61 protein-coding genes (1 of these 61 running past the window's edge) are annotated in these 57,671 nt (G+C 39.0%); 7 read left to right on the top strand and 54 right to left on the bottom strand.

Going from position 1 to position 57,671, the window contains the following annotated elements:
* From ABH902_RS12630 to ABH902_RS12620, 3 genes are all read right to left on the bottom strand, one after another.
* Positions 1 to 130 carry the 5' end (the start) of a hypothetical protein gene (locus ABH902_RS12630; RefSeq protein ID WP_404591250.1) on the bottom strand. The gene continues 146 nt to the left of window position 1, outside the view, so the window shows 130 of its 276 coding nt (coding positions 1-130); its start codon is at positions 128 to 130; its stop codon lies off the left edge, out of view.
* Between the two features lie 179 nt (positions 131 to 309).
* Positions 310 to 867, bottom strand: coding sequence for a DapH/DapD/GlmU-related protein (locus ABH902_RS12625; RefSeq protein ID WP_404591249.1), 558 nt, complete (start codon positions 865 to 867; stop codon positions 310 to 312).
* Positions 868 to 969: 102 nt separating this feature from the next.
* Positions 970 to 1,626 (bottom strand): DUF998 domain-containing protein, encoded by a 657-nt coding sequence (locus ABH902_RS12620; protein ID WP_404591247.1) that lies wholly within the window; start codon positions 1,624 to 1,626, stop codon positions 970 to 972.
* A gap of 95 nt (positions 1,627 to 1,721) precedes the next feature.
* Between ABH902_RS12620 and ABH902_RS12615 the strand changes: the two genes are divergently transcribed.
* Positions 1,722 to 3,155, top strand: coding sequence for a helix-turn-helix domain-containing protein (locus tag ABH902_RS12615; RefSeq protein WP_404591290.1), 1,434 nt, complete (start codon positions 1,722 to 1,724; stop codon positions 3,153 to 3,155).
* Positions 3,156 to 3,164: 9 nt separating this feature from the next.
* On the opposite strand, the gene ABH902_RS12610 is transcribed toward ABH902_RS12615, so the two are convergent.
* The 11 genes from ABH902_RS12610 to ABH902_RS12560 form a co-directional block, all read right to left on the bottom strand.
* On the bottom strand, positions 3,165 to 5,714 hold the full coding sequence (locus tag ABH902_RS12610; protein ID WP_404591245.1) for an HAD-IC family P-type ATPase: 2,550 nt from the start codon (positions 5,712 to 5,714) through the stop codon (positions 3,165 to 3,167).
* Positions 5,715 to 6,044: 330 nt separating this feature from the next.
* Complete coding sequence (locus ABH902_RS12605; RefSeq protein ID WP_404591244.1) at positions 6,045 to 6,503, bottom strand: DUF2798 domain-containing protein; 459 nt, start codon at positions 6,501 to 6,503, stop codon at positions 6,045 to 6,047.
* 101 nt (positions 6,504 to 6,604) lie between these two features.
* Positions 6,605 to 7,222 (bottom strand): ABC transporter permease, encoded by a 618-nt coding sequence (locus tag ABH902_RS12600; RefSeq protein WP_404591242.1) that lies wholly within the window; start codon positions 7,220 to 7,222, stop codon positions 6,605 to 6,607.
* Positions 7,219 to 8,130: an osmoprotectant ABC transporter substrate-binding protein gene (locus ABH902_RS12595; RefSeq protein ID WP_404591240.1), complete on the bottom strand. Its 912-nt coding sequence runs from the start codon at positions 8,128 to 8,130 to the stop codon at positions 7,219 to 7,221. Before ABH902_RS12595 ends, ABH902_RS12600 begins: the two co-directional genes overlap by 4 nt.
* A gap of 1 nt (position 8,131) precedes the next feature.
* Entirely contained in the window at positions 8,132 to 8,758 is a 627-nt protein-coding gene (locus ABH902_RS12590; protein WP_404591238.1) for an ABC transporter permease, read from the bottom strand.
* Between the two features lie 8 nt (positions 8,759 to 8,766).
* Positions 8,767 to 9,876 (bottom strand): ABC transporter ATP-binding protein, encoded by a 1,110-nt coding sequence (locus ABH902_RS12585; protein WP_404591237.1) that lies wholly within the window; start codon positions 9,874 to 9,876, stop codon positions 8,767 to 8,769.
* Positions 9,877 to 9,996: 120 nt separating this feature from the next.
* Positions 9,997 to 11,448, bottom strand: coding sequence for an FGGY-family carbohydrate kinase (locus ABH902_RS12580; protein ID WP_404591235.1), 1,452 nt, complete (start codon positions 11,446 to 11,448; stop codon positions 9,997 to 9,999).
* A gap of 38 nt (positions 11,449 to 11,486) precedes the next feature.
* Complete coding sequence (locus tag ABH902_RS12575) at positions 11,487 to 12,263, bottom strand: SDR family NAD(P)-dependent oxidoreductase (protein WP_404591233.1); 777 nt, start codon at positions 12,261 to 12,263, stop codon at positions 11,487 to 11,489.
* A gap of 19 nt (positions 12,264 to 12,282) precedes the next feature.
* Positions 12,283 to 13,215 (bottom strand): electron transfer flavoprotein subunit alpha/FixB family protein, encoded by a 933-nt coding sequence (locus ABH902_RS12570; protein WP_404591231.1) that lies wholly within the window; start codon positions 13,213 to 13,215, stop codon positions 12,283 to 12,285.
* Complete coding sequence (locus ABH902_RS12565) at positions 13,208 to 13,975, bottom strand: electron transfer flavoprotein subunit beta/FixA family protein (protein WP_404591229.1); 768 nt, start codon at positions 13,973 to 13,975, stop codon at positions 13,208 to 13,210. Before ABH902_RS12565 ends, ABH902_RS12570 begins: the two co-directional genes overlap by 8 nt.
* A 141-nt stretch (positions 13,976 to 14,116) precedes the next feature.
* Positions 14,117 to 15,604, bottom strand: a complete 1,488-nt coding sequence (locus tag ABH902_RS12560; protein ID WP_404591227.1) for an FAD-binding oxidoreductase — start codon at positions 15,602 to 15,604, stop codon at positions 14,117 to 14,119.
* A gap of 217 nt (positions 15,605 to 15,821) precedes the next feature.
* Between ABH902_RS12560 and ABH902_RS12555 the strand changes: the two genes are divergently transcribed.
* Together ABH902_RS12555 and ABH902_RS12550 are read left to right on the top strand one after the other, a co-directional pair.
* On the top strand, positions 15,822 to 16,520 hold the full coding sequence (locus tag ABH902_RS12555) for a MurR/RpiR family transcriptional regulator (protein WP_404591225.1): 699 nt from the start codon (positions 15,822 to 15,824) through the stop codon (positions 16,518 to 16,520).
* 305 nt (positions 16,521 to 16,825) lie between these two features.
* Complete coding sequence (locus ABH902_RS12550; RefSeq protein ID WP_404591223.1) at positions 16,826 to 18,064, top strand: nitrate/nitrite transporter; 1,239 nt, start codon at positions 16,826 to 16,828, stop codon at positions 18,062 to 18,064.
* Between the two features lie 119 nt (positions 18,065 to 18,183).
* On the opposite strand, the gene ABH902_RS12545 is transcribed toward ABH902_RS12550, so the two are convergent.
* Genes ABH902_RS12545 through ABH902_RS12515 form a run of 7 tightly spaced genes read right to left on the bottom strand, consistent with a single transcriptional unit; the run spans position 18,184 to position 25,305 of the window.
* Positions 18,184 to 19,020 carry a triphosphoribosyl-dephospho-CoA synthase gene (locus ABH902_RS12545; protein ID WP_404591222.1) on the bottom strand — a complete coding sequence of 279 codons (837 nt, stop codon included), beginning with the start codon at positions 19,018 to 19,020 and terminating at the stop codon, positions 18,184 to 18,186.
* Positions 19,021 to 19,052: 32 nt separating this feature from the next.
* Complete coding sequence (locus ABH902_RS12540; RefSeq protein ID WP_404591221.1) at positions 19,053 to 20,138, bottom strand: acyltransferase family protein; 1,086 nt, start codon at positions 20,136 to 20,138, stop codon at positions 19,053 to 19,055.
* A 25-nt stretch (positions 20,139 to 20,163) separates the two neighbouring features.
* Positions 20,164 to 20,754 carry a malonate decarboxylase holo-ACP synthase gene (locus tag ABH902_RS12535; protein ID WP_404591220.1) on the bottom strand — a complete coding sequence of 197 codons (591 nt, stop codon included), beginning with the start codon at positions 20,752 to 20,754 and terminating at the stop codon, positions 20,164 to 20,166.
* Positions 20,755 to 20,757: 3 nt separating this feature from the next.
* On the bottom strand, positions 20,758 to 22,440 hold the full coding sequence (mdcD, locus tag ABH902_RS12530) for a biotin-independent malonate decarboxylase subunit beta (protein WP_404591219.1): 1,683 nt from the start codon (positions 22,438 to 22,440) through the stop codon (positions 20,758 to 20,760).
* Positions 22,430 to 22,729 carry a malonate decarboxylase subunit delta gene (locus tag ABH902_RS12525; RefSeq protein ID WP_404591218.1) on the bottom strand — a complete coding sequence of 100 codons (300 nt, stop codon included), beginning with the start codon at positions 22,727 to 22,729 and terminating at the stop codon, positions 22,430 to 22,432. Before ABH902_RS12525 ends, mdcD begins: the two co-directional genes overlap by 11 nt.
* Before the next feature lie 15 nt (positions 22,730 to 22,744).
* The gene (mdcA, locus tag ABH902_RS12520) at positions 22,745 to 24,391 is read right to left on the bottom strand and encodes a malonate decarboxylase subunit alpha (RefSeq protein ID WP_404591217.1); all 1,647 of its coding nucleotides are present in this window, start codon (positions 24,389 to 24,391) and stop codon (positions 22,745 to 22,747) included.
* 8 nt (positions 24,392 to 24,399) lie between these two features.
* Positions 24,400 to 25,305: an acyltransferase domain-containing protein gene (locus tag ABH902_RS12515; protein WP_404591216.1), complete on the bottom strand. Its 906-nt coding sequence runs from the start codon at positions 25,303 to 25,305 to the stop codon at positions 24,400 to 24,402.
* A 120-nt stretch (positions 25,306 to 25,425) separates the two neighbouring features.
* Between ABH902_RS12515 and ABH902_RS12510 the strand changes: the two genes are divergently transcribed.
* On the top strand, positions 25,426 to 26,289 hold the full coding sequence (locus ABH902_RS12510) for a LysR family transcriptional regulator (RefSeq protein WP_404591215.1): 864 nt from the start codon (positions 25,426 to 25,428) through the stop codon (positions 26,287 to 26,289).
* Between the two features lie 61 nt (positions 26,290 to 26,350).
* Here ABH902_RS12510 and ABH902_RS12505 read toward each other — a convergent pair whose 3' ends face one another.
* From ABH902_RS12505 to ABH902_RS12475, 7 genes are all read right to left on the bottom strand, one after another.
* On the bottom strand, positions 26,351 to 26,998 hold the full coding sequence (locus ABH902_RS12505; protein ID WP_404591214.1) for a glucose-6-phosphate 1-dehydrogenase family protein: 648 nt from the start codon (positions 26,996 to 26,998) through the stop codon (positions 26,351 to 26,353).
* Between the two features lie 13 nt (positions 26,999 to 27,011).
* Complete coding sequence (truA, locus tag ABH902_RS12500) at positions 27,012 to 27,749, bottom strand: tRNA pseudouridine(38-40) synthase TruA (protein ID WP_404591213.1); 738 nt, start codon at positions 27,747 to 27,749, stop codon at positions 27,012 to 27,014.
* 209 nt (positions 27,750 to 27,958) lie between these two features.
* Positions 27,959 to 29,203, bottom strand: coding sequence for an LPXTG cell wall anchor domain-containing protein (locus ABH902_RS12495; RefSeq protein WP_404591212.1), 1,245 nt, complete (start codon positions 29,201 to 29,203; stop codon positions 27,959 to 27,961).
* 478 nt (positions 29,204 to 29,681) lie between these two features.
* Complete coding sequence (locus ABH902_RS12490) at positions 29,682 to 31,142, bottom strand: glycoside hydrolase family 1 protein (protein WP_404591211.1); 1,461 nt, start codon at positions 31,140 to 31,142, stop codon at positions 29,682 to 29,684.
* 1 nt (position 31,143) lies between these two features.
* Entirely contained in the window at positions 31,144 to 32,523 is a 1,380-nt protein-coding gene (locus ABH902_RS12485; RefSeq protein WP_404591210.1) for a PTS transporter subunit EIIC, read from the bottom strand.
* 91 nt (positions 32,524 to 32,614) lie between these two features.
* The gene (locus ABH902_RS12480; RefSeq protein WP_404591208.1) at positions 32,615 to 33,394 is read right to left on the bottom strand and encodes a MurR/RpiR family transcriptional regulator; all 780 of its coding nucleotides are present in this window, start codon (positions 33,392 to 33,394) and stop codon (positions 32,615 to 32,617) included.
* A gap of 141 nt (positions 33,395 to 33,535) precedes the next feature.
* Positions 33,536 to 34,045: a DinB family protein gene (locus tag ABH902_RS12475; RefSeq protein WP_404591206.1), complete on the bottom strand. Its 510-nt coding sequence runs from the start codon at positions 34,043 to 34,045 to the stop codon at positions 33,536 to 33,538.
* Between the two features lie 159 nt (positions 34,046 to 34,204).
* On the opposite strand from ABH902_RS12475, the gene ABH902_RS12470 reads away from it, so the two are divergent.
* Positions 34,205 to 34,699, top strand: coding sequence for a pyridoxamine 5'-phosphate oxidase family protein (locus ABH902_RS12470; RefSeq protein WP_404591204.1), 495 nt, complete (start codon positions 34,205 to 34,207; stop codon positions 34,697 to 34,699).
* Positions 34,700 to 34,823: 124 nt separating this feature from the next.
* On the opposite strand, the gene ABH902_RS12465 is transcribed toward ABH902_RS12470, so the two are convergent.
* The 21 genes from ABH902_RS12465 to rlmH form a co-directional block, all read right to left on the bottom strand.
* Positions 34,824 to 36,377 (bottom strand): DUF4097 family beta strand repeat-containing protein, encoded by a 1,554-nt coding sequence (locus ABH902_RS12465; protein WP_404591202.1) that lies wholly within the window; start codon positions 36,375 to 36,377, stop codon positions 34,824 to 34,826.
* The gene (locus tag ABH902_RS12460) at positions 36,361 to 36,696 is read right to left on the bottom strand and encodes a PadR family transcriptional regulator (RefSeq protein ID WP_404591201.1); all 336 of its coding nucleotides are present in this window, start codon (positions 36,694 to 36,696) and stop codon (positions 36,361 to 36,363) included. The genes ABH902_RS12465 and ABH902_RS12460 overlap by 17 nt, the downstream gene beginning before the upstream one ends.
* Positions 36,697 to 37,225: 529 nt before the next feature.
* A complete protein-coding gene (locus ABH902_RS12455) occupies positions 37,226 to 38,020 on the bottom strand; it encodes a YusW family protein (protein WP_404591199.1) in 795 nt (264 codons plus the stop codon).
* A gap of 381 nt (positions 38,021 to 38,401) precedes the next feature.
* Positions 38,402 to 39,796, bottom strand: coding sequence for an oxaloacetate decarboxylase subunit alpha (locus ABH902_RS12450; protein ID WP_404591197.1), 1,395 nt, complete (start codon positions 39,794 to 39,796; stop codon positions 38,402 to 38,404).
* A gap of 42 nt (positions 39,797 to 39,838) precedes the next feature.
* A complete protein-coding gene (locus ABH902_RS12445) occupies positions 39,839 to 39,961 on the bottom strand; it encodes an OadG-related small transporter subunit (RefSeq protein ID WP_404591195.1) in 123 nt (40 codons plus the stop codon).
* 45 nt (positions 39,962 to 40,006) lie between these two features.
* Positions 40,007 to 41,122, bottom strand: a complete 1,116-nt coding sequence (locus ABH902_RS12440) for a sodium ion-translocating decarboxylase subunit beta (protein ID WP_404591193.1) — start codon at positions 41,120 to 41,122, stop codon at positions 40,007 to 40,009.
* A 36-nt stretch (positions 41,123 to 41,158) separates the two neighbouring features.
* Positions 41,159 to 41,554 carry an acetyl-CoA carboxylase biotin carboxyl carrier protein subunit gene (locus ABH902_RS12435; protein WP_404591192.1) on the bottom strand — a complete coding sequence of 132 codons (396 nt, stop codon included), beginning with the start codon at positions 41,552 to 41,554 and terminating at the stop codon, positions 41,159 to 41,161.
* A gap of 20 nt (positions 41,555 to 41,574) precedes the next feature.
* Complete coding sequence (locus ABH902_RS12430; protein WP_404591190.1) at positions 41,575 to 41,892, bottom strand: hypothetical protein; 318 nt, start codon at positions 41,890 to 41,892, stop codon at positions 41,575 to 41,577.
* A gap of 107 nt (positions 41,893 to 41,999) precedes the next feature.
* Positions 42,000 to 43,364, bottom strand: coding sequence for a citrate:proton symporter (locus tag ABH902_RS12425; RefSeq protein ID WP_404591188.1), 1,365 nt, complete (start codon positions 43,362 to 43,364; stop codon positions 42,000 to 42,002).
* Positions 43,365 to 43,396: 32 nt separating this feature from the next.
* A complete protein-coding gene (gene ttdB / locus ABH902_RS12420) occupies positions 43,397 to 44,008 on the bottom strand; it encodes a L(+)-tartrate dehydratase subunit beta (RefSeq protein WP_404591186.1) in 612 nt (203 codons plus the stop codon).
* A complete protein-coding gene (gene ttdA, locus ABH902_RS12415) occupies positions 44,005 to 44,931 on the bottom strand; it encodes a L(+)-tartrate dehydratase subunit alpha (RefSeq protein ID WP_404591185.1) in 927 nt (308 codons plus the stop codon). The genes ttdB and ttdA overlap by 4 nt, the downstream gene beginning before the upstream one ends.
* 394 nt (positions 44,932 to 45,325) lie before the next feature.
* A complete protein-coding gene (locus ABH902_RS12410) occupies positions 45,326 to 46,348 on the bottom strand; it encodes a helix-turn-helix domain-containing protein (protein ID WP_404591184.1) in 1,023 nt (340 codons plus the stop codon).
* A gap of 128 nt (positions 46,349 to 46,476) precedes the next feature.
* Complete coding sequence (locus ABH902_RS12405; protein WP_404591182.1) at positions 46,477 to 46,971, bottom strand: cupin domain-containing protein; 495 nt, start codon at positions 46,969 to 46,971, stop codon at positions 46,477 to 46,479.
* 421 nt (positions 46,972 to 47,392) lie between these two features.
* Positions 47,393 to 48,136 carry a hypothetical protein gene (locus ABH902_RS12400; protein ID WP_404591180.1) on the bottom strand — a complete coding sequence of 248 codons (744 nt, stop codon included), beginning with the start codon at positions 48,134 to 48,136 and terminating at the stop codon, positions 47,393 to 47,395.
* Between the two features lie 325 nt (positions 48,137 to 48,461).
* A complete protein-coding gene (locus tag ABH902_RS12395; protein WP_404591178.1) occupies positions 48,462 to 48,698 on the bottom strand; it encodes a hypothetical protein in 237 nt (78 codons plus the stop codon).
* 26 nt (positions 48,699 to 48,724) lie between these two features.
* Complete coding sequence (locus tag ABH902_RS12390; protein ID WP_404591177.1) at positions 48,725 to 48,988, bottom strand: hypothetical protein; 264 nt, start codon at positions 48,986 to 48,988, stop codon at positions 48,725 to 48,727.
* Between the two features lie 30 nt (positions 48,989 to 49,018).
* Positions 49,019 to 49,315 carry a hypothetical protein gene (locus ABH902_RS12385; protein ID WP_404591175.1) on the bottom strand — a complete coding sequence of 99 codons (297 nt, stop codon included), beginning with the start codon at positions 49,313 to 49,315 and terminating at the stop codon, positions 49,019 to 49,021.
* 18 nt (positions 49,316 to 49,333) lie between these two features.
* Positions 49,334 to 50,692 carry a triacylglycerol lipase gene (locus tag ABH902_RS12380; RefSeq protein ID WP_404591174.1) on the bottom strand — a complete coding sequence of 453 codons (1,359 nt, stop codon included), beginning with the start codon at positions 50,690 to 50,692 and terminating at the stop codon, positions 49,334 to 49,336.
* Entirely contained in the window at positions 50,692 to 51,210 is a 519-nt protein-coding gene (locus tag ABH902_RS12375) for a hypothetical protein (protein WP_404591172.1), read from the bottom strand. The genes ABH902_RS12380 and ABH902_RS12375 overlap by 1 nt, the downstream gene beginning before the upstream one ends.
* Positions 51,211 to 51,348: 138 nt before the next feature.
* Complete coding sequence (locus ABH902_RS12370; RefSeq protein ID WP_404591170.1) at positions 51,349 to 51,600, bottom strand: hypothetical protein; 252 nt, start codon at positions 51,598 to 51,600, stop codon at positions 51,349 to 51,351.
* A 198-nt stretch (positions 51,601 to 51,798) separates the two neighbouring features.
* Complete coding sequence (rlmH, locus tag ABH902_RS12365) at positions 51,799 to 52,278, bottom strand: 23S rRNA (pseudouridine(1915)-N(3))-methyltransferase RlmH (protein ID WP_404591168.1); 480 nt, start codon at positions 52,276 to 52,278, stop codon at positions 51,799 to 51,801.
* A 424-nt stretch (positions 52,279 to 52,702) separates the two neighbouring features.
* Between rlmH and ABH902_RS12360 the strand changes: the two genes are divergently transcribed.
* Complete coding sequence (locus ABH902_RS12360; RefSeq protein ID WP_404591167.1) at positions 52,703 to 53,995, top strand: S1C family serine protease; 1,293 nt, start codon at positions 52,703 to 52,705, stop codon at positions 53,993 to 53,995.
* Positions 53,996 to 54,063: 68 nt separating this feature from the next.
* On the opposite strand, the gene ytpR is transcribed toward ABH902_RS12360, so the two are convergent.
* The 4 genes from ytpR to pepA all read right to left on the bottom strand — a co-directional run bounded on the left by ytpR (position 54,064) and on the right by pepA (position 56,862).
* Positions 54,064 to 54,681, bottom strand: a complete 618-nt coding sequence (gene ytpR, locus ABH902_RS12355) for a YtpR family tRNA-binding protein (RefSeq protein ID WP_404591165.1) — start codon at positions 54,679 to 54,681, stop codon at positions 54,064 to 54,066.
* A 281-nt stretch (positions 54,682 to 54,962) separates the two neighbouring features.
* Positions 54,963 to 55,418, bottom strand: coding sequence for a universal stress protein (locus ABH902_RS12350; RefSeq protein WP_404591163.1), 456 nt, complete (start codon positions 55,416 to 55,418; stop codon positions 54,963 to 54,965).
* 44 nt (positions 55,419 to 55,462) lie between these two features.
* Positions 55,463 to 55,780, bottom strand: coding sequence for a thioredoxin family protein (locus ABH902_RS12345; RefSeq protein WP_404591288.1), 318 nt, complete (start codon positions 55,778 to 55,780; stop codon positions 55,463 to 55,465).
* Between the two features lie 8 nt (positions 55,781 to 55,788).
* Positions 55,789 to 56,862, bottom strand: a complete 1,074-nt coding sequence (gene pepA, locus ABH902_RS12340; protein WP_404591162.1) for a glutamyl aminopeptidase — start codon at positions 56,860 to 56,862, stop codon at positions 55,789 to 55,791.
* 261 nt (positions 56,863 to 57,123) lie between these two features.
* Here pepA and ABH902_RS12335 point away from each other — a divergent pair, with 261 nt between their 5' ends.
* The gene (locus ABH902_RS12335; protein ID WP_404591160.1) at positions 57,124 to 57,465 is read left to right on the top strand and encodes a peptidase; all 342 of its coding nucleotides are present in this window, start codon (positions 57,124 to 57,126) and stop codon (positions 57,463 to 57,465) included.
* Between the two features lie 108 nt (positions 57,466 to 57,573).
* Here the strand turns inward: ABH902_RS12335 and ABH902_RS12330 are convergent, their stop codons facing one another.
* Positions 57,574 to 57,657, bottom strand: coding sequence for an IS3 family transposase (locus ABH902_RS12330; protein WP_404591287.1), 84 nt, complete (start codon positions 57,655 to 57,657; stop codon positions 57,574 to 57,576).
* Positions 57,658 to 57,671: the final 14 nt, after the last annotated feature.

The raw sequence follows: 57,671 nt of genomic DNA, 5'->3' as shown, positions 1-57,671 counted from the left end.
TACGACAATAGAGACGAAATGGCAACTCCACATCCATATGCACTTCCAAAAAGCCTTCTGGTTCACCTAAACCATGGTACTCAACATCGGTAATAATTTCGCCTACATAATTTAAATAAGTCTTACTCATCCTCTTACCTCCTAATCTTTTTTTAGCAATAAAAAATATTTTTCTTTATAATTAAATTGTACTCGAAATTTGCCTAATTCACAACTTTTTTTGAGAATTCTTTAGCTGTTTTTATTGTTAGCTTTTGCCATTAATAAAATACCCTCAACCGATTCCGCTGCGGCCGAGGGCTGTTGCTTTTATTCGATTTTTTTGATCACTTTGGCAGGACTCCCGGCAACGATTACATTATCTGCGACATCCTTCGTCACCGTTGCATCGGCTGCTACGACGGCATTTTTCCCAATTGTTACACCGGGTAAAATAGTAGCGTTCGCTCCAATCCAAGCATTTTCTTTTACATGAATTGGCTTCACCAGAATCCCTCTTCTTTTTTCCGGCTCCATTAAATGATTGACTGTAATCAAACGAGCATTCGGACCAATCAAGACACGATCGTCTAAATAAATACCGCCTAGGTCTACAAACATGACGTTTTTGTTAATGAAAATATCTTTTCCTAAAAAAATATGCTTGCCGAAATCTGTATAAAAGGGTAATGAAATCGTCGTTGAAGCGTCAATGGTACGACCTATAATTTTTTCACAAAGCGCCAGAGTTTCTTTTTCATCATGATAGGAGTTGTTTAAAGCAGCGAGTAATGGATCATTGCCTGCTTTTTCTTGATGAATTTCGTCAAATAACGGAGAATCTTTTAAAATTTCGATACCGATAATTTTTGCTAATAACGGGGTCATAAGCCTGTTTACTCCTTTCTGTTGCTTGTTCCTCTTATAATACTAAGCTATAATTAATTGATTTGAAAAATACTTATTACGTAAACCGCCTATGCCTTTTACCTATAGCCTTGAAAAATCATCTGGACATTTTCGCTGCTGCAAGGAAAAAAGCACGATTGGCAAATAGTTAAAAAAGAAGCTAATTCGCTGACAAAGTCCTAGCTGATTTAAAACAGGCAAGTCACTGAGCTGCGGCAGTCGCGCCAAGCCGTAAATGGCCGCAAAAAATATGCTGACCAAAAATAATAGAAAAAATGAACGACTCTGTTTCTGATTGCCTGCGCGCTGATAAAACCAGGCAAACAAAGCCGGACTGATCAAAAAGCCCATATAGCCTATTCCAGAACCAATATTGTGAACCCATGTTGAAAAACGCCAAACGCTTTCTTGTGCATCAATACTAAACAGTCCTGTAAAAATACAATCGCCAATCCCGTAAACACCTAGCGCGATACAGAGACAAGCAGCGATTTTTTTCGACACAGCCTTGCAATGTTTAGCAAGTGCAGGCAAAGCTCCTACAATTAATAGTCCTGAAACCACCGACCAAATGAAAAACGCGTGCTGCACCGGACTATTAACGTCTCCAAAAGCACTAATTACCTGTTGCTGCTGATCCAGCTGCGGATAAAAGATTCCTAGTACATAAGGCGTTAAAAAATCACTTAGGGCGCCTAATAGTAAAAAGTCAAACCCATATTTCCTTAAAAATGACATAACTCTCACCTGAATTGTTTTTTATTTTGTCCCCGTATTACGTCCAATTTTTATTGTAGATTTTGACATAAAGGAGCGATTCACGCATGTATTCAATGCTGAAAAAAATTATTGTTGAAAAAGATATTCATCGGCAGATTTTAATACTTGAACAGCTATTAAACCACCGCCAAATTACAGCTAAAAATCTCGCAGCAGAAATCCAAACGACTGAACGAACGATTTTTTCTGATCTGCAGGTTATCAAAGCGCAATTACCAGAAGGCTGGCAAATTGAAACAGACAGCACTGGTATTCGTCTGATGAGTCAGCAGCAGCTGACCAATGAATTATGGGAATTATTTCTTCCTCACTCTGTCGGTGTCCAGCTGTTGAAAGAATTATTTTTTAAAAAGAAGCTGACTGTACCACAATTTCTGCATGACACCGGCATCTCCTTTGAAACCTTAAGAAGATACACGAAAAAAATCAATCAGCAGCTTTCCACATTTCACATTGCTATTCAGTTATCTGCTACACAAGCACAATTAACCGGCAATGAAACGGCGATTCGCGTCTTTTATCATCGCTTACTAGTTCCATTTACGCACAATAATTATTTTTTTTCAAACTATTCTATTCATGAAAGCAACTACTTTCAATTTTTAAAGCAGCTGAACCAGTCTGATTTGGCGGTTGAAACAGAACAGATTTTTGGCGCCTGCTGGTTTTTCATTAATACGATTCGGATCAAAGCAGGCTGTACGATCGGTGAATTCATTTTTGATAAAGAGGATGCCTTGTTTCATGCTTATGCTGAAGCTTTATCTGAACTATACAAAAAGGAAGGTGTCTATTTACAGGACAATGAGATTTTCTTTGCTTTCTTTTGTTTTTTGGAAAGCTGGAATTACAACAATCGTCAGGGTTCTCAATTAGCAACGCTTTTGCAGGAACAGTATGCTGAATTGAATGTGCTGACACAGCAATTCGTGCAAAAATTAGCGCAAACCCTTCATTTGCCACAATTAAAGGAAACAGCTTTAGCAACTAATTTGCTGATTGTACTTTTAAAGTATAATGAGTCATTGACTTTGTCTGAGCAATTTCAGCTGGAATATCAAGAACTGATGACTGCACGCCAAAATCAGGTAGATTTTACTGAACAAAACCTTGATCTACTAGAGTCGTTGGCAATAAAGAATCGGTTGAGTGATCCGACCTATTTGCTCAATTTAATGGCGCTCTTACAGCAGCAAGCAATTTTTGCGGTACAGCCACAGATGATGACGGTTTATTTTGTCTTTCAGGGCGAGCCGGCTTGGAAAGCTTTTTTACAGCAGGAATTAGCGGATTATTTAGGCAAACGAATTGTCTTAAAAGAGGTTGAATCTACCAGCTTAGATCAGCTTGCTTTTCAACCAACGGATATTCTTGTTTCTAACCTTCCACTGGATCACTTGGCAATTCCCGTTTTCTATATTTCTACGATGCCAACAAAAAATGAACTCCAACAATTGAAGGAGTTCACTTTAGGGCCTTATTTATAGTGGCTGAAATTAGCTTTGTTTCAGCTGTGTGCTACTTTTTTTATTCATTAGACGTTTACTAATACACTTCTCTATTTCTACTACTACGAATAATAGTAACACATTGCCGCCAATCACTAGTTGCTGACTTAAACTAAGAGTAGTGGTTCCAATCAGCTGCTGGGCAACTGGTAAAAAGATCACGCCTGCCTGTAAAAGGAACAAGATGCCTAGAGAAATAAAGAGAACCTTATTTTTGAAAAAGTCTTTATTCAACGATGGCTCTAGTAATTCCCGACAATTAATCATATACAGCGCCTGAGCCAACACAATATTTTGCAGAAGGATCGTTTGCTGTAGTGCAGCGCCTTCAAAGCGCATCGCCAGTAAATAAGCAGGAATCATAATTAGCAAGGAAACATACAGAATTCTAAAAATACTATAGCCGGTCAAAATGCCTTCCTTAGTATTTCTTGGTGGGCGCTTCATCGTATCTGCACTCGCTTTTTCAAAGCCTAGAGCATAAGATAAGGTAATTGTTGTTACCATGTTTACCCAGAGAATTTGCACCGGAGTTAACGGTAATGGCTGATTGGCCAGCAACGCCCAGACTACAATCAGACCTTGAGCCAATGCGGTAGGTAAAAAGAAGTTAATCGTTTTTTTCAGGTTGTCAAAAATTCGCCGACCTTCTTTAACTGCTTTAGCGATCGTATGGAAATTATCATCCGCCAACACCATGTCAGCAGCTTGTTTACTGACTTCACTTCCTTTAATGCCCATCGCTATTCCAATGTCAGCCTTTTTCAATGCGGGGGCATCATTTACACCATCACCAGTCATACCGACAATTTCGCCGTTTTTTTGCAGCGCACTAACAATTCTTAGCTTATGCTCCGGGGTAGTTCTGGCAAAAACATCGACATGTGTTACTTCAAGCGCCAGCTCTTCTTCTGTCATTGCATCAATCTCTTTTCCTTGCAGCACTTTCGCCGTGTGCTTCAAGCCGATTTGCTCACCAATCGCCTGAGCGGTATCTTTGTGGTCCCCTGTAATCATTTTTACAGCGATTCCGGCTTCTTGAGACTCTTTAACAGCCTGAATGGCACTCTCCTTCGGCGGATCAATAATCCCCGCCAAGCCTGCAAAGGTTAGCTCTGTTAAGGAGTCATGCGTCAGCTCTTGCTGTGCAGCTACTTTTTTGTACGCAAAGCCCAAAACTCGTTGGCCCTTTTGAGCCAGATTAGAAGCCGCCTGTTGCCATTGCTGCTTTTCTTTTTCAGTTAATACGGCTTTTTGCATTAAGACTTCCGGTGCCCCTTTGATAAAAATAACCGCCTGATCCTTTTCCGGATGCATGGTTGCCATATACTTATAGCTAGAGCTAAACGGAATTTTTCCAGAAACTTCCTTTAACTGCAGCTGTGCTGATTCTACATAATGTAGCAACGCCAGCTCGGTCGGATTGCCTTTTAATTCTGCGGCAGTTTGTTGATCCTGCAGTTTTAATTCCTGACAGTTATTCATAATATCCAGTACACGATCTTTTTCTTCAGTGATCACATCCATAACGGTCATTTCATTTTTCGTTAAAGTTCCTGTTTTGTCGGAGCAAATGACCGTCATTGAGCCTAGCGTTTCTACTGAAGGCATCCCTTTGATAATCGCATGCTCCTGTGCCATTTCTTTTACGCCCAAGGAAAGAATCATGGTTAAAACAGCTGGCAAACCTTCTGGAATCATTGCCACTATCAAGGCAATCATTGCTGAAAATAACGTGTTCCAAGCCATTCCATGCTTAAAGGTGGTAAAGAATAATAAGAAAACGACTAACACTAAAATCCCTTTGAAAATTTGTTGATTTAGCTGATGCATTTTTTTTACTAACGGTGTTGTCTGCTTAGCCACCGCCTGTAATGCATGGTTGATTTTACCAATTTCAGTTGTGTCACCTGTTTCGACAGCAACACCGATTGCAGAGCCTGACTGCACCAAGGTTCCGGAAAACGCCATATTTTTCTGATCAGCCGGACCTGCTTCCTCTGCGATTTCTTCCATTTGCTTTTCAACAGCCTCAGATTCACCGGTTAAGATTGATTCTTCAATAAATAAATCATGCACCTCCAGCAAACGCAGATCTGCCGGCACAACATCACCGGCTTTTAACGCAACCAGATCACCTTTGACGACTTCCTCTACTGGAACGATGATTTTTTGTCCGGCTGAAATCACGACTGCCTCTTGTCCCATCATTTGTTTTAAGCCATCCAGCGATTCTTCTGCTTTACGCTCCTGCCAATAGCTGACAAAACCATTAATGATTACGACGAAGAAAATAATGCTTCCTTCAACAACATCACCTGTCGTAAATTTTAAGATAGCGGCTGCCAGCAAGACCAGCATTAAAAGATCCGTATAGTGCTTTAAAAATTTCTTCCATGGTTTTACTTGTTGCTTTTCTGCGATTTTATTATAACCGTTTGTGGTTAAACGGTGGCTTCTTTCTTCCTTGGAAAGGCCTTTTTGAAACGTCTGAACGTGCTTCATTACTTCTGCTGCGGTTTGTTTATACCATTTCATCGGCAGTTCCTCCTATTTACTTGATACCTTTATTATACGTAGGAAGAACAGCTGTAACGGTCGATAATTTCAGCGCAGCCTGAAAAAAATGGGTCAGAGCTTACCAATTTTTTGCTAAAACTAACAGCTATTGCTTGTGATTATTATTATTGGATTTTAGGATTGAGCCTGATTGACTTAAAAATTATGATGCATTTCTTCAATAAATTTTAATAAAAAAAGTCCTTATCTATAAAATAACAAGAAGCTATTTTACAAATAAGGAAGCTTTATTGCAATCAATTGATTAAAATAATCCTATCACTGATGATCGTTTCTTTTTTTGCAAGATTAACTCGCAACTGCAGCCGCTTTTTGGATATAGCCTAACACCGTTCGAGAGATCGGTCCTACAATTAAAAGCTGAAAGGGTAATGCGACAATAAAATTCATTTTCCAAGCTTGAAGATAGGCACTGCCTAAATCTGCAGGAATTCCCCCTTCAATAATAATTCCGAATAAAGACATCAAACTAACCATGCCCAAAACCATGAAAAATGAGATGGATAAAATGACCTGATATCTTTTTTCTTTATTGATTGGTAATTTAAACGCTATTTTTTTAGCAATCACTCCAACCACAAACGTATCCAGAATGAAAGCAACGACAAAGCCCGGCACTAAGCCTTGTAGCAAGGCGCCCACGGAAAGATCATCATGCAAGAATAAATTATATAGGCTCATGCCTAAGACCATCAGAAAACACATCAACGAAGTAAATAAAATTCCTTCTTTTTTATTTGTTGGCATCAAAATTCCTCCTTCTAATAGTCACAAAAGCGACTTTTATTAGTGTATCAGAAAGAATTATGCTTCGTAAGTTAAAATTTGATTAGATTTTCAATTCCATTTTATTTCACTAGCCAATTGAACAGCCGATCCAGCAGCCACGCGATTAAGGCACATAAAAAAGCGCCGACAAAAATAATTGGCTTGCCGTCTGTAATATTGATACCTCGTAAAATAATATCACCTAACCCACCTGCGCCAACAAATGAACCAATCGTAGTAATCCCGACAGCAATCACCAGCGCATTTCTCACTCCGGCTAAAATAATCGGTGCAGCCAGCGGAATTTTAATGCGATATAAGACCTGAAAACGGCTCATCCCTATCCCGCGCGCGCTATCAATATACACAGCATCGACATTATTTAAGCCGACGTAGGTATTGTTCACAATCGGCAGCAAGGAATATAACACGACCGTTGCAATGACTGTATTCTTGCCCAGACCCATGATAATCAGAAGGATCGTCAGCATCCCAATTGACGGGATCGTCTGTATTACGTTAATGAGGCCCAACACCACTGCAGCCGCTTTTTTATTTTCTGATAAAAGCACTCCGATCGGGAAACCCACAAGCACAGTTAACACCACACCCACAATGGAAATATAAATGTGCGTAGAGAACTGACTAATAATATAAGAGGAATTTTCATTTAAGTATTGAATGGTTGCTTGGATCATTTTATTTCCTCCTCAAAAAAATTATGGGCTTCTAAAAACTGTCTGGCAATTAACGCCGGTTCTAAAAGCTGACGATCCGATTCATCGTTCATTTTCTGCATTGTTTCGGTATCAATGGTATTAGCTAGTTTAGCCAGAATTTTTTTCAGCTGTGGATTTTCCTTTAGCACCTGATCTGTCGCAACCAGACTGCAGGTATAAGGCGGGAAAAACTTGTGGTCATCTTCCAGCATGACCAAATCATAGCTACCGACACGTCCATCAGTGGAATAACCTAATATAACATCCAGTTCGCCAACAGCCAGTGCATCATATAATAAGCCGACCTGCATGGGGTACACGCGCTTAAAGGACATATCATATTCTTCAGTAAAGGCTTGATAGCCGTCTCCTTCCCGCTTGTACCAGGTTTGATCGGTGCCTAGATTGAGCTTATCCGCATATTTTTTTAAATCACTTACTTTTTTCAAATGGTATTTCGCCGCTGTTTCTTTGGTTACCATAAAGGTAAATTGATTGGAAAAGCCATAGCTGGGAAACCATTCAAACTGATAGCGCTCCCGAAATTCCTCTTGGACGATTTTCAGGGCTTTTTCGGGATCCTTTTCCACTGGTAAGTTCAGTGTTCCGACTAAATCAGTTCCTGTATAACGTGGGGAAGCAATATCTAAATCACCGCGTTCCATAGCCGCCTGCATCATATTTGCCGACCCTAAATTATTCAAAAAGACGATTTCTTTATCCGTATAATGCTGTAAAAGAGCGACAACAATACTGCCTAAAATTTGCGATTCCGAGGTCACGCCGCCGGAAACTGTGATTGTTTCATCCTTGTTGGAAAAATTAGAGGCAATAAACCAAATAAACAGTCCTAAAAAAGCGAGTAATACCATTATTTTCTTTTTCATTTTATCCCCCTCGTTCCACAGACAAGCGCGCTTCCACCTGCGTTAATAATAGATTCGTCAATAATGCCAGCAAGGTGATCGGAATCGTTCCCATCATAATCAGATCGAGCCGATAAAGTGTTAGTCCATTAAAAATAAAATCACCCAGTCCCCCGGCGCCGATATAAGCTGCCAAAGTCGTCCATGAAATAACATAGACCGCCGAAACCTTAATACCGGAAATAATAACACTGGAAGCCAGCGGAAATTCAATTTGGAGCAGCCGCTGCCATTTGGACATGCCCATGCCTTTCGCCGCATCCAAATAAGTAGCATTAACTGAACGAATACCGACATACGTATTTCGCAAAATCGGCAGCAAGGAATATAAAAATAACGCGACAATCGCCGGGACTTTGCCTATTCCAAAAAGTGGCACCATAATCGACAACAACGCCAATGACGGAATAGTCTGCAAAAAGCCAACAATATTAATGATCATCTCCGAGCCTTTTTTTAATCGTGTCAACCAAGCACCCAGCGGTATAGCCACGATCATTCCTAAAAAAACGGCGCTGAAGGAAATATAGAGATGCTCCCAGGTTTTCAATAGGATTTCAGCGCCGTATTGATTCCAAAAATTTTCCATTTTTTCACCTACTTCAACTGGGCATAAATCAGCGATACTAAAGAAGACCGCGTCAAAATACCCACCAAATAATTCTCGTCATCCACAACTGGCAAATATTTCAATTCCATATTCAACAGCGGATCCACCACGTCAGCAACATTTTCGTTTTGATTCACGCTAGCTGTGTCTGTCCGCATGATTTCATACAGATTCGTTTCTTTAGGAACACTGCCATTCAAATCCTTGATATCAATAAAGCCTTTCAAATGATTTTCATCATCAACGACCAGTAAGGTATCGACTCGTTTCCGGGTCATCTGTTCCATGGCTGCGTGGATGGATTTGCTTAATGAAACGGCTTCAACCTCAGAGCACATTAAATCACGAACCTGCATTTCATTGCCAAGCGAGGTTTGTTTTTTGCGTTTGCCTAGCAACTCCTCTACAAAGGCATTAGCCGGTTGTTTGATAATCGTCTCTACGGTATCGTATTGAATAACCTCGCCATGATCCATAATAATAATCTTGTCTGCCAGCTTCAGCGCTTCTTCTATATCATGGGTTACAAAAATAACGGTTTTCTGCATTTCTTGCTGCAGCCGTTTAATCATTTCCTGTAAGGCTTCACGGGTAATTGGATCAAGCGCACCAAAAGGTTCATCCATTAAAATAATGTCTTGATTAGCCGCTAATGCACGAATAACGCCAATTCTTTGCTGTTGACCACCAGAAAGATTTTTGGGTTTGCGTTCTAAATAATCTAACGGCAGCTCCACCTTTTCAATTAAACGCTCCGCAATTCCCTGTTTTTGCTGCGCAGACCATTTCAACAGTCCGGGAACGACCATAATATTATCGCGAATACTCATGTGAGGAAACAGACCGATATTTTGAATCACATAACCGATCTTCCGCCGCAACTCGTCCTCGTTTAATTTGGCTGTATCTTGGCCATTGATTTTGATTGTTCCTGTTGAAGGCGCGATCATTCGATTAATCATCCGCAGCAAGGTTGTTTTCCCGCTGCCGCTGGTACCAATCACACAGATGAACTGATTATCATCAATAGTTAAATCCAGCTGAGCAACAGCTGTCGCTGCGCTATATTTTTTCTCTACCCCTATAAATTCAATCATTCAGCTACTCCTTTCACTTTCTATGTATACGGAAAAAAGGCTAAGAGGGTCTGAGACAAAATCCACCTGTTTGTCCCGACCACTATTAGTCCTTTTTTAACTCTTTCCTAATATAGACTATTAGGCACTTTGTTCGTTAGCATGTAAAATCTCAAATGTTTTACTCAACACCGTATCTGTATGCTCGGTCAAGCCTTGATAAACTTCTTCATTTAGGCGTTTATAAATAGCCACATTTTCGGGAATCGGCTGAAAAACATCTTTTACTTTTACCATTTTTGCTACCGCTTCTTCATACGAAGGATAGATTCCCAGGCCGACTGCTGCATTGATCGCTGCGCCTACGCTGGCACTGCCATTGACGACATTGCGTTTTGCCGGCAGGTTAAAGACATCCGCAAAAATTTGCATGAGTAGGTCACTATTTGAACCGCCGCCGGTAATAATCACCTCTTCCATTTCTTTGCCTAATTCATCCGTCATTCTCGTCACATTGTTTTTCATCGTGTAGGCAATGCCTTCCAGCACAGAACGGTACATATAACGGTAATCGTGATGCGCATTAAAGCCAATCATCATCCCCCGCTTAAATGGTTCCCATGGATTAGCCAGCCAATCCAGCACCGTCATTAAGCCATCGCTACCTGCTGGAACATGCTGGGCTTGTTCATTGAGATATTCCTCTTCTGAAATCTGTTGATAGTTTGCCCGAAGGCTGATTTTTTCTCCCAGCAAATCCTTAAACCACGAAACAGTCCACATGCCCCGACGAATTCCATAGCCTTCATATGCATATTTACCGGGAATCGAAGACATAATTCCCCAATAGTTTACAGAATCCTGCGGCATTTCTTCCCCAGTAACCATACTGCTGATATACGTACCTAATGATACAAAAGCACTTGTATCATGAATTAAGCCTGCTCCTAAGCCTTCTACTGCTTTGTCGCTTGTTGTTGCAATGACTGGTATGCCTACTGGCAGTCCTGTTTTTGCACTAGCCGTTTCTGTAATGTAGCCCAGAATGTCTCCCGGTTTTACTACATCAAAAAGCATTTCTCTTGGCAAATTATACTGCTTCAAAACAGCCTCATCCGTCGACCAGTCCCAGGTTTCATAATCCACCGGCCATTGCCCGAAGCAGTTGCCAATGTTGTCTTTAAATTCACCCGTCAAACGATGGGTCAAATAGCCGTTAGTTGAGGTCACATAGCTGACTTCTGGGTTCTCATGAACATAAGGCGTTGCTACCCGTTTATCCATCCAGCTAATCACCGGCTGTGCCAACGTGCCGTCTTTTTTCAGCAATACGCGGCAACAACGGATTGAGCCTAAGCCAATGCCAACAATATTATTTTTACGGATGCCAAACTGCTCCATCGCTTTATTAGCTGCTATACAAAGCGATTCCCATAAGTCATCTCCCGGATGCTCGACCACACCGCCATCCGCTAAATGCATCGGGCGCAGGTTTTCCTTGCCTTCTGCGACAATGTTGCCCTCGAGATCAAAGATAACGATTTTAGTGCTTTGACTGCCGCCGTCAATTCCGACGATATACTTCTTTTCCATCAAGTTCTCCTTATCTCATTTGATTTTTCGACTTGTCTTTAGCGAACTAAAAAGCCACCATCCACTGCTAGAATATGTCCATTTACAAAATGAGAAGCCTCAGAAGCTAAAAAGACAGTGGCACCCATTAGATCAGCTACGTCACCCCAGCGGCCTTCCGGTGTATGATCGACGATCCATTTATTCCGTTCTGTATCTTCAATAGAAGCTTGAGCAACAGCTGTTTTGAAATAGCCCGGAGCAATACCATTTACTTGAATATTGTATTGTGCTAATTCATCACAATAAGCTTTAGTTAAGCCGGCCAGTCCATGCTTAGAAGCGGCATAAGCCGGTGCCCATTGTCCGCCCAAGAACGAAAATAGAGAGCAAATGTTGATAATTTTACCACTTTTTTGCGGAATCATTACTTTGGCTGCTTCATGGCTCATATCAAAAGCCGCAGTTAAGTTAATATTGATAGTCGCATCCCATTTATCGCGTCCATAGCTTATCACATCATCGACAGGACAAATACCGGCACAGTTAACCAAAATATCAACCGAGCCGAATTCCTCGATACAGGTTTCAATAATTTGCTGCGGTACGCCGTCTTTAGTAATATCCGCATACATATAATGTGTTTTGGCACCACGTTCTTGCAAGGTTTGATTAAAGGCAGGATCATCCGGCATAATAGACGGCATAAAGATATTTGCTCCGGCTTCTGCCAAAGCTAATGAAAAAGCTTGTCCCAGTCCTGTATTGCCGCCGGTGATGATAGCATTTTTTCCTTTAATTGCAAACAAATCCATTTTAAAATCATTGATTTCCATTGTTTTACCTTCTTTTCTATTATTTTAATACTTCTTTCAATCGTGTATTCAGCTTTTCGACAAAGGTTGCCGCATCTCCCACCACCACTAAGTTGGCTAAATAATTCATCGGTGCACCCGCATCAATATTCACGGAGATAATATCGCTTACATTTTTTAAGCCTTCAATGTGCTGCATAGAACCATAAATACCTAAAGCGAGATAAAGCTCTGGACTAACGGTTTTACCGGATTGCCCTACCTGAATTTCCCGCGGTGCATTTCGTTGCTCTACTACTGGTTTAGAGACAGCTACGGAACCGTTTAGTTGCTCAGCCAGACGTTGGAGCTTGTCCATTGGTGCTTTAAACCCGGCACCGGCTGCCACCAGTACCTGCGCATCACGAATGTCGTAACTGGCTTCATGTTCAGCGCTTGCCAAAACTTCGATTGATGACGCTTTCATTTTTTCGAGAGGAAAATGAAGCATTTCAGGCGCTTTAGTCAACTCAGCGGCGTGAAACACATTGGGATGAACACTGACCATAATGGGCGTCGATTCACACACAATACTTGCCAGCATATTCCCTGAAAACGCCGGACGAATCAGTCTGCGCTCCTGTCCCTCCACTTCAATCTCCGTAATGTCCGCTACTAAACCAGCCTTTAAGCGCATCGCTAGACGCGGCGCTACCATGCGACCAAAATCCGTCGCAAGAATTAAAATACTGTCAAAGGCATATTCCTGCTGGACCTGCTCTAGAATGTCGGTAATCACCCGGCTATCCTTCAGCTGCTCTGGCGGTAGTTCCACATGAAGCTGCGTATCAAAGCCCTTTAGTTGCTCTGTAAGATTAATGCCTAAGCCCCAAATCGTTGCCTCTTGTGAACCGGCTAAACGTGTCGCTGCTTCAATCAAGTCTACTGAGTCTTTTATAAAATCTTGATCTATAAGAATGAGTGCTTTAAACATGCAAGTACCCCTTTTCCTGTAGATAATTAACCACCGCAGCAATGCCCGCATCGTCTGTACCGACGGTTTGATGCTGGACTTTTTTTCTTTTGGCTACAGTATTTTTGCGCACCTTAGTAGGCGAACCGTGACGACCGACTGCTGTTTTTGAAAGTTTTAGGGTTTCGTTTGTTACTAGAGAGAATTGAGCATCGACATTTTTATCAATGTTTTCATATCTAACGAACCCTAAACGAATATTCATTTGTTGGGTCAGACTTAACACGCAGGGATGTTGGATTTTCAAGCGCAGTGTTTTACCGTCTTGATCAGCTTTTACAATGGAGAATTGTTCAGTGACCGATTCAATTAAGCCAATATTGGAAAATTGATTCACGTCCAGCTGCTCTGCAACTTGTGGCCCGATGTGACCCGTACCGCCATCCAGCGTATGTGTGCCGGTGAGAATGATGTCATACTCTTGTGTGTGTAAATATTCGGAGAGCACAAGACTTGTCGCCAGTGAGTCACTGCCGGCGTATAAACGATCACTAATCAACGTCGCACAATCTGCACCTAGTCGAATAAAATCTTTCAGTTCTTTTTCCAGTTTCTTGGGTCCCATCGAAACAACTTCCACTATGGAAGAGTTATCCCGCTTTTTTTGTTGGAGCGCCCAAGCTAAAGCATTCTTGTCATCAGGGTTTAAAATCAGCCGCGATTTCTCCCGATTGATTTTGTCTGTTTCATAATCGTATTCATATTGTTCGGTGTCCGGCACAAATTTAACTAAACAAATCATTTTCATGTGTACTTCTTCCTAACATTTAACGAAATAAATTCAAGAGTACTTTGGAGAAGCCGCTCATACAGCAATTGCTGGCTAAGATTTTCTCCAAAGTCTCCAAGGTGAAGCTTTTATCTATCTTTGATATTTATAGCCTTCTTGCACTGGATAGATGTTACCGTAATTCATAATTCCTTTTGGATCAAAAACTTCTTTTAGACTTTCAAGCATATAGTAAGCGGATTGATGTTCTTCTTTTGTCCATTCATTCCGATATTTTCCGATACCGTGATGGTGACACATAGAGCCGCCTAATTTCAAGGTTTCTTCTACAATAATCGCTTGAATCGGATGGTGGTAGATTTTTGTTTCATCCTCAGGCTCGCAGTTAATCGTGTAATTGTAAACAAAATACATGTTTGTGCCATTGATATAGCTGTGCGAAGAGTGACCGCCCAACATAGTCAAATCTGCGGCACGCGGAAATTCATTGCGGATGCGTTCAATCACATTGTTATAGATTTTAGGAATCGTTTCCCAATCCGCGGAAATTTCTGTTGTAAAGCCATCATGCTTATCATTGTCAATCATGCCCTGAACTTCGTCATCAATGGTCTGCTGTGTCCAGTTCAGTTGATTAAACCAGTTTTCGATCAGTTGACTGTCTACCTGTTTATAAACGCCATCTTTAAATTTCTCAACAGCGGCTTCAATGCCCGCACCGGTAGCTTCTACAATTCCTGCCGGTCCTTCGGCCATAAAGATCAGTACGCATTTATCTTCGTAGAAATGATAAAAATGCTGACGTGCATCTTCCGGAGAGTATGTTCGCGCTACTGAAGGACGATAGCCATTTGTTACTACTTCACGTAAAACTTTGATGCCTGTTTCTACATCATTAACTAAATAGCCGAAGAACTTATTATTTTCAGGGTAATATTTGAAAATTTTCACAGTGACTTCAGTGATGTAGCATAAGGTTCCTTCATTACCGATAACGATATGGCGTATGTCCGGTCCGCCGGCACGTCTTGACACGTTTTTAATTCTTGAGATATGCCCGTTTGGAAAGACACATTCCAGCCCAACCACCATATCTTCAATACCGCCGTAAAGGGTTGAAAACTGGCCGATGGAACGAGTAGCTACTAACCCGCCATATTGAGCAACCGGTTTGGATTGGGGCGAATGACCGGTAGTATAGCCGATTTTTCTTAATTCGTCTTCCAAATCCTGTAATCGAACTCCTGCTTCAACTGTAGCCTGCATGTTGTAAGGATCGATATTGAGAATTTTATTCATTTTTGAACCATCGATGACAATCGCTAATTCTTTCCAGTTTTCCAAACCACCTTCAGTGGCCGTTTTGCCGCTTCTAGCGATGACGTTAATATCATTGTCATTGGCATACATTAACAGCTCTTTTACTTCGTCTGCGTTTTTTGGGAAAACTACTGCGGTGGGTAGCGGATTGTCTAAGACACGTTTTGCTTTTGCATATTTTCGATAGCGATCAGAGGCCGCATCGTACAACGTTTCATAATCCGTTACTACCTGTTCATCAGAGACAATTTTTTTAATATCTGCTATAATAGCTTCTTTAATCAATGTGTCAGAATTCATTCAATTAGCTCCATTCGATTTTTTAGAAAGCGCTTTTCTTGTTTTCAAGTATACGAGTGCTTGTTGCTTTTTGCATTAAATATAGATTAAAATTTAATTAAGTTTTCCGTATATTAAACTTTTAATCAGATATTTATGGAAAATTTTCCAAACAGTTGCTCAAAAACGGCTTTCTGTGATACTCTGTAAGCAACAGCATTATACAGGAGGGATGGATATGCGGATTAGGCTTGATCAATTAAACGACTTAGAATTACAGATTCACCATAAATTAAGTGAAGAAAGTAAACAACGACCGAACTTAACGATTACGGAAGCAGCTGCCTTAACTGGCGTTTCACCATCAAAAATTTCCAAATTCGTTAAAAAGCTGGGCTTTCTTGGCTATAAAGAATATGCCCGCTTTTTAAGCGGCAAGGAATTAGTCAAACGAAAAAAACTAAGCAATGAATTTTCCAGAATTCAATCATTTATGGAAAATTTTGATGATTCGTCTGTTTATTATTTAGCTGATTTAATCCAAAAATATGATAAAATCATCCTTTTCGGCTATGGTCCTACAAATATTTGTATGGAATATTTTGAATATAAATTAACCTATACCGTTGATAAACACGTGATTCGTGCCACACAGGCGTCTTTGATTCCTAGTCTTTTGACGGAAAATTCATTGCTGTTGATCTTTTCTGTTGCAGGAAAATTCGCTCAGTTTGATCAGCTGTTTGAAGAAGCGAAGAAGCATCGGGCAAAATCTTTATTGGTTTTAGAAGAACTAAATACTAACCTATCACTGGATAACAGCGAAATTATCTACCTGACCAAAGCGCATCAGGATGATCACTTAGCATCCCATGAAAAAACACGAACGATTCTCTTTATGTTCATTGAAGAGGTTATGCGTGAATTGAATAAATAAGCATATAGCGCTGAGATAAGAGCTTTACTTTTATTTCAGCGCTAATTTTGTTTAAGCGCAGAAATTACGGCAAATTTTCCATTAGAAATCGACAAAACACCAAATAATCGTCTTTACAAATGTGTTTAAGATTAAATTTTGCTAAAATATTTATTATAAAGAAAGCGTTGACAGAACAAAAGAAAGCCTTTACACTGAATGTGTTACTAGAGAGAATAGAGCGCTGCAACGATCATGAATGGTGCTGGAGAACACCATTTTTGTCGTTCTTTTTTTAAAAACATTATTTGCTGGAGGTTAAACAATTGAATAAAGCTTTTTTAAAAAAATACGGAACTCTATTACTCTTAGCTGCAGGTGCTGGTATTATTTTTCAATTACCTTATATTCGTGAGACATTTTATGTACCGATTCAAAAAGCCATGAATTTAAGCAATGCTCAAATGGGCATGCTGTCTTCCGGCTATGCGACTATGGCGACTTTCTCTTATTTTATCGGAGGCATTGTTGCCGATAAATTTTCGGCACGTAAGCTGCTGACGCTTTCGTTTTTGGCAACAGGCGGTCTAGGTTTGTGGTTTTCAACCTTTCCATCGTTTAATGTGGCACGCTTGATTTTTGTTTTAATGGGAATTACCACGATCATTACTTATTGGTCGGCAATGATTAAAGCGACACGTATGTTAGGAGATTCCTCTGAGCAAGGACGGCTTTTCGGACTGCAGGAGGGCTTACGCGGGATTTTAAATGCGCTGTTGGTGTTCGGTATGACTGGTGTGTATGGTTTGTTTGCCAACGATATTCTTGGAACAGCGTGGGCGATTCGAACCTGTGCTATTGTGGTGATGATCATTGGTGTTTTGAATTGGTTTGTCATTGAGGATACCGCTCAGGAGGAAAATGTAGAATCCTTAAAAGACGTGATTGTCGGGACATTTAAACAGCTGGCGATTCCTCGTGTTTGGCTACTGGTTGCCATCGTCTTTTTTGGCTATAGCTTATACGGTATTTTCGGCTATATCAATACACTGGCTATTAATGTTTATGGACTATCAGTTGCCGGCGGTTCAACGCTGGGCGGGATTCGTTATATTATCCAAGCCTTCGGCGGGATTATCGGCGGCTTTTTAGCTGACAAGATCGGTTCGCGCTTAAAAGTCATTATTGCTGGTGCTGTACTGACAGGACTTTCTTATGGCTTGTTCCTGTTCTTGCCCGCTGATCAAGGCTTGCTTGCGATTATTTTAGCGAATTTTGTTGCTGGGATGTTCTTTATCTATCTGATTCGCAGTCAATACTTTGCGATCATTGACGATGCAGGGATTCCTGTTTCTAAAACCGGACGAGTATCAGGCATTGTTTCCTGCTTAGGTTATTTGCCGGATGTCTTTATGTACACCATGATTGGTGGTTGGCTGGATAATAATGCGGGTAAAGCTGGCTTTAATATGATGTTTATTTATGCCATTGTTATGGCGGCCGGCTGTGTCGTTACTTCACTGATTCTTACAAAGGTGATAAAAAAAGATCAAAAGGCGGTTTAATACAAAAAAGTCGAACCCAAAACTATTTTTTAGTTGCGGGTTCGTCTCTTTTTTATTATAAACAGTGGACAAAGTCAGGCTTCAAGCCTTAACGACTTTTATCTCAGCCTGTTGTTTGATCATGCTAGCCAGTCTTTTAAGTCTTGGACAAAAATTGTCACTGCCAGTAAATCCGCACTGCCGCCAGGTGAAACATGCTGCCGGGTACAAAATGCATTCAACTGATTAAAGGCAGTATTCGGCAACCTCGTTTGATTTGCTTCCTTGGCTAAGGCTTGGACAGCTTTTAAAGTCTGTTCGTCACTGCGATACAAAATACAGGTGTCATCCAGTGAACCGATAATTGTCAACAGCATGTGTAAATAGCGCTGTTCTTTGGTTTCCGCCTGATGCTTTTCCGCTTCTTTCAATGCCAACTGAACATGCGGATAGCCAGCTAAGGCTTCACCATAAGCTCCTGAAACACCGAATTTTTGCTGTACGTTTTGACCATGTGTCGCGACCTTTTCACCATAAGAAGTATCTGAATAAGCAGTAAGACGTGCAATCTCTGCAAATAGTGTTGTCACATCCAGCTGCATCGTTTGACATATTTGACTAGCTGCAACACTAATGGTTAAGCCTAATGCCCAGATCGCTCCTTTATGGGTGTTGACCTGATTGGTAGCTTTATACATCGCTTTTTCTGCTTCGCGACCAATTTGGGCAATCGTAATTCTTAGCGCTTGGTCAACAGGCTGTTTCCAAGCCGCTTGAGCCATTTCAAAGAAATAAGGAGTCAGGGTTTGAGCTGAGCGCACGAACAGGGCATGGTTCATATCCTCATGAGCGCCATTACTGCGACAATCCACTAAGCCGGGCTTAGGAGTCAAGCTGACTTCTTCAAGCAGTGCTGTTTCCACCATTTGTGCTAATTGCCAGCAAATGATCTCACTTTCGTGATCTATTTTCATCATTATTGACTCCTCATTTCCTTAAAATTGATGTTTTATTTTTTAAACGCGCCTTTAATACCTGACCAAACAATATGAAGTAAATACGCTAGGAAAAAGGCACAGGTAGCTGTTGTAAGGTAAGCGATAATAATCATAATCCCGCTTGGTAATTTTAACCACATGTCTTTAAAGAGCAATAAAAGAACTTGGAAAACAAAGACATTCGCTAAATAGGTGCGGTACGCATACGTTGACAACCATTTAAAGACCGGCAATGTCACTGAATTTTTCAAAATCATTTTTGAAGCGAACAAGAATACGGACATAACGATCAACAAGCTGTATAAGCTTTGAATAGTATTTAGGTAAGGTGCGTTGGCAAAGCTTACTTCACCGGGAGCGTTCAAAATACCGACGATCGCAAACATCGTAATCACTAAGCCTACTGGAATCAAAACAAAACGGATTTTATTCAAGAAGTTATAAAGCTCCTTGTGGCAAGTAAACGCAGCTGCCCCATAGATACCATATAACATGAAACTTGCCACAAAACGATCCAACAAGTACCAGCTGTCATGATGCGCGCCGGTCATCACTTGTTTTTGATAGAATACATACCAAGCAACATACAACACTGTTGCCAATAGTAATACTGGAATAACGCGACCTTTGTTTTTAAATACTTTATAGCCCAACCAAACAAAGAACGGCATTAGCAATTGAATTTGCAGCATCATCACGGTATACCACAAATGTGGCGCGCCGTCACCTGTTACATATTTCAACAGGAAGGAAGCAGCATCTGTATATGGTGCTTTTTGTTGAACTGCTGGAAAAACGAGTAAGTAAACGGTTGTCCACAAGGCATACGGCACGACTAATTCAAAGAATTTTTCTTTCCAAAATTCGCCGTAGCTTAAGTGTTGGCTCGTTTTTACCATATTATATACAATTGCAAAAATGAACATTGGAGCGGTATATTTCACTACCACGTAAAATGCGCCAATAAAAGCTGCAGTCGTTTCATTGTGGGTATTTGCCAAAGCAAAGGTTAAAATGGTTTGCATCATTACTGCAGTTACCGCAAATACTTTCTGAAAATCACTGACATTTATTTTAATTTCTTTATTTTCAAACATTTCTTCTTCTCACTTTTCTTTATTTTTACCATAGTTCATTCGTCAAAATGGGTCCATTGATTGTTTTTAGCAAAATTTTTTTATCAGGATGCTGCAGGTATTCTTTCAGCGCAAAACCGCCTTTAACTGTAATGACCTGCATATCCAACGGTTGGAAAAATTCAGGATGCTGCTGAATCGCCGTTAGAGGCAATTCAGCGGGCTCCTTTGCATAAAGTAATAGATCAAAATCACTTGTTTCTTTGACGGTCGGCTGATTTGTCGCTAGTTCAAAGCCCAGACTACCGCCGACGCCCCATTTCGTTCCTGACAGCAGTGTTCTTGTTTGCAGATAAGCTTGATACGCTGAAAAATTCAGAATTTCAGCATGCCGAAAGCTGTTTTTTTCAATGAGTGACCATGGATGGATCACTTCTGCTACAAGCTCTTCAGCCAATTCAAAAGCAAAGCGCTGATTGCGCTGCTTCCCTCTAAGACCCACGGGAAGCAGTCCGGCCTTTAGTGAATCGCGACGAACGGTTGCATAGACAAATTCCGTCGTTGGTTGAAACCAGTCCGGCCAGTCAATATTTAAAACAGCTGCTTGATTGAAACGAACGATGTCGTGAGCTTCCATTTATTAATCATTCCACTCTGCGTCCATTTTTGCGCGAACTTTGTTGGTTTCCACGCGGCCGCTATTTACTGCGATTTCATTTGTATAACGAGCAGTCAGCATTGTATCAGCGGTTTCACGTACGTCATTGATGGCAGCGTTGATAGCAGTTACCACTTGTTCAACGCTTTCGACAGTTGTTTCTTGGCTGATAATGTCTTCTAGGAAGTTATACACGGCTCCTAATTTGTTAAAGTTGCGGATATCATAAGCGATTGCTGGTACTTTTTCAGCAGCGGCTTCGATTTCTTCGATGGAACGGTTCGTTACCCGGCCAGCACTTTCTTTAGACATTGCTTGTACGCTGATTTCTTTACTATTCAAGGCAATCAAGCGTGATGATTGTAACCCATGAGCTAAGAAAGCACCAGAAATTGCGTTGCCGGCAATCAAACCGATAACTGGGTGACCGGCTTGACGAAGTTTTGCATAACCGGCTGCACTATTGGCTAAAGCTACATGAATGCCGATTAATTCTTCGTTATAACCATAAGCTTGACTTGGTACGTCAATGACAGCAATCACCGGACGTTTTACATCTTTGTCTTTATCTTCTTGATAAATCGCTTCTAAAATTTGCCCCATACGGAAGCCTTCTACTAAACCGACTTCTCCATGACGAACACGGTACATCGGATTGTTGGCATCAGGAATGATGCTAGTAACAACAGCGGCCTCGCTAAATTTACTTGAAGGACCATAATAGACTGTGCCTACAGAGGATTTAGGTTGGTCGTAATCAGCAAGAGCTTTGAACCATTGATAGCCGACGCTTTCGCTAGGTGCTTCTGCTGCTTCACTGATTTCAGGCAAAGCAACTGGTTTTGTTTCATGCTTCGCTATAGCTGCATTGTAGTCTTCAATATTCATTGGTTTAGAAAGATCTAGTTCAGCTAATAATGATACGTAGAAATCAGCATTTTCGCTGCGGTGACTGTCTTTTCTTGCTTCCATTGCTGCCACAACAGCGGCTTGAATTTCTTCCACTGAATCTGTCACAATTTCATCAACAATTTTGGCATTTAACCGTTGGCGCGAACCAATGGTATTCCAGATTAAGTCTTTGTCGCTTGAATCAAATTCTCTTACGCCAGCTTCTTGTTCAATAACTTCTGGACCATTCAAGCCAACTCTGGCTTTTTTAGTTGAAATTAAATGACTCATTAGAGCAGAAGTGATGGACATACCACCGAAAGAACCGACACGTCCTGGTACTACCCCGATAACCGGTACATATTTTTTCAAGGCAACAATCAAATTACCAATTTCAGAGATGGATAACAGACCATAGTTGGCTTCTTGTAAACGTACGCCGCCTGTATCAAGAATTAAAATTGGAAAGATTTCGTTGCCGGCTTTGTTTTCTTCTAATGCATGAGTAAGTGCTGCAACAATTTTAGCTCCGGAGACTTCGCCGATACCGCCGCCTTGGAATTTACCTTCTGTAGCGATCACGACCACTTGTTTATTGTCGATGGTTCCGCGGCTGATAATAATCCCATCATCGCTTTCTGGAACAATTCCTTGAGCGACTAAATTGGGTGCAATCATTTGTTCAAAAGGGCCGATTAATTCGCGTCCGCTTTTTTCATCTAATAACGCATTTACACGTTCTCTTGCTTTTAATTCTACGAAACTATTTTTCATCTGAAATTTCCTCCATTGCTTGTGTCAATCGTAAATAAACGACTCCGGGTGTGGCACCAAAATCATTAATCACAATGTCTGACAAGATAGGATAACGATCGAAAAATCTAGTCAAGACATTTCCCCAAACTTCTTGGAAGCCGTCACTACCTGTGCAGATTTGAACCGTTGATTCAGCATTCGTTGTGGGGAACATTAGAATTTCTAAATCACCGGAACCGACAACGCCTACATGAATTTTTTCTTTAATTGGTTGAGTTGCTTTATATGTGTATGATAATTGTTCCATCTTTCTCTCTCCTTTTTATGACCAAGTCCGGAATTTCATTGGTGGTTCGTATAAACCATCTGACCATTCAATTAAGTCATCAATTGTTTGTGTGGCCAACAATGAGCGTTTTGCATCGCTACGTTTGATTCCTAAATCTTCTGGTAATTTCACAATGCCAGCTTTACGTAATTCGTCTAAGGATTCTTTGGTGCTTGTCATTCCTAGTGGTGTCACACCGCCGATTGCAGCAATTGCGGCTTGTTTTTCTGCTTTTGTTTTTGCTTTGTATAAATAAGCGATACCTTCTTCTGTCACGATGTGCGTGGTATCATCGCTATAAATCATTACCGGTGCATTCGCTAAACCAGCTTGTTTTTGTACATCAAGTGCGTCAAGGTTTTCTACAAAGACTGGTTTTTTGTTGGAGCTGTAAGTTTCCACCATTTGGACAACTAGCTTTTGACCTTTGCCTAAAGGATTGCTGTCATCTCTTAAAGATTGCCATGCTGGGGTAGAGTGACGACGTCCGCCAGGGTTATGCCCCATGTTTGGCGCACCACCAAAACCAGATAAACGGCCTTTCGTTACGGTTGATGAGTTGCCTTCATAATCAAGCTGTAAGGTAGAACCGATAAACATGTCAGCTGCGTATTGACCAGCAGTTTGTGATAAAGCACGGTTACTGCGCATCGTGCCGTCTTTCCCAACAAAGAACACGTCTGGACGAGCAGCAATATATTTTTCCATACCAACTTCGCCGCCAAAGCTGTGAATACTTTCGACCCAGCCAGATTCAATGGCAGGAATCATCGTTGGATGTGGATTTAAGACCCAATTTTTAGCAACCTTGCCTTTAATTCCTAAGGTTTCGCCGTAGGTTGGCAATAATAATTCAATCGCTGCAGTGTTAAAACCAATCCCATGATTTAATGATTGAACTTCATGTTCTGCATAGATTCCTTTTAAAGCCATCATGGCCATTAAAATTTGTAATTCCGTAATGTTTTGTGGATCACGTGTGAATAGAGCTTCTAATTGATATGGTTGATCTGCCGGTACGATGACATCAATCCAATCACCGGGAATATCAACACGTGGTAATTCGTCCACAACTTCATTGACTTGAACAATCACGATACCGTCTTTAAAAGCAGCAGCTTCAACGATCGTTGGTGTTTCTTCCGTGTTGTAGCCGGTGTATAGGTTTCCTGCTTTATCGGCTTTGTCGGCTGCGACTAAAACCACATTTGGAATCAAGTCAACAAACAAACGTCCGTATAATTCCAAGTACGTATGAATATCGCCTAATTTCATTGTGCCATCTTCGATCATTTGAGCCACACGTGTGCTTTGCGCCCCTGCGTATGAAAAGTCAATTTTCGCTGCGATACCTTTTTCAAAAATAGTTAAATGCTCAGGACGAGAAATACTTGACATAATAATGTGTAAGTTGTTAATTTTTGTTGTGTCGACTTTTTCTAGACTTTTAGATAAGAAGCTGGCTTGTTTTTGGTTGTCGCCTTCAAGTACCACTTTATCGCCAGGTTTGATCAATTTTTCTAAAACATCGACAATATCTTCAGTCCGGATATATTTCCCGGTCATTAAATCACTAATTTCGGCCATTGTTTGCGCTTTTTTCTCGCGTTTGCTGGCCCAGTTTCTTTTTACTTTTTCCATCTGTCTATTCATCTCCATTTGTTGTATAGAAATACTGTATCTTCAATACCGTGCTGATCAAGGTTAATTGTGCGAATGGCTTCGCCGAATTTTGCTTGGAACAGTTTGGTTAACGTGTTGCCTGGTGGGAATTCAATGCCGATCGTCATGCCTAATTCTTTGGACACATCCATCATGCGATTCCATTGAACCGGACGAGCGATATTGGTTAGTAAATCCAGCTTGATTTCATTGATCTCTGTTGTGGAACGTCCGTCGATATTTTTCAAGTACGTACATTGAGGTGTTTTAAACGTTACTTGATCCATATAAGGAGCTAATTTTTCAACGGTGTCATCCATCAGCTTACAATGGGAAGGCACTGGCACGCGAATCAGCTTGGCCGTGTTGGCCTGCGATTTTTTCGCTTCAGCTAAGGTTTTTTCCAAACCCGGAATGCTGCCAGAAATCGTGTGCTGAATTGGACAATTCTCATTTGAGAGATAAACGGGGTAGCTTTCGTCAAACGTCTGCTCGACTAATTTTTCCACCTCGGATCTTGTCAGGCCTACGATAACACCCATCGCGTAGCCTTGCGGGTAAGCTTGCTTCATGAATTCAGCTCGCCGATGGACCAACAATAAAACCTCTTCCAAAGTAAGAGTTTCACATGCAAGTGCAGCAGCGAAGGCACCAATGGAATGTCCTGCAACAAGATCCGGTCGAATCCCGCGCCTGTTCATTTCATCTATATAAAAAGCCGCTTTGATAATCAGTGCCAATTGAATAAATACTGTATCCCGATAACAATCTTCCGTTTCGATCAAAGAAATCCCAGTGACCGCTTCACACTTGTCTAAGTAGCTTTGCGGAACATCCTGCAACATGTTTAATTTCTGACTGCCTTGACCTGGAAATAAGAACCCGTTACTCATAGTGCACTTCCTTTCAAACGAATTTCTTTTTCTGTGATCATAATAACAAATGCTTGCTATAATGATAAATATCAATATAATAAAGAACTATAACCAAAAGGTATGAATGGAGGAATCCGCTTGAATTATCTGCATCTACGCTATTTTAAAAAAGTCGTAGAAACGAAAAATATTACCCAAGCTGCCAAAGAGCTCTTCATTTCACAGCCGGCCTTAAGCCGCGCGATGAAAAATTTTGAAAGTAGCTTAGGCGTGCCGTTATTTACACATAAAGGTCGTAATATTGAATTAACTGTTTATGCCGAAAAGTTTTATCCTTATGTTTCTGAGAGTCTACATATTCTTGATGAAGGAATTGACGAGCTGCGTTCGCTAAATGAAAACACGATTTCCTCTGTCGTTTTGTATTTACAGGTAGCTTCTATTTCAATTCCCAGCTTAGTCCGCAAGTTTTCCAAAAAGCATCCGGATATTCAGCTAACCATTATGCAGCACGATTCGCTGCCTGATTATACAGATACCAACCATAACATTCTGACGATTACCTCCGAGCCGGAAGAAGGCTTAATCAATATACCGATCATCACCGAACCGATCTACTTAGCGATACCAAAAACGCATCCGTTGGCAAAAAAGGCAAACATTTATTTAGCCGATGTGGTGTCACTGCCGTTAATGATGCTTTCAAAGAAAAATGCTTTTCGGCGGACAATTGATCAAGCCATCGAAGGCAAAGATATCGAATTAAACATCGGTTCCATCACTGATGACAGTGCCACTTTACGTTCATTACTGCGCCAAGGACTAGGCATTAGTTTTTATCCCAAAATTACCTGGTCTTACAATAAAGAGGACTTATTTATGATTCGGCCAATTGAGGATTTTCACTTTGAGCGGACGATTTATCTTTCCTCCAGTTTGACAGCGGACAATCCTTTAGCGAAAACCATTGCTGAAACCTTACAGGAATTCTTTTTAAAATAAATGCAAAAAAACTCTTTAAACACAGTCTGTAGCGACTTGGTTTAAAGAGTTTTTGATTTGTTTAAAGAGAAAAATACAGCGGTGCTAATTCTTTTAGCGTTGCTACTGTTCTTTCTTCAATGTCCGTAATCTGTTCGGTTTTAAATAATAGTTTACCCATCTGAAAGGTTTTGCCGGCTAAGGCCTCCTTCAATTCTGCTTGCTTTTTTTCATCGGCCAGATACACCGAAAGCGGCAAATGGTCGGTTAATTCGTGTTCGAGCTGCGGCCAAATATAGTAATCCGTAATGTCTACCTGTTGGCTCCATTCCGGCAGCCGCTCCAGCAGCCGATTATATTCTTCGCTGCTGCCTGTCCGCTTTTCACTTTTGTAATGCTGAAACATCAGATAAATTTGATACTGTTTTCTATTCAATAATACCGCTAAGCAGGCATTTTCATTGTGGCTATCCCTACTGCGATAAGCACTCCAAAAATGATTGCGCAGATTCCAGCCATTCGTCCAGCTTTCAACCTTAGGCTTATCCATTTGAAAAGCAGCCGGCAACTGCTCCGCCACTTGCAGCTGCAACGCTTTCCACTGCTGCCAATGAGCTTTATAATCTGCTTTAATCTGTTCAATTTCCTTTGCAGTTTTTACTTCCTTCAATTGCTTAAAGGTAAACAGGTTTCGTTCAAACAATTGAAAATCAGCACTTGTTAACTCCATTTGCTCGCCTCACTTAATAATAAACTTCATCCAGAAACAAGCCTTGTGCAGGAACCGTTGCCCCGGCACTGCTTCTGATTTTTTGATCAAATATTGCATCAATCGTTGCTAAATCCCGTTCACCGGCACCAATTTCCAAAATAGTTCCCATAAGAATTCGAACCATCTTATATAAAAAACCGTCGCCAACAAAGGTAAAATGCAGCAAATCACCCTCTGCTTGAATAGAAAGCTCTTTAATCGTCCGCACGGTTGACTTTTTGGACTTTTTCAATGAAGAAAAACCAATAAAATCGTGCTTGCCTACCAGCTTACGGCAAGCCTGCTCCATTAAAGCCAGATCAAGCTTTCGCTCATAGTGAAAGCTGTAGTTCCGTTCAAAAGCGGAAGGAATCGGATTGTTCCATACATAATAACTGTACTTTTTCCCACTGGCATTGTAGCGCGCGTGAAAACGCTCAGGAACTACACTCAGCTCTTTAATGACAATATCACGAGGCAGCCGATGATTCATCGTACTCAAGGCTTCACCAACTTCTAAAGCTGCTGCTGTTTTAAAATTTGCCACCTGTCCTCTGGCATGCGTGCCGGCATCCGTTCGACCAGAGCCAATAATCTCGATTTTTTCGCCAGTCAGCTGGCTTAAAACATGCTCAATTTTTCCTTGAATGGTTTTATCTGAATTTCCTAAACGCTGCCAGCCAAGATATCTGGCGCCGTCATACTCGATGGTTAATTTATAATTGTTCATTTAGTTGCTCCTCTAGTTACTTACTTCTACCGATCATATCATTAAAGACGTTTTAGCGTCAATTTTCAAATTAATGCTTTTTTCACAAAAAAAGTGAGGAACTAATACATTCCTCACCTATATATTACCTACTTTTTTATTTTTCTGTTTTAATTATGGCAATTAATTTTTTCTGTAATAAGAACCAATTATTTCTTTTCCAAACTATTTTATTTTTTAAATACAAGTACTTTTTTCTTGTGAATAATAATTAATCCAAAAAGTAATGAGAAAACACCTAAAATAGTTAAGAAACTATTTTGTGTTGTGCCTGTGTGTGGCAGGCTGCCTTTAGCATCTTCTTTTAGATTAGTTTTGCTTTCTTGGGTAGTAGTATTGTTTTTAGCTATTTGAATAGCTTCTGGAACGATAAACGTATACTCTTCTCCCCAATTCCTGTTTGTATCATTCGCTATTAAAACTATTTTATTCCCTGGTTTAAGTTCAACATCAAATGAAAAATAACCATTTCCATCTGCATAAATTGCAGCTATTTCATTTCCACCCAGATAGCCAATACTTACTTTAGCATCAGGTGCAGTTCTTCCTGATAATGTTTGTGCTTTGTGATTATAATCAACTTGTATAATTCTTAAAAAATCTGAAGCCGATACTTCTGGGGCTTTGAAGCTGTAGGACTCCCCAACTCTTCCTTGTGAATCAGATGGTGTTAGTACCATAACCAATCCAGGTCTAAACTGATTTCTTATAATAAATACTCCATTTGCATCTGCTCTTACAAAACCTTGCCCCTTTGTACTAGGAACGTACATACCTACAGTTGCATTTGGTGCTGTTTTTCCTGTTAGAGTGTTTGTTGCTTGATCATATTCAACTTGGGTAATTTTTAAATCCGAAACTTGTCTTTCTGGAATTTTATAACTATATGACTCTCCTTTTCTTCCTTGTGAATCACTTGCCGTTAAGAGTATTTCCAGCCCAGAACTGAATTGATCAGTTACAGTAAATACCCCATTTGCATCTGCTCTCACAAAACCTTGTCCCATTGTGCTAGGAACATACATGTATACTGTTGCATTCGGTGCTGTTTTTCCTGTTAATGTATTTGTTGTTTGGTCAAAATTAACCTCTGTAATTGTTAGAGAGGGTTCCTCTACTAGCTGTGCTCCTAAAACATTATTCGCTAGCTCATCAGTTGAACTAAGCGCGTTTTCTGTAGTTCTTGTGGCTTTAGTATTTTCTTCGATGCTTTGAACATTCTCAGTGTCCTCTGTTTTTTCTGTACTTTCAGAATTCCCCTCTACTTGCATCTTTTCTTCAATACTGTTATTAGTAGTTTTTTCAACGGCTCCTTCCCCAGATTCCCCAAACTCTGCATATACTTGTGAAGAAGAGAGAACGATTGCAATAGTCAATAAAAAACTTATCCCTAACAAATCAAGTGCTTTTTTCATTTCTAAACTACCTCCATAAAATAATTTTTTGACTCATTTATGAAATAATTGTAACATAAACGAAATATTCCGACACTTGTATATCATGTCGCTTAATACAATCTTAACAATATATAATATATATAGATGTTTAAGGCAACCGTAATTTTGAGTATATCATTATATCTTCGTATTAAAAGAATACAAAAATTAACCAACTCATACGTAGATATCTACAAATTTTTTTTATTAACAACAAGAGAAGAATGCATTTATGATTAGTTTATTAAATATGATATATACAGAAACGACTATTTTAGAAAAATATTTATTTTATGTGGATTATCCATTTTTTATAAAATATTACAAATGTGCTTGTCTATTCCTTGAAAAAATGAAGAAATTATTCAAAACCTCTTAAAAATTCACACTCATGAATAAAAAAGAAACAAAAAAACTGAAGCAAAACTATCTTTAGTTTTGCCTCAGCCAGTATTTTTTAAGCTAAATCAACTCCGTTACTAGAAATCACTTTTTGATACCAATAAAATGAATCCTTTTTCGTTCTTTTATAGCTGCCATTGCCCAAATCGTCTGCCTCTACATAAATTAGACCGTAACGTTTTTTAAATTCTCCTGTTCCGGCTGAGACAATATCAATGGCACTCCAGCAAGTATAACCAATTAATTCTACGCCATCTTCAATTGCTTGAGCCATCGCCTTAAAATGTTCGCGCATATAGTCAATTCTAGCTTGATCATGAATAGAACCATCTGCTTCTTGAGTTTCATAAGCCCCGATACCATTTTCTACAATCATTAATGGCTTTTCATAACGAGCGTAATATTCATTCAACAACCATCTTAAGCCTTGTGGATCAATGGTCCAGCCCCATTCAGTTGCTTCAAGCATTGGATTAGGCATCCCAAAATCTGTTCTTCCTTCTACAACCTGAGTATTGGCTTTAGAACAATCGGTCCGGTAGTAGCTAAAGCTAATAAAATCGACCATGCCGTTCGCTAAAATGCTTAAATCTTCTTCCGCGATTTCAAGAGAAATACCATGCTCTTTCCAATAGCGCTTTGCCCAATAAGGATATTTTCCTTTGCACATTACATCCATACAATAGTAATTCCAGATTTCCATATCCCGTTGTGCTTCTGCGACATCTTCAGGTTTACAAGTTAGCGGATAAAAAGCAAAGCCGCACATCATACAACCTACTTCATTTTCGGGATCAATTTCATGAGCTAATTGCACTACTTTTGCACTAGCAATAAATTCATGATGCAGTGCTTGGAACCGTCTATTAACATCTTCAGTTGTAGCATCAGGATCCTGCATCAGGATACGTCCACTTTTTGGTAAAATCCCAGAAGTAATTATCTCTCCATACGAAATTGTGCCAAAGTTAATTTCATTATGAGTCAACCAGCGTGTTACTAAGCCTTTATATTCAGTTAAAATCGTTTTCGCATATTTTAAAAATAGATCAATAACCTTACGATTCGCCCAGCCGCCATACTCTACACAAAGATGCCAAGGAATATCATAGTGCGTCATCGTAACAGTCGGTTCAATCCCATGTTCACGACATTTCTCAAATAATCTTCTATAATAGTCTAAGCCGGCTTGGTTAGGTGTTTCATCATCACCATTCGGGAAAATACGTGACCAATTAATAGATAAACGATACGTTTTAAAACCAGCTTCTGCAAATAATTCGATATCTTCTTCAAAATGCTCATATTGCTTGCATCCTTCATGACTTGGGTAGAAATACTTTTCTGTATCTATCACTTCAGTCACAAGCCGCGGATGCTCTTTATCACCATTGGTACAATGATCTAAAACAGAAGCTCCTTTACCATCGACATTCCAAGCTCCTTCACATTGAGTCGCTGCTGTAGCCCCGCCCCACAAAAATCCTTTTGGAAAAACTGTTGTTTCTTTATTCATACTACTTATTTCCTCCTTCTTCAATTCCGATAATTTTCGTTGCAATAAACGCACTCACAAAAGCAATCAGCATGGTTAGTGCTGCCATAATCAGGTTGCAATGCGTCCCATCCGGATTGATAAATGCCACAATACTGGCTACACCTGGCGATACAAAAGCATATTCTGCTACGTGCGTAAAACCAGCAAATAATCCGCCAATTCCCCCGCCGATAGCCGCACCAATAAATGGCTTTTTGTACGGAGTCAAAACCCCAAAAATCGCTGGTTCAGTAATCCCAAAAACAGCCGTTAAGCCGGAAGAAAATGCTAAAGCTTTAGCATCCTTATCTTTTAGCATCCACATAGTCGCAATTGCCGCACCACCAATGGCTAAATTACCAGCCAGCATTCCAGGCATAACAAAATTTTCAAAACCATTTTCTGCAAAGGCTAAAAAGATCGCCGCATATAATCCTGAACCTGTACCTGAAAACATTAAGAATGCTGTTGCCGCTCCAATAATGCCGACAGATAACCAGCCTAGATGCACGTTCAACCAAATTAAACCTGCCCCGATCCATTCACCTAGCCACGTTCCAATGGGTGCTAAGCAAATCAACATGACTGGCACTGCAATAAGCATTGTTAATAACGGCACAAAGAAAAATTTTATTTCTTTTGGAATATAGCGATCCAATGGTTTGTAGATAAGCGACATAAACAAGACGCCAAAAATGACTGGAAGAATGGAACTACCATAATTCCCTGTAGTAATTGGAATTCCTAAGAAACTAAGCCCCTTAACTCCATTAATATCTGGAACTACCAGCACCGCGCCCAGCAAAGCGCCCAACATAGGATTAACCGTTAATTTTTTTGCAGCGTTATAACCAATAAAAATGGGTAAAAAGCTAAAAGCGGCATTATAAATAGCATTTAAAACAATATAAGTTCCTGCATCTTTTGATAGATGAAAAAAAGTTGTACATACTACTAATAAAGCACTAATCATTCCACCGGCAACAATTATCGGCAAGGAAGGCAAAACGGTTCCAGCAATAAAATCAGTAGCCGCTAAAAAATAATTTTGCTTTTCCTTTTTTGAGGAAGTTGACTCTTCTTCGGCAGATCCCCCTTTTTTGTTAGCGGTATCATTTGACAATAACTTACTAAATTCAAGGTAAACCGAGCTGACATTTGTCCCTATAATCACTTGGTATTCTTTTTCATTTTTTACTAAACCTAAAACACCTTTAGTCGTTTTTACTTTTGCTTCATCTATTTTAGCTTCATCTTTGATTGTCACTCGTAATCTTGTCGCACAGTGAGTTGCAAAAGAAACATTTTCTTCTCCACCAAGAGCAGTCAGTATCTCTTTACTTAATTCTTTGTCTGACATAGGATTTCCTCCTTTTAAAGTTCATTATCTGCAGATAGTAATTTGAATTCATATTTATTCTAGCAAAAACAGCACAAAAAAAAGGGTCAGTTTATGTCCCTTTTTTTCTTAAGCGTTTCTGATATTCATGATGGATAACATCTAAAAAATATTCCACTGCAAAGGTATGATAAATCGTCTTAGCCGCTGGCTGGTCGTTTTCACCTACTGGTAAGACCAAATCATAATTTTTTAAAAGCGCCGCATCCTTCACTGAAGTCATAATGACTTTACGACAATTTATGTTGCGGGTAAACATATCAATTTGACTGATAAAGCCACCGGAAATTGAAATGACAACCAGCAACGAGTCCGGATGAATATTTCCAAGAATTTTATTGTCTGAAAAATTATACGAAACCACACGCACCATTTTCCCTGAAAGTATCATTTCTTTTTGAAACTCCAAACATCTAGAGCTGTATATATCAGACGCCAAAAAAACGATCTCATTGCAATCAATCATGTTTTCAATAATGGTGTCTATTTCAGGACCAATGCGTTGGCTAAGGTCTAATACCATTTTTGACATTTGTTCTGCCAAGTAAACTGGATAATCCGTCACATCTTCTGCATTTTTATAATAGTTATAATGCTCGTGGTCAGATTTCAACGTTCGGAAGTTGTCAAATCCAATAAATTTAGCAAACCTTCTAATCGATGTCCGTGTCACGAAGCATTCATCCGCAGCGTCAAAGATATTGATTTCATCAATTCGATCAAAGTTGCGTAAAAAATATTTTGCAATAATTACTTTTGAATCGCTCTCATCAAAGTTATTGATAATGCCCAAAAGTGCATTTAACAGACCATATTTATTGATTTCCTTCATGTCGTGACTTCCTTCCTATCTGCAATTATAGAGAAAAGCCAGCAAAAGGCAAGTTCTTTTCAGGTTTTAACTAAAGACAGTGAAAAAGTCGTATCCACATAAGCAAATACGACTTTTTATGTTAGTTTTAACTTTCATTACTTACTTTCCAATAACTAATCTACGCGTATAAACCGCTTGTCCAGAATGCATAATGGCATCATCAATCGCTGAAACAATCCGCACCTGACGTGTAACCGGCGGTGTCCAGTTTCGATCAATAATCTCATTCAAACTTTCTTCTGCCACATTTTCTAAATACGTAATCGTAAAAGCAACACTGGCAGCCAAATAGTCAAGGAGCAGCTGTTGATCCTGAACGACTACCTTCGCCGCTTCTTCCGGCGTATGGTGCCAGTCTTCAGTGTCATCTGCAATGTCCAGCGCAAATTTTTCCGACCAGCCTTCACTAAGCCAAAGCGGCTCGCTATTGTTTAAACCGGCAATTTGATAATCTAGCTCACGGGCAGTATGCCACATCAGCCAAGTGACGGATTTAATTAAAGGTGCCGGCATCGTGTTGGCTTCCTCTACAGACATTTGCTTCAACGTGTCTTCAAAACGCTCCTGCGCTCGTTGTAAACTATCAATGGATAATTGTGTGACTTTCATGGAATTCCTCCTTTATTCACTGCTTTTTTCTACTTAAACAAGTCCATAGCTTCATTCTACTACAGGTAATTTACGTCAACAAACAATTCTACTTCCACTTGTATTTCAGCCTTATTCCTTTATAATAACTTTCAAACACTAAAAAGGATGTGGATAAAGATGAGAAGAAAAGAACGTGAAATTCTAAATCTGGATAAAATAAAAGAAATTGTTGAAAATTGTCATATCGTCCGCTTAGCTATATTTGATGAGCCTTATCCGTATATTGTTCCTGTAAATTTTGGCTATCACTGGGAAGATCACACACTAACGTTGTATATTCACGGCGCTCGTCAAGGAAAAAAAGTGGATTTGCTAAAAAAGAATACAAAGATTGCTGTTGAAATGGATTGTAACCACGAATTAATCGAAGCTGGTACTGTGGCTGAAAACTATTCTTACGCTTATCAAAGCCTTATCGGTTATGGGGATACCTTTATTATCCAAGAGCTGGACGAAAAAAAACAAGCCCTACAGCTATTAATGACTCACGAAGTCAAACATACAAATTACCATTTTCCTGACGATAAAAAAATCGCTGCAACAGGTATTATCAAAATCGTGCTCTCATCTTATACCTGCAAAGAACACATCCATCCCAACAAACAAAAATAGCCGTTATAGTCTTTTATAAACGACTATTCTAAATAATTTCAAAAAAAGAATGATCATTCACTAAAAAATGTCATTCTTTTCCTTTTATCTAAAAAAATCAGCCAACTCTTTAAATAAATTAAATCTACTGCTTGCCGTTTTTACCGATAATCCGGATATTTCCAGTCTTAGTAGTTACAGAAATCGAGTGTTCCACTACATCATGTGGTTCAAATTCGTTAATTATTTCACCTGATTTACTGCTCAAATCAAATTTCACAGGAGAATTGTTATCTTGAATCCACTTAACTATTCCACTTTCACTCGTAAGCTTAGCGTCGACACCATATTGCTCATAAACAATCACGTTTCCTGAATTGTTGGTAACAGACAGCTCCCCTTGAATGTCCGTCAAAACAAGCTTGCCACTACCATTTTCAAGCGCTGTCTTTCCTGTCTGTGTTTCAAGAATCGTGGTGCCTTCTTGATTTGTTGCATGCAAGTCAGCAATCTGGCTGGAACTGATCACGCTTTTACCACTCTGATTCTTGAGAATTGCTTTTTTACTAATTAATTCATTTAGATTAATCAAACCTGTTTTTGTTTTTAGTTCAAGCGCTCCCTGCCCTTTCTTGATAATCGATTTTCCCGCCTTATTTGCAATTGCTAAATCAGCAAAAAAGGTATCAATGGTCGTATCAGCCTTTTGACTATTTATTGCTATATTTTGAGCATAAACATCACTTAGGAAAACCTCACCTTTAGCAATTGCCAGCTTTAATTCGGCGACTTGTAAATGAGACAGATTAATCGTTCCTTGATTGAGCACAAAATCCAATGTTTTAAATTTCGTTTTTGCAGGTATAAAAAAAACAATTTCAGTTTTTTTCATTTTTTTCAAAGGCTCAAAAAAGTTATTTTTACCAATTGTAATTGTAGTTCTCGTAGTTGTCTGTTTTATTAATTCACTTTGATCTGTCTTCTGTAGTGCTCCTGCAATTTCAATTTTAGGCTGTTCTTTTTCGCCAATTGGAATGACACTTATTTCTACAGGATAGTTTGACTTAAAATGTATATTGCGAAACACTTCTGCACTCAAATTAATTGTCTTGTCGTAACGCTCTCCTTGGAAAAACCAATGATTAGTGTACATTAATCCGCTGCTGACTAAAAAGCTGGCGACACCAGCAAGAGCCACCCATTTCGTCCTGTTTGTTTGTTTTTGCTTTAATAAGTTCATTAAAATATATGTACCTGCCATAAATGCTAGTAAAAGTGTTGCAGGACCTGCGGCAAAAAAGTGTTCCCGGATAGCAAAATAAGCAACAAACGCAGCCAAATAAATACTGAGTATAGCTAAAAATAGTACTAATAAAAAACCTGAAAATACTCTCATTTTTTTTAGCTTTTTGATTCGCTTTCGTTTTTGGTCAATTTTATATACCTTGCCAATATCCTCCACAGCGACAATGTCTTTTTCAGCTTTCAGTGCTTTTGCCAGTCGTTGGTCTTCATAAAAGGAGGCGGCTATTTCTACAGGATCACCTAAAGCTTCAACAATCTCTTCTTCGGTTTTTCCTTTTTCAAGCTGGATTGCTATATGCTCCAATAAATCTTCTTTGATTTCTTGAAAAGAGTCTTTATCACTTTCTAAAAACTGGCTGTCCATCTTTTCAAAGAACTCATCCACTCGCTTCATTATCTTCCTCCATTTTTATCAATGATACATTTTTAACAAAAACATCCCATTCCGATGAGAGCTCTATCAGGTAGTTTCTACCTTCTTCTGTAATCTTATAATATTTTCTTGCGGGACCATTGGAAGATTCTTTCAAATAAGTTTCACAATAGCCTTCTTTTACCAACCGTCTTAAGATGGGATACAGCGCCCCTTCTGTCAATGAAATATGCTTATCTACCCTTTGTGTCAGCTCATACCCATAACGATCTGTGTTTTGCAGTAAATACAATACACAAAGCTCCAAAACTCCCTTTTTAAACTGATTTGTCTTTCCCAAGTTAAATTGCCGCCTTCCAATTATAATGGTTCATTTTTTAACTTCTACAGTTAGTTTAACTTATTTCCAAGGTGAGCGAAAGAGTATGAACGATTGCTTTTGAAAAGAGGTTGAGCTAAATGTCGTTCAAGCTCGAGCAATTGGAGTAAAAGCTGACAAATGCGCTTTTTTGCATTGGCAGATTTTATGAAATTGCCGTAGAGCTTGACTTTTAGCCACCGTTTAATCAAGGTTGAGCTAAATGTCGTTCAAGCTTGAGCAATTGGAGTAAAAGAAGCAAATGCGCTTTTCGCATTGGCAGATTTTTTGAAATTGCCGTAGAGCTTGACTTTTAGCCACCGTTTAATCAAGGTTGAGCTAAATGTCGTTCAAGCTCGAGCAATTGGAGTAAAAGCCGACAAATGCGCTTTTTTGCATTGGCAGATTTTTTGAAATTGCCGTAGAGCTTGACTTTTAGCCACTATTTAATCGTAAGTAAAAGACCAGACAAAACTATTTTCTAGCTTTGTCCAGCCTTTTTAGAAAAAGACTATTTAATTTTGAAATCTACTTTAGAGCCATCAGCGAATTTGACCTTAAAATCAAATTTTTTGAAATTTTGTGCTGCCCCTAATTTTGAAAGAATATGATCTTTAATTTGTATTTTACTGCTATTTTTCACATCAAGACCTGCGAATAGCTGTTCAATTGTTTGTTGTGCTGCTGTACCTTTTTGCTTTACACCAGTAAATTCATTTTCAAATTCAGCTTTTACTGAACCATTTGATTTCACATCGTATTCTAACTCGATCTCTTTATGCTTGTATTCAACTTCGACATCAATTTCTTTTACTTGTTTGCTTAAAATACTTTGGTTATTATTTCCTTGATTTGACTCTTCTGTTGAAGAATTCTCTGTTCCCGGATTTACCGCTTCACCAATAGTACCGATATTCACTGTGCTGTAGTAAGGTTTGTTAATTGTTACAACCTTTAACGATACGCCAGCATTATTTACCATGTCTGTTAAAATCCCAATCGCTTGATATCTACTTTGTACAAAGCGATCTGCTACGCGTTTAGCATCCGTTTCGCTATAACCTAACGTTCTCCAAGTAGCAGCTTGACTTAAAGAATCGTATGCTTTATTGATCGTTCCTTGCGCTAACTGAATACCGGTTGCTTCATCTAAATCTTTTGTTGTAAAACTGATTATTTTTTCATAAGCCGTTTCAGAAATAATTGTTTGGGCACTTGCTGAGTATCCGCCAGCGAATGGTGTAGCACCGATTGTTAAAGCAACTCCGGCTACTAATAATGTTTTTGTCAATTTTGTCATTTTCATAATAAACTTCCTCTCTTACTTATAATTCTCCTTGTAGCTAGCTTACGCTAGTAGTATATAATGTATAGTACTGGCTGTCAAACATATTTAAAAAATATTTTTAACATAAAGAAATATAAAAAAGTTTATATAATTAATGAGAAAAAAGAAAAAAATTGAATGGAGCAACGTTCTTTCCACAGCTATTCACTTCAATCGAAATCATTTCTGATTAAAAGCATTTTGATTTATTTAACAGCGGCAGCTTCTACTTTTCGTTACGTTTTTCAGCACATAAAAACGAGGTCAAGCTACTTCCATTCTGACCTCGTTGTATTTATCCTTTCTCTATTTATTTATCAATTGAAGCTAATGGACAAATTCTGCTATCGTCTTGTCCTTTTAGCTGATATCGATTTTTACATCGACAATTTGCAACGGAACATCATAAAATGGATCCTCCCGCCGTCCTAAGAAGTCTTTAGCCTGCTGCGGAAAAACCGCATAGCTTAGTACATCCTCGCTGGATTTCGCATACTCCTTAATTTCCGCTTCAAATTCCGGTAATTGTAGCGCCAGCAAATCTGCCGGTCGTTCAGTAATCACTGGTTCATTTCCAATAATTTTCTTTTGAAGCTCTTCAGAAATAGCCACTGGCGGCTTGCCGTAAAACCCTTTCACGTAGTCTTTGATTTCGTTCGGCACCAATTTGTAGCGTTCTCCACTCAATACATTCATCAATGCCTGCGTCCCCACCATTTGTGATAAAGGGGTCACTAAAGGTGGAAAGCCCAGATCCGCACGTACTTTGGGTACTTCCGCCAAAACTTCTTCATATTTATCCGTATTGCCCTGCTCGTTGAGCTGACTCAACAAGTTGGATAACATTCCGCCAGGCACTTGATAAATCAAGGTTTTTGGTTCCGTATCTTTGACTTTCGGATTCAAGATACCGGCTTCGCGAAAATGATTGCGCACCAGATTGAAGTGATCCGCCATCTCCTCTAATTTATGCATTTTCAAGCCAGTTTCAAAGCCTAAATCTTCTAAAGCCAGCGCTACAGATTCCGTTGCCGGCTGGCTAGTTCCGCCAGAGAACGAGGAAATCGTCGTGTCAATAATATCCGCACCAGCCTCGGCCGCCTTCAGATACGTCATTTCTGCAATACCGCTGGTCGCATGCGTATGGACTTCTAACGGCAGGTCAACAGATTGCTTAATCCGTTTAACTAATTCAAAACCAGTACCCGGTGTTAATACCCCCGCCATATCTTTGATACAGATAGAATCCGCACCAAGCTCAGCTATTTCTTTAGCCAAGCCTACAAAATAATCCACCGTATGAAAAGTGCTGGTCGTATATGAAATAGCAATTTGACAATGTCCTCCCGCTGCTTTACATGCTTCAACGGATGTCCGCAAGTTACGCGTGTCATTCAATGCATCAAAAATACGAACAATATCAATCCCGTTTTCAATAGATTTTGTCACGAATTCCCACACGACATCATCCGCATAGTTCTTATACCCCAGCAGGTTTTGGCCTCTTAAAAGCATTTGTAATTTACTGTTTTTCACTTGTTTACGAATGCTGCGCAGTCTTTCCCATGGATCTTCATTCAAAAAGCGCAAGCAGGCATCAAAAGTCGCTCCGCCCCACATTTCCAATGCATGAAATCCTGCCTCATCCATCGTCTTGATGATAGGCAGCATAGCTTCAGTCGGCATACGGGTCGCAATTTGACTTTGTTGACCATCCCGCAGGACAGTCTCCGTAAATTGAATTTGTTTGGTCATCTTCCTGCTCCCTTCAATACTCATAATTTTTGCCTTTGTCCACTACTTTGGCGGAAACATCTTGGCTAGCACTTGCGAAGCCGCGTAAATAATCAAGATTACGGCGAAAACACCGCCCCAGCCAAAGCCTAGTAATTCAATAGCCACTTTTAAATCTTCCGACATGTTTCTTTCCTCCTTAAAGGTTCGGTTTAATCAATTGCAAAAACATCAGGTCAGCAATGCCAGCAACAAACCGCCTGCGATAACGGATGCGATTTGCCCAGATACATTGGCTCCTGCAGCATGCATTAAAATAAAATTTTGCGGATCTTCTTCAGTAGCCATTTTTTGGATAACACGACTGGACATCGGAAATGCCGAGATACCAGCGGCACCGATCATCGGATTGATTTTTTCTTTGCGAACTAAGTTCAATACTTTAGCAAATAAAACACCACCCACAGAGTCCATGATAAAAGCGACTAACCCTAGACCGATCACCATCAACGTATCAACTTTCAGAAAGTCTCCCGCTTGCATCTTCACCGAAATTGTCAACCCCAACAAAATACTGACTAAATTCACTAATTCATTTTGAGCCGAAATAGACAAACGTTCCAAAACACCACATTCACGCAATAAATTCCCAAACATCAAAAAGCCAACCAACGGCAATGAAACCGGCGCGATTAACCCAGCAACGATCGTAATCACAATAGGGAATAAAATCTTCGCGGTCTGCGAAACAGCTCCCGCATGATAAGTCATTCGAATTCGGCGTTCACGTTTTGTTGTAACAGCCTTAATGGCAATCGGCTGAATAATTGGCACTAACGCCATATAGGAATAAGCTGCCACCATAATCGCTCCCATGTATTTCGAGTTCAACGTATTGGCTACAAAAATGGATGTCGGACCATCTGCAGCACCAATGATTCCAATCGAAGCTGCATCGTTAATATTAAATCCAAGCACAACGGCTACTATTACAGTGAAGAAAATCCCGAATTGAGCAGCCGCACCAAACAATAGCAGAAATGGATTTTGCAACAGCGGGCCAAAATCAATCATTGCTCCAATACCAATAAATAATAACAGCGGAAATAATTCAGTGCTGATTCCAGCGTCAAATAAAACGTTGAAAGGACCTGCTTCGCCGCCTGTCTGCAAAACACCTGAATTGGGAAAGTTGACCAAAATAGTGCCCAGCCCCATCGGCACTAACAAGGTTGGCTCATATTCCTTTTTAATGCCTAAATACATCAATAAGCCCCCAATAAGCATCATCACAATCCGGCCGGGCTCTTGCCCCATGCCGATAATTCCTTCTAAAAGAGTTTCCACATATTTCACTTCCTATATCAATTTTTCATCTCTTCATTAATCGATAGTGATTAATGCTTCGCCTGGATTGACTATTTGACCTTGTGCTACATGGAGACCAGTCACCGTGCCTGCTTTTGGCGCGACCACTTCATTTTCCATTTTCATTGCCTCAAGGATCATCACCGGCTGATTTTCAGTTACAGAGTCGCCGACATTGACTAATATATTTAAAATGGTGCCAGGCATTGGTGCGGTTAAAGCATCGGCACCGGCTGCTACACTAGGCGTTGTCGGAGCTGGTTCGGCTTTTTGAGCCACTTCAACCGCCGGTACAGATTCCGGTGCTGTGACTGGTTGTGTTGGCACCGTTGGCTGTGGTACTCCACCAATTTCTTCCATTTCTACTAAATACTCTTTTCCATCAATTGCTATTTTGAATTTACGTAACATACAATGATTCCTCCGCTATTTCACGATTTTTTTACAATTCTTTTTACAGCTAATCGACTTGTTTGATTGTCGCCAGCTGCTATACTTGAGGTGATAAGCGCAACAAGCTTTGCTTCGGGATTACGCTCAAGGATTCTCTTTACTACAAATTGACTTTCAGGACGATCTCCGGAAGCAATAGCAGTCGCAATTACACTGACTAACTCATAATTTTTGTAATCAGTCTCGCTGTATGCAGGAACTTCCTGCCATTGATCCGCTATTTTTGATTTATTAGTTGTTGCTTCAACGTTTTGTTGAAGCCCCTTTTCCTTTTTAAAAAGGTTTAAAAAAAACAAATTCAATTCCCTCCATTAAAAAGAGACTGAGCCAAAACTATTTTTTTGTTTTGTCTTAGCCTCTAATTACTTAAGTCATAATGACCTTTGGCTCAATCTCATTAAAGTTAAATCGGCAATGCTCCCGTTAGGGCATAAACGACAATATAAATAATGATTATCGGCCAACAATACTTAATATACTTTTTCTGAAAATCCACAAAATTCATCTCTGTCGAAGCCGTTAACATAAACAATGCCGGAATCACTGGCGAAATCAGACGAAATGCTTGTCCTACCATTGAAGCAACAGCGCTTTGTAAGGCAGTAATACCATATTGTTCCATAACCGTAGCTACTACTTTAGCAATACCGAAATAGAAAGCATCCTGCGGCAAGAAAGTAATGGCCGGAGCAGATATAACCGCATAAATTGGTGCCATGTGCGCGCCCAATTCATCTGGAATAATCATGGTCATCCCTTCTGCCAAAGCGGTGGCCATCCCGCTCCCTGACAATACACCTGAAAACACACCTGCAGCAAAAGTAGCTAATGCTGGTGCCAAAGCATCACAGGCAATTTCATCAATTCGTTCATTGATAAGATCAACTTTTCGATAATTTACTGTCAAAACGATAGCGCTACCAATCATAAATAGCACAGCACCGTGAGCAAAGCCCTGAATGAGCAGATACAAAATTCCCATTGTTAACAAGAAATTAAACCAAAACAATTTAGGACGTTTCAACTCTGGATCTTTCTCCCGAATGGAGCTGAGCATTTTTTCTGTCATTAATTCATCAACAGCTGAATCGCTCCCATCACAAAAGCCTAAGCGCTTCCGTTCTTTTTTACCCAAGCGATAAGCCACAAACAGCATGAAGACCTCGGCAGCCAGCAATCCTGGAATCAGCGCTTTAAATAATTCGTTAATCGGAACATTCATTGCTGTACTGGCGGCTATTGTTGGGCCTCCCCAAGGCAGTTGGTTAAAAATGCCGATTGGTCCGACAATTAAAATGGCAAGATAACTTAATTTCATATTCAAAAATTTATAAAGTTCAAGAAAGGCTGCGACACAAATAATAATAGTCGTAGTCGTATCGCCGTTCATCGTAACGACAGTGGCGGTCAGTACAGTAGCAAAAGTAACTTTTAACGGATCACCCTTAGCCTTTTTAATGAAGAACTCGCACAAGGGATCAAACAGACCGACATTCAACATTAAATCGAAATACATAACGGCAAATAAAATCAATAATCCTGGTGAGATGACTCCCATACTAACTGAGCCATCACTACTATTTACTTTATAGAACAAGGCATCAGTGATCCATTGAAACAGATCACTGAAGGTTGCCCCGGTCAATAGTACTACTAAGATACCAAAGAATAATGGGACAAGTGATAGCGCACCTATTATTGAAAGTTTGTTTTTAGATAGCAAAAAAATGAAGCTTAAAATCATCAGTAAAGCTAAAACTAAAAGCATTTTTTCCCTCCTTAATAATCCTCATCACTTGTTTATTTTATAAACCCAACCTCTTGGCAAATACGCTCAATCTCTAGCTCTTTTCGTTTATTGAACTCAATTTTGTTTTGTTCAAACAAATTATTTCCCAGTGTATCAATCGAGACAACCAACGGACCATATTCTTTTACTTCATTGACCCACAACGTTTCTGGCATGCCCAGATCTTTCCATTGCGCATCGATAATACGTTCTACCTTTTCAGCCGCGTACACAGCATTTCCAGCTGGATAAACCAAGTGAAGCGCTTTGTATTTTTTACAGCCGGCTTCTGTACCTGCACCCATACCGCCTTTACCGACGATCAGCCTTACGCCAGTCTTAGCGATGAATTCTTCTTCAAATTTTTCCATCCGCATACTTGTAGTCGGACCGACTGAAATCATTTGATAGGTGCCGGCTTCTTGTTCTTTAACGATCGGACCGGCATGTAAAATGGCTTTATCACGAACATCCACTGGTAAATCCAAGCCTTCTTCAACCACTCGACGATGGGCAACATCACGACAAGTAACTAAAATCCCTTCAAGATAAACAATATCGCCAATTCGTATATCCGCAATATCCTCCGCACTCACTGGCGTTTTTAAGTGAAACTCTCTCATAATGAAACCTCCTTATGCAATGGGAGCGTGTAATTCAAATCTTTATCAAAAATAATTTTTCCCCGCCGATGCGACCAGCAGCCTGTATTGATAGCTACTCCAATAACGGAAGGATGCCGTGCTGTATTGATGATATTTACACCCATGACTGATTTTTTACCGCCAAATCCCTGCGGTCCAAGGCCAATATTATTAATCCCGTCCTCTAGAAGCTGCTCCATTTTCGCCGCATTTTCATTGGGACTGATACTATCAACTTCACGCATTAACGCTAATTTTGAATTCATTGCAGCAGTTTCCACCGAAGTAGCAATTCCAATTCCTACAAGTAGCGGCGGGCAGGCATTAATTCCGTAGCTGGTCATTTGATCCATAACAAATCGCACAACACCTTCATAGCCTTCACCGGGCATTAACACTTTAGCTGCTCCGGGAAGTGTACAGCCTCCGCCAGCCATGTAAACATACATTTCGATGCCATCGCCGTCTCCATCGATCTCTGTCACAACAGTTGGAATGCCATTACCTATATTCAGGCCAGTATTGTATTCATCAAATGTCTGAACAGCGTTGTGACGTAAAGGCGCCTCCTGTGTGGCATAATAGACCGCTTCTTTCAAAATCTCGTTTAATTCACTAAGCAGCGGGAATTTAGCGCCACATTTAACGAAAAACTGCAGTGCACCAGTATCTTGACAGCTTGGTCTTTTCAGCTCTTCAGCTAACAATTGATTTTCCCACATCGTGTTATAGACTAATTGCTGCAGTGGATCCACTTCTTCTTTGGACAATTCACCCAATTTCTTTGTTACATCATCTGGTAATTTACGACTCACCACTGCTATATATGCAGCAAGAATGTCCCGCATTTTAATTGCGTCTGGCGATAGTTGTTTTTCTTCATACGCATATTTGATAACCATGATATACCTCCTCGTTGATAGAACTATTATCTCCACAGAGCGAACACATTGCTACCCGAAAAAATCGATTATTTCGGCTGCTGTACGTTACAATCAGCGCCTTTTTTTGAGTTTAAGCAAAGCAAAGATGACAAAAATAGCCATCATTTGTTCGTTATAAACGCAAGAGTTGTTTCCGCTTTCAAAAAAAGAAAATGACAATTATCAGGTATCCAAATTTTGGAGATTAACTCTCATTATCATCGTATCACTAAGAACCTACTGTTTCGACGCAAAAAAGGAATCCACGTAAATTGGCAAAAAATTCACGTGGATTCCTTTCTATTCTAAAGTCCTTCAATTTTAGTACAGCTTGATGTGATGATCATAGCGCAGTTAGTGCCGGCTATCAGTCCTAAGTGGTTAATTCTTTTAGATTCAATAGGAGTTTGTTGTATTTTTCTTCATAATCAAGCCGCGAACAGCCATCACAAGGGTTCAAATAGATTGTTTCTCGACTGTTATTGATTTCTTGTAATTTAGAACTGATTGCCGCTATTTCGTCGTCACTTATCTTCTCTTGAAAAAATTTATCCGTTTCAATTAGATCAGGATTGACTTGTTTTCTGTATGCACTTGGCGTGATGCCAAAATGTTTCTTAAACATACTGTTAAAGGATTTAATATCACTAAAGCCGCTGGTTAAAGATATTTCAGATACTTTATTCGTCGTAACAGCCAGATCCAGCAAGGCATTTTGTAAGCGGCATCTGGTAAGATATTCGTAAAAATTAATTCCCAGCTCCGCTTTAAAAAGCTTTGATAAATGCGAAGGTGAATAATTGGTCACCTTGGACAGCTTCTCTAAAGACAATTGCTTAAAATAATTTTTTTCAATATATTCTATAGCCGTATCTAAAAGAGGCTGCCTTTTTTTAATCAATACCTCGGCACTTTTCGAACTCCCCTCACAAAAAAAACTTAATAAGCTATTGGCAAGTGAATAGAACGTCGCATTACTAAAAAAAGCTTCTGTTTGATCGTCAGCCATAAGAATCAGCTTGGCCAGGTTATAGCGAATTTCATCATATAAAGAATTCCGACGTTCCAAGGTAGAGTTTACTTTAAAGAAGCCTTTAGTCAAATCAATTCCTTGAGTTATATAGAAATCAGGTGAAATATACGTTCTCATCGCGATACTGTTTGGAACGATGGCAAATGTTGCATGCCCAATATTTGGATTAATTAAAAATAAGTCATCCTCGATTAAAGAAAAACGTTCACCGTCAACATTTAGCTCAATTTCCCCTTTTAAAAGCCACAAAAGTTCAATGTCGTTATGCCAATTATAGTGATAACTACCAATTTTATAGATCAATTGATCGTAATTCGTTCTTAAACTTTTATAAGAGTCTTGTTGATTTATAGTTGAATTCATACAAATAACCCCCTCGCTTCATTCTCCTTATTCGTATTATAGCATCAAATTGACTTGTTATAACATAGAACTTTTAACGAATAAAAATTGAACAGCGAGCAAATGTTATTTAAGAATAGCACTAAAATTTATTCCTTACTTATTTTTTCAAAAGCTAGACGATCGATAATTTCATAGTTTTCGGGATACTTTTCAAGTAATTCCTCTTTCGTAAAAAGTTTAAAATCTTCAAATGTAAAACCCGGTGCTACCATACAACTTACCAGCGCATAAGTATCTCCTTTATTAACTGAAGAACCGAAAATGGTTCCTTTTTCAACCACATATTGCAATACGTCGCCTTGTTCAATATTTAACCCTACAGAGGTTTCTTTATAAGAACCATCCTTCCTTAATTCATGGACTTTCAATGATGAACCGTAATGAAAATACCACACCTCATCTGCAGTCAATTGATGAAAATGGGAAGGGCTGTCCTCTGTCAATAAGAAATAAATATTGGTATACAGCGGACGATTCTTGTCCGCCAGCCAATCATTTGAAGCTGGTAGTTCCTTATAAAAACCGCCTTCTTGATGCGGAACCAAACCTAATTTATCGATCCAATACTGCTTGTCGAGCATAGAAAAAACCTCCTGAGTCTCTATTGATTATTGCTTTGAATGAGTTTTTAGAATGATTTGCTCTCTTTTCAACTACATTAACCAACGCTATTTTTTGTTTTCTTTCTATCATAAACGATAAATGCTAGGGAGGGAATCTTTATCAAAACAATTTGGTACAGATAATGATAATTGGTGAAAAAAATTTTTATAGGATATGACCAAGTAGCAACACTATCAGAAGTAATCTCTTATATCAATATTAGGAGTTGAACTAAAGTTATTTAGGCTCGGATCATTGAAGCAAAAGGCAAAAACGCACTTTTCATTTCACATTGACTGATTCTATGAATTGCTCAAGAATTGCCCTTTGGCTGCTGTTTGACTACGCTCTCATCAGAACTGTTTTCTGTTCACTTGTTCCAACGATCACTAAGTCCACTTATTTTGCTAATTTTCTAATCATTAATTTTTTTGAAGAAATGAGTAAAATTCCTATAGAAATTAACAAAAATACGATAATACTAATTATCAATACTATCATGCCATTCTCATAGGTCAGCAGCGAACTGGCAAGAGTTTTCATGCTGCTCCCACCCGTTAAAATGTGCGTTATATCAATGTAACTAAGTAGGACATAGTAGATTTTATTGTTCTCTCGTCCAAAAGCGTATGTTAGTTTAGGAATTCCACCTACTCCTTGCACGTCTTTTCCAGTAACATAAAATATCTGATCTTCTTCGCTTGTATTACTTGCTAATTTTCTATTTGCTTTCGTTAGTTTTATAATATTAGTATCGGATTCAGCAATCTGTCTTACAGATTTATTCATAGTACTTTGTGATGGATATCCGTTAAAAAACCAATCCTCAGGTGCTCCTAAAACAATTAACGCTGCTCGTTGTTCTACTGACAATTTTTTTACAGCCTCTGATGCATAATTATATTCACTATTACTCACAGAATTAGACATACTTACTTCAGTGGAAGAGTGAGACATTGATGAGCTCTTGTCAGTGGATTCGTAAGGACTTGTTGAAACTTCGGAACGATTTACTTCTTCCTTAGACTTATTTGAATAGCCGTGTACCACAATAAAAATAAATAATCCTGCAATAATAGCTACTAACCCTACAATAATGTAGAAGTATTTCCTTTTTTTACTGTTATTTTCAACTCGACTCATTTAATTTCCTCCTTCAGTTCCTCGTTTCTACAAGTTGCATCATTTACGATAATGCTCTGCGTATCATAAGGAGATGATATTCGTAGAACTTTCTGATGACAAAGAGCCCTACGAATATAGACAATGGTTCTTCTTGTCGATGAATCACTTCAATTGCTTGGCGTTGATCATCTGGATTGAACTCAAAGATTTGTAAATAGTCTAATTCGGTTTCTTACTTGCCTCCTTGAAACACAAAAATAAATCAACCACCATTCAAGATGATTAACCTTCATAAATATAATATATAGTTATTTTTAAGCTAAATACATTCCTTACAACTGATTTACAACGATTTCCTTAATGAAATTCCGTCTTTCGGCGTATTTTCGTACTTCCTATCCCAGGAATCAACCACTTGTTGTATTTCTTTTAAAGTTCTCTCTAATTCTTCAAAGTGTTTATTAGCTTCTTTTTCTGTTTTCAATTGGCTTTCTAAACTTTTGAGTTGGGCATTCTGTCTAATTTCACGAATTTTTTGACGTTGTACTTCCTTACGCAGTTCTAATTCTTTATCATCCATTAGAAACACACCTTTTTCTATTCCAATTAAAATTTATCCAGCATTTTTCCTTGTTCTTCAAAAACTTGCGTTACTTTCTTTCCAAATTGCCCTTTTACTGTTTCTCCTAGACCACTTGTTGCAGAAATAATGGAACTTTTTGCACTTTCTGATTCCGTTTCTCCAGATTTTTTTGTTTTTTTCACAAGACTATCTTTTTTCTGAACAAGTGCCATTGCAGTGGCTTGAGCGCTCATTTTTTGTAAATTCTTTTTATATTCTTTTAATAGTTTTTCAATAGCTTCTAACACGTCATCATACTCCTTTTACGGTTTAGTTTGTTATTGAAGTTTTTTACGATAGGCTTGTTCCGCTTCGTCTTCTTTTAACGAAAGGATTCGTTTCTCTCTGTCTAATTTTGAGAAAAAATCTTCTTCAAGACGTGATAGTTCACGTCTTGCCCATTCCATGGGTTCAGTTGTTTCACCAAATCGTTGTACTTGCCGTTGCATTTCAGAATAGGTATCATTCGTTGCTTGTTCCGCTTGCCGTCTAATTCTTGTCAATGCAGCAGCTTCCTCTTCAAGTTGTCGTCTCGTTTGTTGATAATCCGCCAATGCTTGTTCTTCTTGATTCATACTCGTGTCGCTCCCTTTTTAGGCAAGTTGTTTCGCTAATTCTTGGTCTCGTTGAACTAATTCATCTATTTTTGCGGTAATATCTTTTGTTAGGTCACTAAATTTACTACTCATTTGATGTGCTAAACTTAGTTTTTCTTGAAATCCTTGTGAAGGAATCGTCACCATTGTTTGTTCCGTACATCCCATTGCCTGCATAGCATCTAAAACTTCGCCATAAGATAAGTCAGGACAATTACTTTGAATCGTTGAACGTCCTTCTTGCCATATTTCTTCTAATTCCCTAATGGCATCTTTATAGAGCTTTACGACGTTCTCCATTGCCATGTCAAATTTTGAAGATGCAAGCTTTACAATGGCTAGCGCTTGGCTATCGTCTAAATAGATTTGTTCATTTCCAGATAAACCGCCACCACTAGCAGTAAATTTTTTACGTAAAACGTTCAATTTGGTGAAACTATCAATTTGAGTTTGAAGCCACTCATTTTCTTTTTTTAAGCGTTGATACTCTTTTTTACCGCCCATTTTATCTACACCATAATATTCTAATCTACGCATCTGCATCTTATTTTCAACGATACTTTGCGCTAAAAGAGTTTGTTCGATTGAGATACCACTATTTAAATCGGAATAAACTACGATATCTCCGTATTTATTGACATAGTTTCCTTTTTTATCTACTTTGAACTGATCTCTTGAATGACCAAATAACTTCCAGCCTTTATTATCGATACCTATACTTAAGAATGGTATTTTCTTCTGACCACCAGTCATCCAACCACTAGTTACCGCATCAGATGTATCATAGATGTTGACAATAGTACCCTTATAATTTTTAATTTGTGCATCAGTTAACCCTGATCCAGCAGCACCATAGGTTATGGCATTATACCCTTTTAAAACAGCAATATAGATAGCTTCTGCGCCACCTAATGAATGCCCTGTGGTAGAAATAGTGTACCCATCTTTTTTAGAATATCGTTGTTCAATAACATTGGCGTAATCTAAAGCAGACTGGAAAGCTCCATCTGTATGTTTGTCATTTCTACCGATTTCTCTAACATCAGTTTTAATATCCTGCCAACCATTCGTCCCAGCATATGAAATAGTAATATCGTTGTTAATTACTGATTCTGGATAACCAGGTACCTTCTGTAATTCTCTGCTATCATAAGATTTATACTCATCTTTTATTGTTGCCGTTGTCATTGCTTGCATACTATTTCCTTTAGGCCTTTGTTCATTTCCTATTATATCCTTGTTAGTATCGACAACATCTAATACCAAATGGTTAGTGTCTTTTATGATTTGATTTACTTTTGTCTTACCAGATTCTACACCATAGGAAGCCCCAGAAAGTAGTCTATTTTGATCCACTATTCAATCCCACCTTTATAAAAAACAACGGATTTTTCTGGAAATATATCATTCGTTTTTCTTTTTTTCTTTTCTAAATAGTATGGACCATCACCATTATATTCACCAATATGATAAATCAACTTACCTGTTTCAGCAGAAACAGTGTCTAAAGAGACGTCATCAGTATATACACTATTAATTACAAAATTTAAGTTAACAGCATTCATTGATGTAGTTGAAATTTTTGTAAACTCAATTTTTTTTATATCAGAATATATACGAGCATTTTTTAATTTTTCTAAGTATTCTATATTAGTCCAACCATTTCTTCCATTATCAAATTCTTTATCAATTTCAGCTACTTTAGATTCATCACTAGTATACAGAACATAATTATTATACAAATAATTAGCTAAATCAGTTTGAATAGTTAGTAACTCTTGTTTATCTTTCTCTCTTTCCATATACCATTTACCTCCGATTGTTAAACCTACTAAAATTATTATAGCTAAAGCTATGAATGCATTTTTTTTCATTCGTTTCTCCTTAAAGTAAGAGTAATTTAACTATAACATAATTATTAAATTCATAAAACTACATATTATTATTAGTGAGAGTGTAAAGTTGATATTATATAGCCAACATAGGCTCAATTAACCAGACATCACTATCTTTCATTCCATTTTTTTACTACCACAAAAATAATCCAACACGCTATCTTTAGATACAATGCCTAATTGTATAAGTGGTATTTGTATCCCATTAATTTCTTTCTTATATATAACATTATTAGGCAATGCAATAGCAGAAATAATATCTTTGCATTCTTGGTTTAAAATATTTAGTGCTACAGCTACGGCTTTTCCCATATGATTTTTTACTTGATTATCATTGAATGGCTTACCATATCTAGCAGAATCTTTCATTGAAGACGTTGCCCCTTTAGCTTCAATAAAGATTTTGTTTCCATTTTTAAATGCCTCAATGTCAATTCCTGTTTTTGTTGTAGTTACATATCTTTCTATTGTATACCTTGACTATTTAAATACCTCATTATGATTTCAACTACTTCATTTTCGGTCAATAATTCATTTGCATTAACCTGTTCCCTTTCCAAGAATCCCCTACTTATGATACGGTTCCCCCCGCATAATTCGAAACCCGCGATAAATCTGTTCCACCAAGACCAAGCGCATTAGCTGGTGTGGATAAGTCAATCTTCCAAAGGAAATCTGCTTTTGACTTCTTTTCAGTACCTCTTCACTTAATCCTAATGAACCGCCGATGACAAAAGCTAATTGGCTTTTGCCGTTTATCCCCAGTTGTTCAATTTCTTTAGAAAATTCTTCGCTGCTGTATTGCTTGCCGTTAATCGCTAAGGCAAATACGTATTCCTGATCGGAAATTTTGGCTAAAATTCGTTCACCTTCTTTGTTTTTTACCTGCAGCATTTCTGCTTCGCTTAGGTTTTCTGGTGCTTTTTCATCGGCCAATTCGATAATTTCTACTTTGGCGTATTTTTGGAGTCGTTTCAGATATTCATTAATCCCCTGCACAAGGTATTTTTCTTTTAATTTCCCCACAGTAATGATTTTGATTTTCAAAAAATGTCACTTCACTTTCCTGTCTTTGTTTAGCTGTTAATAATTTTAGCATGAATAAGATTCCTCTTCCACACACTTTCCCACAAAGTTATGCACATATTCACAGACTTATCCACAGGTTTATACCGATTTATCCTTTATTTTACAGTATTTTTAGATACAAACACATATTCCCATTGTTTTATCCACATTATCCACATTTTGTGGATAACTTTCCTAAGTAGTTTTCCCCCTCTTTTTTTAAAGTTTTTCACACATTGCTGTGTATAAGTTAAGCTTGAAAGATTTCTTCATTATTTATATCTGTTTTTCTCCCAAACTTGTTCATAAAAAATTCAAAGCTCTTCTGTAGACTAAAGTTGTCTTGAAAGACTATACTAAATATAATAAATAAATAGAAAATTACATATGGAGGTTGCTTGTTATGCAAAAGAAAGATGTTACACCTAATTCAGATAAAAAAGAAAACAACCTATTAAAAAAATTCGGTATTGGTCTGCTCGGAGGATTATTAGGAGGAGCTTTAGCTTTTGGGGGTGCTTACGCTATTATCAATCCGGATTCTTCCTCCACACCATCCACTTCTACAAGTACCGTTAAGGATAACAAAGGCGATACTAAAGTAACAAATGTAAATTTAGATGTTAACAGCGATGTAACTAAAGCTGTGGATAAAGTTAAAAATGCCGTGGTTTCTGTTATTAATTTACAATCTCCTAGTCAAAGCAATGACAGCTTTGGTGGTTTATTTGGCGGAAGTGATGAACAGGATTCCAGCAATAGCGACAACGGTAGCGATTTACAGGCTGCCAGCGAAGGTAGCGGTGTGATTTATAAGAAAGACGGCAAAACTGCCTATGTCGTTACAAACAATCACGTTGTTGACCAAGCTAAAGGTCTGGAGGTCGTTCTTCATGACGGAACTAAGGTTGAGGGTGAGTTAGTCGGAACTGATTCTTATACTGACCTTGCCGTAATCAAGATTTCTTCTGACAAAGTAGATGCGGTGGCCGAATTCGGTAACTCTGACAACTTAAAAATCGGTGAACCTGCTTTAGCGATCGGCTCTCCGTTAGGTTCTGCTTATGCAAATTCTGTGACACAAGGGATTATTTCTTCTCTAAACAGAAATATCCAAAATGAAAATAACGGACAACCAATCAATATTAATGCGATCCAAACAGATGCAGCGATTAACCCAGGAAATTCAGGTGGTCCGCTAGTAAATATTGAAGGACAAGTGATCGGCATCAATTCTGTTAAAATCGTGCAGTCAGAAAGTCAAGTGAGCGTTGAAGGTATGGGCTTTGCGATTCCAAGTAATGATGTGGTAACCATTATCAATCAGCTAGAAAAAGACGGCAAAGTGACTCGTCCGGCTTTAGGTATTGGCATGAAAGACCTATCTGAAATTTCAACCCAACAAAGAAAACAAGTCTTGAACTTACCAGAATCCGTTCAAACCGGTGTTCTAGTGGCTACGGTTCAAACAGCTACTCCAGCTGAAAAAGCCGGTCTTGAAAGATATGACGTGATTACTAAAATTGATGATAAAGAAGTTGAATCTATTACAGACTTGCAAAGTGCTTTATTCAATAAAAAAGTCGGCGATAAAATGAAAGTGACTTACTATCGTGATGGTAAAGAAAAGAGTACGACTGTTGATTTAACGATTGATCAGTCAGCTTTAAAATCAAATAGTCAAACAGGCGAATAACAATTATTATCAAAACAAAAAAATGAGAGCAGCAGCTGGAAAAGCTACTACTCTCATTTTTTATGTGCTTATTGACCAACAGCAAAGGCTTCACCGATAACTGCATCAAATGGCAATTCCAAAATACCTTTTTTCGTTGGTGCATTTGGCAAGCGCAGTTCTGAAGCGGAACAAATCATCCCGAAGCTTTCCATGCCACGCAAAACACCCGGCCAAATCATTAAACCATCTGGCATCATTGCGCCCGGCTTTGCCACAACAACTTTTTGTCCGGCTTTGATGTTTGGCGCTCCGCAAACAATCTGCAGTACTTCACCATGATCAACCTCGGTTTGAGTGATGGATAAATGATCAGAATCTGGATGCTTCTTACAAGATTTAACAAAGCCAACCACTATTTTCGGTTCCTTATCACTTGTTAAGGTTTCAGTAAAACCAGCTTCTTTCAGTAATTGATTTAACTTGTCAATCTGTGCATCTGTCAACTCTACTTGACCTGCACCGGTAATTTCACCTAAAACACTTGATGCGTCAAAAATATTCCAAGCCACAACCGGTCCATCCTCTGCCACACGAATGCGAGCAACCTGACCTTTGCGCTCAACCATATTTTCCTGACCCTTGTCATCATTCACGATAATGAACAACACATCACCAACATGTTCTTTATTATAAGCAAAAATCATAAAATCCTCCTAATTTAAAAGCGGAACAGGCTTGCCCAGCTCTTCGAAAAGGTTCAACACTTTCTACGAAAGTCTTGTACTGTTCATCATCAACTCATTTCTTTCGTTGTGATTCTCAGCAAAATAGGAAATTGAGACTAAGGCGCCTTTTGCCTTATTCGCAATTTATCTTTTTTCCGAAGAGCTAGCCTGTGCAGCTAGATAACTAATAATAAGGTACAACAGCTCATTTCTTTCACTGTGTTTCTCAGCAACTGAGCTGTTTTTTACCGCAAGCTATTTTATTCTTTTTCCGGATGAACGATCAGCACATCGCAAGGGGCTTGGCGGATGATATAGCTGCTGACGCTGCCCATCACTAATCGTTCTACCGCATTTAAGCCTGATTGTCCTACCATAATTAAATCTACATCATATTCTTCCGGTAAATCATGACACATGACTTCTTTCGCTGATCCATAGGCAATAACCGTTTCTAGTTGAGCAAACTGGGCTTTTTCAGCATATTGTTTACAAGCAGCCAAAAGCTCATTAGCATTTTCGGTTTCTTGATCCAATAAATTATCATTTAGCGTAGAATAACCCATCATTGTATAAACTTGATTTTCAATAATGTGAGCAACGATGACACGACCATTATTTCTTTGTGCAACGGCCACAGCCTGTTCAAAGGCTAAATTTGCTTGGTCACTGCCGTCGATGCCGACTAAAATATTTTTATAGGTTTGTGTTAACACAACACTCATCTCCTGATCAATTTTTTGCTACTGACAAGCATTTATTAGGCACTAATGCTTTTTAAAAAGGTAGTGATTTCTTCTTTCGTTTTGCGATTTTTATTCACTAAACGACCCAATTCTTTCCCTTCACGTGTAACGACAAAACTGGGGATACCGAAAATATTCCATTCTGAAGCTAATTCTAAATACTTGTCCCGATCTACTTCAATAAAGCGAAATTCCGGAAACTCTGCTTCGATTTCAGGCATAACTGGTTTAATAAAGCGACAATCACCGCACCAATCTGCAGTGAAAAAGAAGACACTTGTTTCTCCTTCAACGTATTCGGCCAATTCTTCATATGAAGCTGGAATAATCATATTCATTCCTACTTTCCATAAATAATAGTATTAACAGTTGTTTTATCTAAGCCCTTCAAGACTTGGATCAACATTTCCCGAGCGGCTTCGAAATCTTTGATGTTAAACATTGTTTGGTGCGTATGAATGTAACGTCCGCAAACACCGATCACGGTACTTGGCACACCATTGTTAGTCGTATGGGCAGCACCTGCATCCGTACCGCCTTTAGAAACAAAGTATTGATAAGGGATATTGTGAGTAGAAGCGATATCCAGCAAATATTCACGAACGCGCGGCAATGTAATCATCCCCGGATCGTAAATACGTAATAAGGTTCCTTCACCAAGATGACCATAGGTACCTTTTTTTGTTTGAATATCATCAGCGGCCGAACAGTCTACAGCAAAGAATAAATCCGGCTCGAATTTGTGTACAGATGGTTTTGATCCGCGCAAACCAACTTCTTCTTGAACATTGGCTCCAGCAATTAAAGTATGCCCTAATTTTTCATTTTGCAACGCTTCTAATGCTTCTAAAACAAGGGTACAGCCATAACGATTATCCCACGACTTACTGATAATGTTTTTGCCATTAGCAGTTTTGATTGTTTCTGCCAAAGGAACAATGGAGTCGCCCGGACGTACGCCAAAGCTTTCTGCCTCTTCTTTTGATTCAAAACCGGCATCAAACAATACATCCGTTACTTCCAACTGCTTTTGTCCACTGCCTCCGCGCAATAAATGCGGAGAAACAGAAGAAGAAATACATGGATAATTGCCTTTACTTGTTTTTAAAGTAAAGCGTTGGGATGAAACAACATATGGATTCCATCCGCCCAAAGGAACAACCTGAAACAGACCGTTGTCTTTAATTTGGGTTAACATAAAGCCGACCTCATCCATATGAGCTGCGACCATCACGCGAGGATCATCCTGAGACGCTTTTTTCAGACCGAAAATACCGCCTAAACCGTCGTATTGGATTTCATCCACTAAAGGTTCCATCTTTTGTTTCATATACGCACGGACATCCTCTTCAAATCCGCTGGTCCCTTGTAGTTCTGTTAGTTCTTTGATGCGCTGAAATGTTTTTTCTTCCATCGTTGTATTATCTGCCAACGTCCTGATGATTCGTCGAAAAAATTGTCTTCAACTGCAGGAATCGCTTTTCTTTTCTGAAAGAGATATAAGCTTTTTCAGAAATGGCAGATACTCCTTTCATCTGAATTCACAATCAATTATAACGCAAAATTTTTCAATTGCCCACGTTTTTTGTTTTTCGATATTTCAATAGATTGTGTTAGAATAGAATTGAAGCTGAATGTTTCAGCAAACACTTGAGAAGGCTCGGAGGTTATCCCCATGAATGAAGAAAATGAATTAAGCTATTTTAAAGGCGGCTTGGCAATTGGTGTGAGTCTGGGGATCATAAGTGGGATCGCTTCTACATTATGGTACCAAAAAAAACGTACATTAGATGCTGACTTAGTTTTAGAAAATGTCAAAAATGCTTTTTTAAAGGAAGGTCCTATTGAAGGCTCTTGGATTGAATTTGAGAAAAAACCCTTGCGGAAATTTGCGGTTCATTCAAAAACCTACAATGGCGGTATTTCTCGCTTGGAAGACGGCGTGATGGTGCAATACGAATTTATCGCTGATGCTTTTACCGGTACGGTGATTGATGTCAAAAGAATCAAAGACTAAAAAACAGAGAAAAACTAGCATTTAGTTTTGTAGTGACCCCAAAAAGTTAGACTTTTATGGAGTGGAAAAATCCACTCCTTTTTTATGCAATGAAACAGGTTGTTACATTCACCTTTGTGCTGCTTCTCGAAACACCACTGGACTTTGATTATTTAATTTCCTTTTCATTCGTTCATGATTATAATACTGGATATAGTTTTCAATGG

This window comes from Enterococcus sp. UD-01 (genome assembly GCF_044909655.1).
GTDB lineage: Bacteria > Bacillota > Bacilli > Lactobacillales > Enterococcaceae > Enterococcus_L.
The sequence above is the reverse complement of the archived record's forward strand: the minus strand, read 5'-3'. Positions and strand labels throughout refer to the sequence as shown.

Excerpts from the sequence above, each read along its gene's own strand:
- ABH902_RS12625 (WP_404591249.1), bottom strand. The coding sequence starts at position 867 with ATGACCCCGTTATTAGCAAAAATTATCGGTATCGAAATTTTAAAAGAT.
- ABH902_RS12620 (WP_404591247.1), bottom strand. The coding sequence starts at position 1,626 with ATGTCATTTTTAAGGAAATATGGGTTTGACTTTTTACTATTAGGCGCC.
- ABH902_RS12615 (WP_404591290.1), top strand. The coding sequence starts at position 1,722 with ATGCTGAAAAAAATTATTGTTGAAAAAGATATTCATCGGCAGATTTTA.
- ABH902_RS12610 (WP_404591245.1), bottom strand. The coding sequence starts at position 5,714 with ATGAAATGGTATAAACAAACCGCAGCAGAAGTAATGAAGCACGTTCAG.
- ABH902_RS12605 (WP_404591244.1), bottom strand. The coding sequence starts at position 6,503 with ATGCCAACAAATAAAAAAGAAGGAATTTTATTTACTTCGTTGATGTGT.
- ABH902_RS12600 (WP_404591242.1), bottom strand. The coding sequence starts at position 7,222 with ATGATCCAAGCAACCATTCAATACTTAAATGAAAATTCCTCTTATATT.
- ABH902_RS12595 (WP_404591240.1), bottom strand. The coding sequence starts at position 8,130 with ATGAAAAAGAAAATAATGGTATTACTCGCTTTTTTAGGACTGTTTATT.
- ABH902_RS12590 (WP_404591238.1), bottom strand. The coding sequence starts at position 8,758 with ATGGAAAATTTTTGGAATCAATACGGCGCTGAAATCCTATTGAAAACC.
- ABH902_RS12585 (WP_404591237.1), bottom strand. The coding sequence starts at position 9,876 with ATGATTGAATTTATAGGGGTAGAGAAAAAATATAGCGCAGCGACAGCT.
- ABH902_RS12580 (WP_404591235.1), bottom strand. The coding sequence starts at position 11,448 with ATGGAAAAGAAGTATATCGTCGGAATTGACGGCGGCAGTCAAAGCACT.
- ABH902_RS12575 (WP_404591233.1), bottom strand. The coding sequence starts at position 12,263 with ATGGAAATCAATGATTTTAAAATGGATTTGTTTGCAATTAAAGGAAAA.
- ABH902_RS12570 (WP_404591231.1), bottom strand. The coding sequence starts at position 13,215 with ATGTTTAAAGCACTCATTCTTATAGATCAAGATTTTATAAAAGACTCA.
- ABH902_RS12560 (WP_404591227.1), bottom strand. The coding sequence starts at position 15,604 with ATGAATTCTGACACATTGATTAAAGAAGCTATTATAGCAGATATTAAA.
- ABH902_RS12555 (WP_404591225.1), top strand. The coding sequence starts at position 15,822 with ATGCGGATTAGGCTTGATCAATTAAACGACTTAGAATTACAGATTCAC.
- ABH902_RS12545 (WP_404591222.1), bottom strand. The coding sequence starts at position 19,020 with ATGATGAAAATAGATCACGAAAGTGAGATCATTTGCTGGCAATTAGCA.
- ABH902_RS12540 (WP_404591221.1), bottom strand. The coding sequence starts at position 20,138 with ATGTTTGAAAATAAAGAAATTAAAATAAATGTCAGTGATTTTCAGAAA.
- ABH902_RS12535 (WP_404591220.1), bottom strand. The coding sequence starts at position 20,754 with ATGGAAGCTCACGACATCGTTCGTTTCAATCAAGCAGCTGTTTTAAAT.
- mdcD (WP_404591219.1), bottom strand. The coding sequence starts at position 22,440 with ATGAAAAATAGTTTCGTAGAATTAAAAGCAAGAGAACGTGTAAATGCG.
- ABH902_RS12525 (WP_404591218.1), bottom strand. The coding sequence starts at position 22,729 with ATGGAACAATTATCATACACATATAAAGCAACTCAACCAATTAAAGAA.
- mdcA (WP_404591217.1), bottom strand. The coding sequence starts at position 24,391 with ATGGAAAAAGTAAAAAGAAACTGGGCCAGCAAACGCGAGAAAAAAGCG.
- ABH902_RS12515 (WP_404591216.1), bottom strand. The coding sequence starts at position 25,305 with ATGAGTAACGGGTTCTTATTTCCAGGTCAAGGCAGTCAGAAATTAAAC.
- ABH902_RS12505 (WP_404591214.1), bottom strand. The coding sequence starts at position 26,998 with ATGGAGTTAACAAGTGCTGATTTTCAATTGTTTGAACGAAACCTGTTT.
- truA (WP_404591213.1), bottom strand. The coding sequence starts at position 27,749 with ATGAACAATTATAAATTAACCATCGAGTATGACGGCGCCAGATATCTT.
- ABH902_RS12495 (WP_404591212.1), bottom strand. The coding sequence starts at position 29,203 with ATGAAAAAAGCACTTGATTTGTTAGGGATAAGTTTTTTATTGACTATT.
- ABH902_RS12490 (WP_404591211.1), bottom strand. The coding sequence starts at position 31,142 with ATGAATAAAGAAACAACAGTTTTTCCAAAAGGATTTTTGTGGGGCGGG.
- ABH902_RS12485 (WP_404591210.1), bottom strand. The coding sequence starts at position 32,523 with ATGTCAGACAAAGAATTAAGTAAAGAGATACTGACTGCTCTTGGTGGA.
- ABH902_RS12480 (WP_404591208.1), bottom strand. The coding sequence starts at position 33,394 with ATGAAGGAAATCAATAAATATGGTCTGTTAAATGCACTTTTGGGCATT.
- ABH902_RS12475 (WP_404591206.1), bottom strand. The coding sequence starts at position 34,045 with ATGAAAGTCACACAATTATCCATTGATAGTTTACAACGAGCGCAGGAG.
- ABH902_RS12470 (WP_404591204.1), top strand. The coding sequence starts at position 34,205 with ATGAGAAGAAAAGAACGTGAAATTCTAAATCTGGATAAAATAAAAGAA.
- ABH902_RS12465 (WP_404591202.1), bottom strand. The coding sequence starts at position 36,377 with ATGAAGCGAGTGGATGAGTTCTTTGAAAAGATGGACAGCCAGTTTTTA.
- ABH902_RS12455 (WP_404591199.1), bottom strand. The coding sequence starts at position 38,020 with ATGAAAATGACAAAATTGACAAAAACATTATTAGTAGCCGGAGTTGCT.
- ABH902_RS12450 (WP_404591197.1), bottom strand. The coding sequence starts at position 39,796 with ATGACCAAACAAATTCAATTTACGGAGACTGTCCTGCGGGATGGTCAA.
- ABH902_RS12445 (WP_404591195.1), bottom strand. The coding sequence starts at position 39,961 with ATGTCGGAAGATTTAAAAGTGGCTATTGAATTACTAGGCTTTGGCTGG.
- ABH902_RS12435 (WP_404591192.1), bottom strand. The coding sequence starts at position 41,554 with ATGTTACGTAAATTCAAAATAGCAATTGATGGAAAAGAGTATTTAGTA.
- ABH902_RS12425 (WP_404591188.1), bottom strand. The coding sequence starts at position 43,364 with ATGCTTTTAGTTTTAGCTTTACTGATGATTTTAAGCTTCATTTTTTTG.
- ttdB (WP_404591186.1), bottom strand. The coding sequence starts at position 44,008 with ATGAGAGAGTTTCACTTAAAAACGCCAGTGAGTGCGGAGGATATTGCG.
- ttdA (WP_404591185.1), bottom strand. The coding sequence starts at position 44,931 with ATGGTTATCAAATATGCGTATGAAGAAAAACAACTATCGCCAGACGCA.
- ABH902_RS12410 (WP_404591184.1), bottom strand. The coding sequence starts at position 46,348 with ATGAATTCAACTATAAATCAACAAGACTCTTATAAAAGTTTAAGAACG.
- ABH902_RS12405 (WP_404591182.1), bottom strand. The coding sequence starts at position 46,971 with ATGCTCGACAAGCAGTATTGGATCGATAAATTAGGTTTGGTTCCGCAT.
- ABH902_RS12400 (WP_404591180.1), bottom strand. The coding sequence starts at position 48,136 with ATGAGTCGAGTTGAAAATAACAGTAAAAAAAGGAAATACTTCTACATT.
- ABH902_RS12395 (WP_404591178.1), bottom strand. The coding sequence starts at position 48,698 with ATGGATGATAAAGAATTAGAACTGCGTAAGGAAGTACAACGTCAAAAA.
- ABH902_RS12385 (WP_404591175.1), bottom strand. The coding sequence starts at position 49,315 with ATGAATCAAGAAGAACAAGCATTGGCGGATTATCAACAAACGAGACGA.
- ABH902_RS12375 (WP_404591172.1), bottom strand. The coding sequence starts at position 51,210 with ATGAAAAAAAATGCATTCATAGCTTTAGCTATAATAATTTTAGTAGGT.
- ABH902_RS12370 (WP_404591170.1), bottom strand. The coding sequence starts at position 51,600 with ATGAAAGATTCTGCTAGATATGGTAAGCCATTCAATGATAATCAAGTA.
- ABH902_RS12360 (WP_404591167.1), top strand. The coding sequence starts at position 52,703 with ATGCAAAAGAAAGATGTTACACCTAATTCAGATAAAAAAGAAAACAAC.
- ytpR (WP_404591165.1), bottom strand. The coding sequence starts at position 54,681 with ATGATTTTTGCTTATAATAAAGAACATGTTGGTGATGTGTTGTTCATT.
- ABH902_RS12345 (WP_404591288.1), bottom strand. The coding sequence starts at position 55,780 with ATGATTATTCCAGCTTCATATGAAGAATTGGCCGAATACGTTGAAGGA.
- pepA (WP_404591162.1), bottom strand. The coding sequence starts at position 56,862 with ATGGAAGAAAAAACATTTCAGCGCATCAAAGAACTAACAGAACTACAA.
- ABH902_RS12335 (WP_404591160.1), top strand. The coding sequence starts at position 57,124 with ATGAATGAAGAAAATGAATTAAGCTATTTTAAAGGCGGCTTGGCAATT.